Genomic DNA, 57,671 nt, shown 5'->3' with positions numbered 1-57,671 from the left:
GAAGATAACATTTTTGTTAGTCATGAATATAAAGGTGTATTCAAGTTAAAAATTGATAAAGATTTTACTAAAGTAACTGATGTAAGTAAGGATATAACGGTCGATAAAGGGATATATTCTAGTTTAGTAAAATACGACGATAAAATTTTATATACCTATCAAAATGGAGTTTATGCTTATAACAATAAAACAGATCAGTTTGTTAAGGACACACTTTTAAGTCATCTGTTTGAAAAAGAATCATACACCTCAGGGAAATTAATTTCCGATAAAAAAAACAAAATGCTTTGGGGGTTTTCAAGGAAAAAATTGAATTATGTAACTCCAGGAAAGCTTAGTGAAGCACCAAATATTGAAAGTATACCTTTTTCAGAATCCTTACCGCACGGGTTAGCGGGTTCAGAAAACATATCTCATTTATATAATGAAAACTATTTAATAGGAACCTCTGATGGTTATATCATTTTGGATCTTTCTAAAATTCGAAATAGAACATACAATGTTACCATAGGTTCTATATTATTAAGTAGTCAAGATGAGGAAGATAAATTTTTCACGGCTAAAACTAGTCCTAACGAGTTTAAAAGCAAATACAATAACATAGCTTTTACATTTAGTATTCCGGAGTACAATAAATATTTAGATACAGAGTACCAATACAAGCTAAATGGATTCTATGATAGTTGGAGTAACTGGTCTTCATCACCAACAGTTTTATTTAAAAATTTACCATTTGGAGATTACGAATTTAGCGTAAGAGCTAAAGTAGGCCATAACGTTACCGAAAACATTGAGACCTACACTTTTACTATTAAAAGACCTTGGTACCTCACTCGGTTCATGATTTTTTTATATGTATGTATTGCTCTTATAATCATATTAGTAGTACACGCTTTCTATAGACGTTATTATAAAAAACAACGAGAACGCTTAATGCGCAAGACGGAAAGAGAATTGGAACTTAAAGAGCTTGAAAACAAACAACAGTTAATGCGTTTTAATAACGAAAAACTAAGACAAGATATAGATAGCAAAAGTAGAGAGTTAGGTATGTCTACCATGAATCTTATAAAAAAGAACGAACTTTTGGGACGTTTAAAAACAGAATTACAATCTGTTAAAGACTTACATCAACTTAAAAATGTTATTAATATTATTGATAAGAATCTTAATAATAATGACGATTGGAATTTGTTTGAAGAAGCATTTAATAATGCCGATAAAGATTTTCTAAAAAAGATTAAAAGTATGCATCCCGAACTTACCACAAATGATTTAAGATTGTGTACCTATTTACGTCTAAATTTATCTTCAAAAGAAATAGCACCATTATTAAATATCTCTCCCCGTAGTGTAGAAGTTAAGCGTTACAGACTAAGAAAAAAACTAAAATTAGCACATGAATCTAGTCTTACGGACTACATTTTAGAGATTTAGTTCCACTACAAATAGAAATCATACCTATACAAGACCACAACATAACCTGTTTTTGTGTTTTCTTTTCTAAATAATTTAAAAGTTTGTAAAGCCCATGATTTATGGACTTTACGAGATAATTGAGTGGTTTTTTCTTACTGTATGTTTTTTGTTGTGGTTAAAAATATCGCATTAACATTATTCTCTTGTAAGTTTACATCACCACTTCTTGTCATTCTTACAACTGAGGCAAGAATAAGTTGCTCGCTCTCAGAGTAACTAAACTAAAACTAAAGACATAACTAATTATGAATGTAATGAAAAAACACTTTCTCAAGCTTTTCTTTTCACTCTTTTCATTGGTCATGTTTGCACAATCTAATAAGGTGCAAATAATAAGTAATGAAACTGACCATAAATTGGTCGTAGATGGAAAAGATTTCATGATCAACGGTATGAACTGGGATTATATTCCCATTGGAACAAATACCGTAAATGCAAACTTTTGGAAAAAATCCGATGATATTATTAAAGCAGGACTTGATTCCGAAATGTCATTGCTTAGAAACATGAATGTAAATGTAATTAGACAATACACTGGTGTTCCTGCAAAGTGGATTAAGTATATCTATGAAAACTATGGAATATACACCATGTTGAATCACTCCTTTGGGCGTTACGGTTTAACCTTAAATGGGGTTTGGACGCCTGTAACCATTTATGACGATCCTAAAACAGAAGAACACCTTATTAATGAGGTAAAAACCTTAGTGGCAGAGTATAAAGACACACCTGGTCTATTAATGTATCTATTAGGAAATGAAAACAACTACGGTTTGTTTTGGGCTGGAGCAGAAACTGAAGACTTTCCTGATGACGAAGGGAGGATTCAGTTCATAGGTGAAAGTAGAGGTAGACCCATGTACAAGTTGATGAACAAAGCAGCCTTACTAATGAAGGGAATGGATGCTTCTCACCCCGTTGCTATTTGTAATGGAGATGTTCTATTTATCGATATCGTAGCAGAAGAATGTAAAGATGTAGATATCTATGGTGTTAATTCATATAGAGGTCCTTCGTTTACGGATATGTTCGATGTGGTAAAGAAAAAGCTTAATAAACCTTTAATGTTTACAGAGTTTGGTGCAGATGCATTCAATGCTATTGAAAATAAAGAAGACCAGAAATCTCAAGCCTATTATATGGTAGAGAATTGGAGAGAAATATACCTTAATGCAGCTGGACTTGGAAGTGCCGGAAATTCAATTGGAGGGTTCACATTTCAGTTTAGCGACGGATGGTGGAAATTTGGTTTTGATAAACGAGAAAATGCCGATGTTCATGATAACAATGCTTCTTGGGCAAATGGAGGGTATCCAATAGATTTAGAGCCTGGTGAAAACAATATGAATGAGGAGTGGTTTGGTGTGTGTGCAAAAGGACCAACAAGCGAAAGAGGTTTGTATGATTTATATCCACGTGCTGCTTATTACGCACTTAAAGAAGCCCATGAATTAAATCCATATGGTGAAGATGTTACCAAAGGATTCATTCAAAATTACTTTAATAACATAAACTTAATGGATGCTGTACTTAGAGCAAGAGGAGATAAAGCTGCTCTAGATGCGAAAGATGGTGGCAAGATTAAGTTAAGTAACTTAAGAATGGAATTTACTACGTTCAATACAGGAGGGTCTTTAATAACAACACCAGAAACTCCAGTACCTGATACGGAGGCATTTCCAAATCAATTAGGATTTGATCATATGCAATCTTACTACATTGGTGTAGAAGGTAAGCCAACTTCAAATATGCGTGCCGAGGTTAACTTCAATATTCTCGGTAATGTGGCTAAAAACCCAATCAATGAAATATTTTATGAAAATGTAGGAAGACCTATCACAGTAAAAAATGCTCAAGGAGAAGATGTTATTATCTCAGATAACAACAGAGTGAGAGTTTATAATGCAGAGTTTGAATGGAATACCAAACACGCAGATGTAAGAGGGTTTTACAGAACAGGCCATTATCACTGGGGCTATGAAGGTGATTTCTTTGGTTTGTATCCAGAAGCTAATTACGGGCCTAACCTAGATATTTATAATGGTGAGATTTTAGGTGTTGAAATAGATGGTAAAAGAGCTTTTAAAGGTTTAAAAGCAGCCTTTGGGCCACAACTTTGGTGGGGTTCTAATCCGACCATGCTCTTCAAGTATAGAACACATTTTAAACATTGGGATATTACAGGTATCTACCATAGAGATCTAGATACGAGTCTAGAATTTGATGACAATGGATTACGATTTTTGAATGCTAATCAAGTTCGAAGTGGTGTAATTCCACCTTGGCCAACAGAACGTGCTACATTAGTTCTAGAAAGAGAATTTGGAAAGTTTGGTATATCGCTTGGTGGTATTTGGGGAGGTAGTCCTTTAAATGGAAGTTCATTCCAAGATGTCACTGGAGGACCAGGAAATTATGTCGTATATGAAGACCGAATAAACTCAAACGATAACTGGGGAGGTAAAGCCAAATTTACCTATGAGGGAGGCGCCTTTAATTTTTATGCCCAAGCAGCCTATATGGGCTTAGTTGCAAATGGAGGTGCCGATGCAACTAGAACATTTACCGGATGGAAGTTAAAAGACTCCGGAAGCGGTAATCAAACTAATATATTATCTGGATTTACAATTTCGGCTGGTAAGTGGCAAATAGCGCCAAACTTCTTATGGCAAAAACCACTTGTAGATCCAATGCCAAATGATGTTTCAGCACCAGGTAGATTAAGAAATTTTATAGATGATCCGTTTGCAGTAAGAGGAAATAGAGAGACTACTGCTGGAGAGTTATTACTAACCTTTGATCCTACACCCGGAACATGGTTTTATGAGTGGGATAATGATAGATCCGAAGATGCTAAATTGGCTTTCAACTTAGGGGTTGTATTTAAACACCACCCAACATCACAAGATGCACATATTGGGTTTTTAGCAAATCGTACCTTTTTTGCGTTCCCGCAAGCGGCTCCCGCACAAGATTTATGGGAAGTAAGCTCGCGTGTGGTATCTAAGGTAAATAGAGATTTAGGTGTTATAGCCAACCTTTATGGAGGTAATGCACAGGCAAATGGAGATAGTGATAGAACAATAGATCGTTTTGGTGCAGACATAAAAATGATTTATAAGAAATGGAAGTTCGAATATGGAGTGAAGATTAACGACTGGGGTCCGTTTGATTACCATAGGGACTTTAACCTTACTTTCCCGGTTCAAAATACCATAGATATTTCAACCACATTAGGCAAACCAGATTGGTTTATACTACCAAATACTAAAATAGGTATAAAAGGTATTTGGCGTTCCTTAGATGAAAACTCACCTAGGTATGCACCAACTGCGGTACCACCAAATACGTTCCCCGCTATTCCAACAACCAGTCCAGTAGGATTTGATAATGGTAGCGAATGGGAAATTAGAACCTATGTACACATCAATATTGGTAAATAAAAAAGAACAAAATGAAAAATATAACATTCACATATAGAAAAATGATCATCCTTATCGGAGTCATTTTTACAACAGTATTAAGTTGTGAAAGAGAGCTTTCAGATGAAGCAGTGTTTGCTACATTTCCATCTACAGCAGAGGTGTTTACAGATACACCTGTAGGTTTGGGTACTAATTTTTATTTTCCATATGGTGGTTCTAAACCAACGGCGTGGACGGTTGATATGGAAGTGAGTTATGAAGGCAACGCTTCAATGCGCTTTGATGTGCCGAATGCTAATGATCCAGATGGTAACTATGCTGGTGCAATTTTTAGAATTGATGGAGATGGTTCTGGTAGAGATTTATCAGGTTTTGATGCTTTAACCTTTTGGGCAAAAGCAACACAAGCAGTAACCATTGGAGAAGTAGGTTTTGGCGAAGATTTTGGAGAAAATAAATTTGTTACCACTAGAACTAATATTGATTTAACCACAAATTGGGTGAAATACGTTGTGCCCATTCCAGACCCCTCAATGCTTATTAGAGAAAGAGGTCTTTTAAGATATTCGGCTGGTGGCATTGGTCCAGTAGGTAATGAAGTAGGCTATACATTCTGGATGGATGAGGTGAAGTTTGAAAAGTTAGGTACAGTAGCACAGCCACAACCAGCCATGTTAGATGGGCAAGATGTTGTTCAACAGTCTTTTAATGGAAGCGAAATAGATTTGGGTGCTAGTGGTCTAAAACAGGTTTTTAATGTAGATGGAAGAAATGTAACTGTATACACAACCCCAGCATACTTCTTGTTTGAATCATCAGACCCAAGTGTGGCCACTGTAGATGAAAAAGGGGTGGTTACTGTACGCAGTAAGGGTACTGCAAAAATAACAGCTACTATTGCGGGGGTTCTCGCAAATGGCTCTTTAGAAGTTACGTCTAGTGGAGATTTACAGGCTGCGCCAATACCTACAAGACCGGCAGCCAATGTAAAATCTATTTTTAGTGACGCTTATGTAAACGCTACAGAAAGTAACTTTAATCCAGGTTTTGGCGGGTCAACTACTCAAACTACTCAAGCTAATTTAAATGGGGATAATGTACAGATTTACACCAATAATAATTTTACGGGTATCATTTTTAATAATACCGTAGATGGTTCTGCACTTACGCATCTTCATGTTGATGTATATACGCAACAAAGTGATACTAGTTTTGAAATTCAGATAAGAGATGTTGGAGGAAACGGAGAAATAGAGACTAACGTATTTACTGGTTTTCCTGATGGTGATGATAAAGACTATAGATTCAATGTGTCTGGTTTAACTCAAGGGGCATGGAATTCAATAGACATTCCATTAAGTGGAGATTTAGCTGCTCAAAAGAACAATTTAGGAGCTCTTATTTTGGCAGGCGGACCAGATTTTATACTTGATAATATTTATTTCTACTCAGAATAAACTAGGCTAAACAAACATAAAATTTACTAAGATGAATAAAAGACTTAAATATAAAATTGGTGTAGAAAGCCTTTTAATTGTGTGTCTCATGATGTCCTTTTTTGCAATATCAAGTTGTGAGACAGATGATACCCAGGTAGTAGCTACTTTCAATAATCTTGTAATGGCAGACGAGTTTGATACCAACGGAGCACCTAATAGTGCAATTTGGAATTTCGATATTGGAACAGGTCAAAATGGTTGGGGCAATAATGAGCTGCAATATTACACAGATAGAACAGAAAATGTTACAGTGCAAAATGGTGTACTAATAATTACAGCTAAAGAGGAGCAGTTTAATGGTTCTGCTTATACATCGGCAAGGCTATTAACCAAAGGAAAGTTTGAACGTACTTATGGACGTTTTGAAGCACGTATGAGATTGCCTTATGGTAAGGGAATATGGCCAGCTTTTTGGTTGCTTGGAGATGATAGTAATGGTACTCAAATTTGGCCGCAAATTGGTGAAATTGATATCATGGAATATGTAGGCGATGAACCCAGCAGAATGTTTGGAACCGTTCATGGTCCCGGATATTCAGGAGGAGAATCAATAAGTAAGGGGTATGAATTGGAGAATGGCAGATTTGATACAGATTTCCATGTTTTTGGAATTGAATGGGGACCAGATTATATCAATTACTATGTAGATGATGTGCTTTACAATCAAATTACTCCAGAAGATGTGCCAGGAGAATGGGTGTTTAACCGAGGCCCATTTTATATCATATTAAATGTTGCTGTAGGAGGCTCATTACCAGGTTCTCCAAATGCAGAAACAGTATTTCCACAAACAATGCTAATAGACTACGTGAGAGTTTACGAAAACAACTAATTCTAAAAATAAGACAATGAAAAAAATAATGAAAACTTTTAAATATATATCAGTTTTGATATTAGCTCTAGCCTTTATAGGTTGTGAAGAGGATGATGTTGTATTACCAAAGGTTATAGCCGGTTTTACCTATACTGTAGATATTGATAATGGTGTAGTAACATTTATCAATATATCTGAAAATGCGAATACCTATACCTGGAATTTTGGTGATGGTACTTCATCAACGCTAATTAATCCGGTAAAGGCTTATGAAAATGGAACATATACGATCACATTAAATGCAAATAATGTAGCAGGAGCTTCTAATGTATTTGAAGATGAAATTACCATTTTAATTCCTGAAGTAGCTACCATACCTATTTCTTTTGATGGTGCAAATACTAAATACGAAGCAACTACATTTGGAGGAGCATCTTTTGCAATAGTAGACAATCCAGATCCTACAGGTGCTAATACTAGTACAGGAAAAGTTGCCGAAATTACTAACAGTGGAGCAGCTTGGGAAGGTTTCTATTTTGATTTAGGAGCCCCCCTAGATTTATCAACATTAAAAACTGTAAAGACCCTGTTTTGGTCTAATACCTCAGTAGACTTACTTCTTAAATTAGAGGAAGGAAATGGTGCAGATGTAGAAGTAACGGCAAGTCACGGTGGTACAGGATGGGAAGAAGTTTACTTTACTTTTGATAGTGCATCAAGCTTTAATAGGTTTACCATGTTTGTTGACGGTCCTGGAACTACTGCAGGAAAGTTTTATATAGATGATATATCCCAAATTGATTCGGCAGATATTCCATGTCCAAGAACAATGCTAGAGTTACCAATAGATTTTGATTGTAACAGTATTGATTATGCAGGGAAAATTGTGGGCAACGTATCTTTTGAAGTGGTTGATAATCCAGAGTTATCTGGAATTAATGCAGATCCTTCTAAAGTAGGTAAGATTACTAATGTTGGTGCCAATTGGGAAAATGCCTTTTTCAATTTAGATACAGCTATAGATTTTGCTACAGATAAAGGTGTTAAAATAAAATTATTCTCAGATCAGGCCTTACCAGTAAAATTAAAATTTGAAGATGGTACAGAAGACCCAGTAGAAGCTGATGCCAATCATACAGGTTCAGGTTGGGAAGAGTTATCGTTCACCTTAGCTTCTTCGGCTTCTTATAATGATATGGTATTGTTTGTAGATGGTCCAGGTACTGCAGCAGGAACATTCTATATTGATAATATTGTACAATTTGAAGGTGTGGTAGCAGAGCCCTGCGAAGCGGAAACAATGCAATCTTTATCGGCTGCTGATTTCAATTTATCCTTTATGGAAGACCCAACAGCAAATATTATTGAAGATGGAGCAGATTTTGAATGGGTAGATAATCCAGATTTTGATAATGAGATAAATAAGTCATGTAAAGTAGGTAAGATCACAAAATTAGGCAATAATCCATGGGATAATAATCAAATAGATTTAGATGCTAAATTAGATTTTAATGCTAATGAAGGACTAAAAATAAAGGTATGGTCGCCTCTTGCTAATACAGAGGTTAGAATTAAGCTTGAAGAGATAGGTAACCCTGGAAATAATGTAGAGAAGTTCTTAAACACTTCTGTAACGGCAGGTTGGGAAGAATTAATGTTCCCGTTTGATAGTGCGGATAGTGATAAATTCAACAAGATTGTAATCTTCTTTGACTTAAATGCTAATAATACAGATACCTATTATTTTGATGATTTCGCATTATATGGTGATGGTTCAGGCGGTAATGGTGGTTCAGCAGAAGAAGTTATTTTAAATTTTGAAAATAATTTAACAGGAATTACCACTTCAGAATTTGAAACAGGTGGAGGTTTAATTGCTAACCCAGTTTCTGGAGGCATAAACACCAGCGCTAATGTATATGAAGCATCCTTTAACAATGGCAACCAATGGTGGGGTGGTATTGGATTTGTTTTTGCCGATGGTTTAGATCAAACAACTACCGTTTATAAGGCAAAATTCTATTCTACCGTGGCTCCAACCAATGTGTTATTTCAAGTAGAAGTAGATGGTACAAATGCTCCTGTGGGGGATGTGCAGCAAATTACGACTGCCAACGAATGGGTAGAACTTACTTTTACATTAGCAAATATTCCAAATGGAGTGAATAGAGTATTGGTTCGTCCCGATGTAGGAGACCAATCAGGAACTAAGCCAAATACAGGATCACTTTATATAGATGATATAACTACGGTCAATGACGGTGGTGGCTCTGGTGGCGGAGGCGGTGTAGGCTCCGGCGGTGGATGTGCAGGTACCCCCGTGGCAGCTACCACTCTTCCTTTAGACTTTGAAGGTTGTGAATCTTTTGTTTCTTCATTTTCAAGTATAGGAGATGGAGGTGTTACTACTAGTTTAGATGCAAACCCATCAAAATCTGGAATAAATACTTCAGATAATGTAATGAAAGTGGTAAGAGCTTCTGGTATTAATCGTTGGGGAGGTATTCAGAATTCTTTTCCGCAAGGAACCATAGATATCACAACAAAAGTGTTTAAGGTAAAAGTTTATTCTAATATGGATAATGTTACCTATAGGTTTGAATTGGCTCTAGATCCACAAACCGATCCCGTAACTGGTAATCCAGCTCCTGTTTTTAGACAGGTGGCAGGAGGAGCAAACACTTGGACAGAAATAGAATTCACTTTTATAAACTTACCAGCCAGTCCAACTACCTATAATCAATTGGTAATTAAACCTGATAATCCAGAGGCTTCAGATGGAGAAACAACCTCAGGAGAACAAGTGTTTTATTTTGATGATTTACGATTAGAATAGATAAAATAAGTAAAAGGCTAGCTGAATAAGCAGCTAGCCTTTTATTAACAACTTAATTTAAATATGACCACTACTTTTTTTACAAACGATTCTAAAGTTTTAAATAATATGAAGAAGATTAACGGCAATTTGGTAACGCTTAAAAACGAAACCTATTACAAGATTTCAAATTGTGATAATATGAGGCCGTTTTTAATGAGTATTGTTAGTGACTCTAATCATTGGATGTTTATTTCTAGTAATGGTGGCCTCTCGGCTGGAAGAAAAAATGCAGAGTATTCTTTGTTTCCATACTATACCGATGACAAGCTTACAGAAATGGCAGAAATAACGGGTAGCAAAACGCTATTAAGAGTTCATAAAAATGGCGATAGTATGTTGTGGGAGCCTTTTTCAATAAGGCAATCTGGGGTGTATGAAACACAAACAAATCTGTATAAAAATACCTTAGGAAATAAAGTTGTTTTTGAGCAGGTAAACCTTGATTTAAAATTAACCTTTAGATATGAATGGAATTCTAGTGATAGATTTGGTTTTGTTAAAAAATCTACCCTTATAAATAACGATAATTCTCAAATAGAAGTAAACATTTTAGATGGGCTACAAAATATATTACCTGCCAATGTAACCTCAGATTTACAAAATAGTAGAAGTAATTTAGTTGATGCTTACAAAAGAAGCGAATTACAAGTAGAGAATGGTTTGGGTATTTATGCTTTAAGTGCCGTAATTGTAGATAAAGCAGAGCCGAGTGAAGCTTTAAAAGCAAATACAGTATGGTCTTACGGATTAGAAAACCCCACCTATTTATTGTCATCATTACAATTAGATAGATTTAGAAGTGGTCGTGATATAGAGCAAGAAGAAGATATTAAGGCAGAAAAAGGGGGGTATTTTATAAATTCCAAATTTTTGTTAGATAATAACAAATCTAATTCTTGGGCTATTGTAGCCAATGTAAATCAGTCAATTTCAAATATTGTTGAACTCTCAAAGTATATTGGAATTAATCAAAATATAGAGACCCTTGTTGAAAAAGATATAGAACTAGGTTCAAAAAAGTTAAAGGAGTTAGTAGGTGCTGCAGATGGTTTACAGCTTTCAAAAGACCCCTTAGTAAATATGAGGCATTTCTCAAATACCTTATTTAACGTTATGCGTGGGGGGATTTTTGATGATGGTTATACGGTCGAAAAAGCAGACTTCACTAAGTATATTGCTAAAGCAAATAAAGCTGTTTACCAAGATAAACTGAGTATTTTACAAAATCTTGAGGATACATTTAGTCTTAATGACATTAAAAACATTGCAGAAAGTGATGGTAATCCAGATTTTAAACGCCTATGTTTTGAGTATTTACCTTTAAAATTTAGTAGAAGACATGGAGATCCAAGTAGACCATGGAATAAATTTTCTATAAACACTAAAAGTGAAGTTGATGGTTCTAAAGTTTTAGATTATGAAGGCAATTGGCGCGATATTTTCCAAAATTGGGAAGCACTAGCTTATGCCTATCCAGATTTTATAGAGAGTATGATTCATAAGTTCTTAAATGCATCTACCTTTGAAGGTTATAACCCGTATCGCGTTACTAAAGATGGTTTTGATTGGGAAGTTATTGAAGAGCATGATCCTTGGTCTTATATAGGATATTGGGGCGATCATCAAATTATTTATTTGTTGAAGTTTCTAGAGATTATCGAAAATTTTTATCCAGGTCAATTAGAAAAGAGATTTAATCAAGATGTTTTTGTTTATGCCAATGTGCCTTACGTTATTAAAGACTACAAAAGCATACTTCAAAATCCTAAAGACACCATTGATTTTAATCATAAACTAGACCATCAAATAAATGAAAGACGTAATGCTATAGGTGCCGATGGCGCATTATTACAGGATGAGAATTCTAATATTCATAGAGTAAATTTTATTGAAAAAATATTGGCCACAGTGTTGTCTAAAATTTCAAACTTTATTCCAGAAGCAGGAATTTGGTTAAATACACAACGTCCAGAATGGAATGATGCCAATAACGCTTTGGTTGGTAATGGCGTATCTATGGTTACACTCTATTATATCTATAGATTTTTGAACTTCTTTGAAACAATTGTTGGTAAATCTTCAATTAATCAAATTCAAGTGTCTCAGGAACTAAAAGTCTTCTTTGATGAGGTTTTAGAAACTTTGCAACAGCATGAAGTCATACTAGTGGAAAGAATTTCTAATACAGACAGAAAATCTGTAATGGACGGACTAGGTTCCGCTGGTTCGAAGTATAGGGAAACTATATATAATCAAGCTTTTTCTGGTATAAAGGAAGATTTGAAACTAAAAGATATCTCCACTTTTATTGAGGTAACAAAGTCATTTTTAAAACAAAGTATAGATGTTAATAAGAGAAAAGATAACATGTATCATGCTTATAACTTAATGACTGTAGAAAGTGATAATGCCGTTTCCGTTTCTTATTTGGCAGAAATGTTAGAAGGTCAAGTAGCGGCACTCAGTGCGGGATATTTATCTCCTGAGCAAGTTCTTGAAGTATTAGATGCCATGAAGGCAAGTGCTCTGTTTAGAGACGATCAGTACAGCTATATTCTCTATCCTAATAAAAATTTATCAGGTTTTGCCGAGAGAAACAATATACCATCAGCTAAAGTTAAGCAATCTAAATTGTTGAAAAAGCTAATAATAGATGGTAATACGCAAGTCATTGAAGAAGATATTGAAGGTGGGTATCATTTTAATAGTAATTTTAATAATGCCAATAGTTTAGAGTTAGCATTAAACAATTTAAACGAAGATTATAAAACGCTAATAGAAGCAGAGAAAGAACAAGTACTTCAGATATTTGAAGACGTATTTGATCATAAATCTTTCACAGGACGTTCAGGAACCTTCTTCGGGTATGAAGGTTTAGGGTCTATTTATTGGCACATGGTATCCAAATTATTATTAGCTGTTCAAGAAAATTGTTGGTCTGCAATTAATAGTAAGGCTGATCCTAAAATTATTGGAAGATTACTAGATCATTACTACGAAATTAATGCAGGTATAGGTGTTCATAAATCCCCAGAGTTATATGGTGCATTTCCAACAGATCCCTATTCGCATACACCGGAAACTAAAGGAGCTCAACAGCCTGGTATGACAGGACAGGTAAAAGAAGATATATTATGCAGATTTGGAGAATTAGGTGTTTTTGTAGAAGAAGGAAAACTAACTTTTAAGTCTAATTTATTACAAAGCAAAGAGTTTATTAAGGCCGATGCTGTTTTCAATTTTACCAATGTTAATGGTGAAAAAGAAGAAGTTCTTTTAAAAGAAAATGAATTAGTCTTTACAGTTTGCCAAGTACCATTTATCTACAAATTATCAGATAAAACACAAATTCAAGTACATTTTTATAATGGTAAAACACTTGTCTTTGAGACGTCTCAAATCGATTGGATTACCTCACAGTCTATCTTTAATAGACAAGGAGAGGTTAACAAGATAATCGTGGCCATAAAAAAGTAAAACAACACATGTTAAAACAAATAAAATTCATAATACTCTCAATTGTACTACTAATGCTAGGATGTAACGAAAAACCAAAAGCTGAGAAAGAATTAACAGCGGCAGATATTTTAGGAAACCCAGACTATTTGGCCATTTCCTATGGTGGTTATCGTCAAAAATCACGTGATATTCAACCAACAATCAGTGAGTTAAAAGATGATATGAAAATCTTATCAGCCATGGGTATTAAAATATTGCGCACCTATAATGTACAGTTGCAGCAAGCGCCCAATTTGTTAAAAGCAATTAGAGAGTTAAAAACAGAAGATCCATCTTTTGAAATGTATGTAATGTTAGGTGCATGGATTGATTGTAAAAATGCATGGACAGACTTGGAACCTGATCATGAAATTGAGAGCGAACAAAATGCAGAGGAAATAGACCGTGCTGTAGCCTTGGCAAAAGCCTATCCCGATATTGTTAAAATAATAGCTGTTGGAAATGAAGCCATGGTAAACTGGGCGACAAGTTATTTTGTGAGACCTCGGGTTATTTTAAAATGGGTAAACCATTTACAAGAATTAAAAACCAAGGGAGAATTATCAAAAGATCTTTGGATAACAAGCTCAGATGATTTTTCATCATGGGGAGGTGGTGATACCAGTTATCATACCGAGGATCTAAATAAGTTAATTAAGGCCGTAGATTATATCTCTATGCATACATACCCTATGCACAATTCTCATTACAATCCTCAATTCTGGCATGTTCCAGAAGAAGAACAAAATTTACAAGATTCGGTTAAAATAGAAGCAGCTATGCAACGTGCCCTCTTGTTTTCTCAAAAGCAATATGATAGTGTAACTAATTACATGACCCAATTGGGTATTAAAAAACCTATACACATTGGTGAAACAGGATGGTCTACGGTTTCTAACGGACATTACGGAAAAGAAGGTTCTAGAGCCACAGATGAATATAAATCTGGAAGATATCATGAGTTAATGCGCGCATGGACCAATAAAGCAGGAATATCGTGTTTCTATTTTGAAGCCTTTGATGAACAATGGAAAGATGCTGCAAATGCATTCGGTTCTGAAAATCATTTTGGACTAATAAATCTTAATGGGCAAGCTAAATATGCTTTATGGGATTTAGTGGACAAAGGTGTATTTAAAGGGTTAACCAGAGATGGAAAGCCAATTACCAAAACATACAGCGGGAATAAAAAAATGTTGATGGAAGAAGTATTGGTGCCTCCACACAAAGAAATAAGTGTATCACATTAAGATAATACTGGTGAAATTTTAAAAGCTGAAACGTTAAAACAATGAGATTACTAAGTATACATAGTATCTGCCTCTTTTTAATGCTTATGAGTTGTAATGACACTAAAACATCTGGTAAAATACGAATGGAAGTCAGTATTTATGAAACGTCTGCAAAAGGAAATAAGCTTACAGAGGTTACTGAATTTCAAAAGGTAGATAGTTTAGTAACACTAAAACTAAACCCAGAAATATCATTTCAAACCATTACGGGGTTTGGTGGTGCGTTTACGGAATCTTCGGCCTATCTGTTAAATAAATTAAGTAAGGCTAATAGAAAGCTCATCTTAAATGCTTATTTCTCAAAAGAAGGCGCTAGATATTCATTGACAAGAACACATATGAATTCATGTGATTTTTCTCTGAGTAATTACTCTTATACCCCTGTTGAAAATGATAAGTTTCTAGAGTATTTTACAATTGAAGAAGATAAGGACGATTTAATTCCTATGATTAAAGATGCTTTGTTGGCATCTGAAGACGGCTTTAAAATATTTGCCTCACCATGGTCTGCAGCCCCATGGATGAAAGATAACAACAGTTGGGTTGGTGGTAAACTATTGCCTAAATATTATGATACTTGGGCCCTGTTTTTTTCAAAATATTTAGATGCCTATAAGGCGGAAGGAATTGATATTTGGGGGTTTACCGTGGAAAACGAACCACATGGTAATGGTAATAATTGGGAAAGTATGCATTTTACACCTAAAGAAATGACCGATTTTGTCCAGTTTTATTTAGGCCCAAAGCTAGAAGCAGATGGTTATGGAGATAAAGTTATTTTAGGGTACGATCAAAACAGAGCTGGCCTAAAAGAATGGGTAGATGAAATGTATCGGGATGAAGCATCATCTAAGTATTTTCATGGTACCGCTATTCATTGGTATGAGAGTACTTATGATTATTTTCCTGAGGCACTTCAATATGCTCATAAAAAAGCGCCTAATAAGTATTTAATAGAAACTGAAGGATGCGTAGATTCTGAGGTGCCACACTGGCAAGATGATGCCTGGTATTGGAAAAAGGAAGCAACCGATTGGGGTTGGGACTGGGCCTCTGAAGAAGAGAAATATTTACACCCAAAATACGCACCAGTAAATCGTTATGCCAGAGACATTATTGGCTGTTTAAACAATTGGGTAGATGGCTGGGTAGATTGGAATATGGTATTAGATAGACAAGGTGGGCCAAACTGGTTTGAGAACTGGTGTGTAGCACCTGTTATTGTAGATCCAGATGCAGATGAAGTATACTTTACACCAATATTCTACACCATGGCCCATTTTAGTAAATATATAAGGCCTGGAGCAAAAGTTATAGCATTAGAAAATTCTGATGAAAGATTAATGGCAACAGCTGTTCAAAACCCAGATGAATCTATAGCGGTAGTACTATTTAATGAATTTGAAACCCCAAAAAGTATTAGCCTATTACTGTATGATAAAATAACGGAATTTACTATTGAAGCCCAAGCAATTCAAACTATTGTAATTCCAAAGAAATGATGTTGAACTAACTAAACTAATTAAAACATGTCAAATGCTAAAACAATCTCAAAAGATAGAGTTCCAATTGGCCAAAAAGCCGCTTTTGGAGCAGGACATTTAATTAATAATCTAATTCCTGGCCTGTTAGGGGTTTTTGTTTTTATACTTAAAACTGAGGCGTTTGGAATGGATCCTGCTCTAGCTGGATTAATTGTTGGAATACCAAGGCTTTTTGATGCTATTACAGATCCTGTTATGGGATATATATCAGATAATACAAGTTCGAAATATGGAAGAAGACGGCCATATATATTTATAGGAGCTATATTCACAGGAATTATATTTGCAATACTTTGGCAGATAGATGAGAATAACACCGAAATGTTTAATTTCTGGTATTTACTCGTGTTTTCAATATTACTCATTTTTGGAAATACTATTTTTTCTACACCGCTAATTGCTCTTGGTTATGAAATGACTTCAGATTATAAAGAGCGTACACGCTTAATGAGTTTCGCAAATACCATAGGTCAAATAGCATGGATGTTAGTGCCATTTTTATATCTGCTTTTACCTAATAAAGAATTATTTAGTGACACACCGGCTGCGGTTAGAACAATTGCATTAATATCGGGCGGTGTCATTATTATACTAGGAATTTTACCATCTTTCTTTTGTAGGGGAATTGATGCTAGTAAAATGGAAGGTAGAGAAGATATTACATTTAAAAGTATTTTTAAAAGCATGGGCAAAATTTTTAACGGCATAAAATTGGTGCTAAAAAATAAGCCTTTTGTTAAACTATGTTTGGCCACCTTTTTAGTGTTTAATGGGTATCAAATTGTAGCAGAGTTTGGTCTGTTTATTATTGCCTTTTATTTGTTTAATGGAAACTTTGGCGAAGCTGGTTTGTGGATGACATTATTTCCAGCTGTTACCGCAGCATTTACGGCATTTATTGCAATACCAATAATAAATTGGATGGCTAATAAATATGGTAAGCGTAAAGCCTTTATTTATGCAACTTTTATCTCAATTATCGGGTATATTTTAAAATGGTGGGGATTTGATCCAGATAACTATTATATGATTTTCTTACCAATACCACTAATGGCCTTTGGTATGGGGTGCTTATTTACCTTAATGATGAGTATGACGGCAGATGTTTGTGACCTAGATGAGTTAGAAAATGGAATGCCTCGTAAAGAAGGAACCTTTGGAGCTATTTATTGGTGGATGATCAAAGTAGGGCAGGGAATTGCTCTAGTTACATCTGGGTTTATTTTAAAAGGATTAGGCTATGTGTCTGACGCAAGTACACAAACACCAGAAGCTATTATGGGGATGCGGATAACAGATATTGCTTTGCCCGTTTTAACAGCCGGATTAGCCATTTGGGTTATGTGGAAATACACGTTAACAGAAAAACGTGCTCTCGAAATAAAAGCAGAACTGGTAAAAAGGAGAGGTGAATTGTAAATAATTAATTTTAATAGAAAGTAAGTTATGTCATATAGAGTAGATAAAATTATGTCCTTATCTGGGGTTAATCTAGATAATAAAACACCTAAAGGGCTACGAAATTACTTTAAAAGAGTTTTAAAAAATGGCATGCACGGACTGTGTTTTAGTCCTTATGAAGAAGGACAGGAACCAGGAGATCAGCTGTCTGAAAAGCAAATTAGAAGGCGACTAAAACTTATTAAACCCTACACAAAATGGGTGCGTTCTTTTTCTTGTACCGAAGGAAATGAACTTATTCCTATTATAGCTAAAGAAATGGGAATGAAAACCTTAGTGGGGGCGTGGTTAGGAGATGAACCAGAAGTAAATACTAAAGAAATAGAGGGGCTTAAGGCCTTAGCAAAGCAAGGTGTAATTGATATTGCAGCTGTTGGTAACGAAGTTATGTATAGAGGTGATTTATCAGAAGAAGAATTGCTAACCTTTATTTATGATGTTAAAAATACCATAACAGATATTCCCGTTGGATATGTAGATGCTTATTATGAATTTACGTTAAGGCCAAAAATTACGGAGGCCTGTGATGTTATATTAGCTAATTGTTACCCTTATTGGGAAGGCTGCAGTATTGAGTACGCCCTAATTTATATGAAAGACATGTATAATAAGGCTCTAAAAGCGGGTAACGGAAAAAAAGTAATCATAACCGAAACAGGTTGGCCTAGTGAAGGCGAAGGATTAAATGGAGCCTTCCCTTCATCCGAGAATGCTATGAAGTATTTTATAAATACTCAATTATGGTCTGAGGAAGATAATATTGATCTATTTTATTTTTCATCTTTTGATGAATCATGGAAAGTTGGTGCAGAAGGATCCGTTGGTGCCTACTGGGGCTTATGGGACAAAAATGAAAAGTTAAAATTTAATAACTCAATGTTCGTAAATAGATTTAAAACAGGAGTTTAATTGACTGTCCTAATCTTGAGTATAACATAGTATTAATAAAATGTTTTGTGATTCCAGATATAAGTTAATATTGTAGTTTAAGTTTGGTGAATTAAAGGGGTGTTTATTGTTTTAAGCACCCTTTTATTCTTTAAGCCTCTAAGTAGTATATTTGTAATAGGAGAATAGAATCGTATTACAGAATGCCTAGAACAATTTTTGAAAATATAGTAATTCAACACTTTGAAAAGACAAGCTTTCTAGAGTTTTGTCAGTATACTCCAATTCGTTTTTTTGAAATTTTACAAATACAGGAAGGTAAAGGTGTTCTTAAAATAAATGGCCATAATGTTCCTTATGAAAAGAGTCAATTATTTGTATTTATTCCTAATGATGAATATAACTTTGAGATTGAAGAAGAAACAACTGTTTCGGCTGTAAAATTTCTGTACAACTTTTTTAATAATTTTTCCGGAGATAACAATCAATCGCAATTAAAAGAGTGGTTTAAGAAAATAGAAACTATTTTACATGGAGCCAATAGAGCTACCAATCTTAAATTGCGTTCAGAGACCGAGAAAAGTAGTTTGTTATCCCTATTTAAAGTATTATGTAATGAGTATAATGATCAAACATTAAGAAATGAAGTAATACTTCGAAATACACTACATTCCGTGTTATACATTGTGTCTAGAAATGTAGATTATGAGTTTTTAAAAACGGGCTCATCAAAAATTCAGGAAATTGTTAGATACATTCATTATTACATTCATGATGCTAACAAAATTTCGAATGCCGCTTTAGCCGATGAGTTTAATATTTCAGAGAATTATATTAGTCAGTATTTTAAAAAGCAAATGGGTTTAAGCTTAAAAAAGTACATTTTAAATTACAAAATAAAATTAGCGGAAACGCGACTAAAATATACGGACTTGACCTATTCTGAAATAGCCTCAGAATTAGGGTTTACAGATAGTAGTCATTTAGATAAAACCTTTCTTTCCTATAAAGGTATTACGCCTAGTGCTTACCGACAAAATCAAAAAAATATTTGATAATAATCCTAAACGTTGTTTTTTACTAAAATCGCCTAAAATCTTACTAAATTAAGGGTGGACTCCTGCGGTAGATTTGCATTGTAAAATTTTAATTAATCGTTACAATGAGAAATCCACAAGACGTTTTTGAGAGTCATATGAAAGCGGTAGATACATTAGATCCCGCAAAAGTAGCAGAAGATTATACACACGATGCCCTATTTATAACCCCAGATAGAACGTATAAAGGAATTGATGAAATTTTCGATTTCTACAGGGACTTTCTTCCCAATTTTAAAGACTTCAATTTTAAAACAACCAAGCAAGAAACCAATGATAACGTGGTCTATTTTGTTTGGCATGGAAAGAATGAACACATCAATGTTCAATTAGCAACAGATACTTACATCATAGAAAACGGTAAAATTAAGCAACACACCTTCGCAGGAATTATTATTTAAAACAACTATATTATGGATTACAAAAATTTTCAAACGTTTACAGCAGAACAAAAAGGAGGTATCCTAACTGTAGATATCAACTTTGGGCCGGTTAATGTTCAAGGACAAGAAATGTTAGCAGATTTAAGCAGCCTTTGCTTAAGATTAGAAAGAGACAGAAGTGTAAAAGTAGTAGTGTTCCAATCATCTAATCCTGGATATTGGGTATGTCATTATGATACCAACTTACTAAGAGATATGTCTGAGGAGGCAGTGCCAAGAAATGAGGTTAAGCTATTAGATTTACAAGCGGTTTTAGAAAGACTAAGCAATGTACCACAAGCAACAATAGCAAAAATTGAAGGATTTGCCCGTGGAGGTGGTCATGAAATGGCCTTAGCTTTAGATATGCGATTTGCAGCAAGAGGAAAAGCTAAATTTATGCAAATGGAAGTAGGTATGGGAATCTTACCATGTGGGGGTGGAGCATCTCGTATGGCAAGACAAGCAGGTTTAGGAAAGGCTTTAGAGATTATATTAGGAGCAAGAGATTGGGATGCAGATGAAGCAGAAAAATTTGGCACCATAAATAAAGCCTTAGATGCAGATGAGATAGGTCCTTATGTAGACGCTCTAGCAGAAAGAATTTCAAAATTTCCAGCAGAATCAATTGAAGCTTGTAAGCGTGCAGTTTACGCATCAATAGATTTACCTATTGCAGATGCATTAAAAGAAGAAGCATATCAATTATATCAAGCAACAAGTAAAACACCTGCTATTAAACGCTTTACAATTGCAGATGAAAATGGAGCGCAGTTTGATCATGATAATCAAAAGAATTGGGAAAACATGTTAATAGACTTGCAAGAAATTCAAAGAGATTAATTAGTGACTAATTTGATTAATGGTAAGAACGGGTACTCTCAAATTTTGAGTATCCGTTTTTTTGTTTTTAGAATTAGGGCGTTACCCTACGGGTCGGGCTTTCCGCACTCGCTTCCCGATGTAATCGGGAGAGCTCAAACAAATGCTACAATCCCTAACGCATATGCCAGTTAAGATCAGTTTTAAACTACGATCTTTTCGGTGTCCTTGTAACTTCAATTTTTACTAAAACCTATTAAGTTCTTACAAGAATAAATAGGAGCGTCAAAAGTAAATTTGTAGTGTAATATTAAAAAGTAAGACAATGAGATACGTTGGGAAATTATACAGACCATGGATGGAAGCAAGTAGCCTTCTAATCCAGGTAACCATAGGATGTTCAAACAATGAGTGTTCATTTTGCGATATGTATCGGGACAAACCGCAATTCAAAAGAAGAAAACTAGAAGATATTTATGCAGATATAGAAGAAGCTAGAAGGCGATATCCTCTCGTTACAGATTTCTTTTTAATAGATGGCAATGTAATGGTGCTTAAGGCAGATCATATTATAAAAACCATAGAGAAAATAAAAGAACTATTCCCAGAAGTAAAGAATATTGCGCTATATAGTCAGTATAACGACTTCAGAAGAAAAACAGTTAATGAACTTAAAGCAATAAAAGCAGCTGGACTAACCAAAGCCTATGTTGGTTTAGAATCGGGTGATGCTAAGGTATTGGAAGATACTACAACACACATGACGCCACAACAGGCAATTGAAGGAGCGGCAAAAGCCAAAGCTGCAGGAATAAAGGTTTTAGCTTCTTTTATTTTTGGTTTAGGAGGGAAGTATCGTTCCAAAGCACATATAGAAAACACGGTTAGTTTATTAAATATTTTACAACCAGAGGAGATAGCACCAATGGCATTAGCAATACAACCAGGAACACCATTGGCAAAACAAGTTGAAAGTGGCGAGTTTGTTCAAGCAACACCATTACAAATTCTGGAGGAGGAAAAATATCTTTTAGAAAATTTAAATATCAATACATATTATTGGGGAAATCACGGAAATAACATAATGCCAATGAAAGGTAATTTTCCAGATATGAAAACGCCTTTCTTGCATTACATTAATGGTGCCATTGAGACTAATCCTGTTACTAAAGAAGACGTATGGGCAACTAATCCTTGGTAGGTTATTTTGAAAATTGAACTTTGAAGAACTAATAAAATTAAACTAAATTGCATTTTTCAATAGCTATTCAATTAATCAGGGTGAGAATATTTAAACTATGTATACAAGAAAAATTTATCCAATAAAAACAGTTTTAAGATGGACAAGAAGATATATCTTTTTGTTCATCTTAATAGCCACGGTTCCAGTTGTTTTTTACGAGTTATTAGGCTGTAAATGGCTGCATTTGCCATGGCTACCTATTGGTTTGGTAGGTACAGCTTTAGCTTTCATTAATGGTTTTAAAAATAACGCATCATATGATAGATTATGGGAAGCGCGTAAAATATATGGCGGTATCGTTAACGCTTCTCGTGTACTAGCTACTATGGTAAATGATTTTATCACCAATGAGCATGCACATAAGGAACGCACCGAGGAAGAATTTTTTCAAATTAAAAAGACCATAATAATGCGCCATGTAGCGTGGATGACATCACTTAGATATGCGCTTAGGGTAAAAAAAACATGGGAGACATCCTATAGCAATAAATCAGATAAAGAGCATATGAGAGAGATAGAAATTCAAGAATATGCGAACACCTTAAGCGAAGCTTTAGATGGTTACTTATCGGATTCTGAAAAAGAATATGTATTAAGTATGACTAATAAACAAGCAGCTTGTTTAAACTTACAGTCAAAGCACTACAAAGCCTTAAAATTAGATGGACTAATTGAAGACTTTAGACATATTGAATTTAAAAATATGATTGAGGAACTGTTCACCTTACAAGGTAAGGCAGAACGTATAAAGAACTTTCCTTACCCCAGACAATTTGCAACGCTAAACTTATTTTTTGTTTGGATTTTTGTATTACTGTTACCATTTGGTCTAATGCATGAATTTGATGAAATTGGACAATCTTTTTTAACTCCAGGTGATACAAACCTATTTTTTAAAACAATTTCGGAGATTTTTGTGTGGTTATCAATACCATTTAGTATCATTATTTCTTGGATTTTTATGCTAATGGAACGTGTAGGAGATGTATCTGAAAATCCTTTTGAAGGCATGAGTAATGATGTTCCTATAACTACAATTTCTAGAGGGATTGAGATAGACATAAGAGAGATGATTGGAGATGATAAAAATGAAATTCCTAAGCCTTTTGCAGAAATTGATAATACGCAAATGTAACCCTGCTTTTTTGTTTCCTATGCAAAGTATTAATTACAAAATGAAAGGGCTATCAGTAAAATTAGTTAAAACAATTTCCGTATGTTTATAATCTTATTTAAAATATAAACTTATATGAAGAAGCTGGCATTACATTGGAAAATACTAATTGGAATGTTGTTAGGTGTTATTTTTGGTTTTATAATGGCATCTATTAGTGGGCAAGATTTTGTTATGAATTGGGTAGATCCAATAGGAAAGATCTTTGTAAAACTCTTAAAGCTTATTGCAGTACCATTAATTCTAGCTTCTCTTATTAAAGGTATATCTGATTTAAAAGATATATCTAAGTTTAAAAATATGGGACTTAGAACTATTGTTATCTACATTCTAACAACGGTAATAGCTATAACTATAGGTTTAGGTTTAGTAAACACATTAAAGCCTGGTGAAGGAATTACTCAAGAAACAGTAACCATGCTCAAGGAGAAGTACTCCTCAAGTGATAAGGCAAAAACAATACTAACTAATGCCCAAGCGCAAAAAGAAGCAGGCCCTTTGCAGTTTTTGGTAGATATGGTACCTGATAATGCAGTTTTTGCGATGAGTAATAACAAGCTTATGCTACAGGTAATTGTATTCGCTATTTTGCTAGGTATATGTTTGTTATTGGTACCAGAAGAAAAGGCAAAACCGTTAAAGGACTTTTTTGATTCACTTAATGAAGTGGTCTTAAAAATGGTAGATATCATAATGCTTTTTGCACCTTATGCAGTATTTGCGCTTTTGGCTAGTGTGGTCGTTTCGGCTGATGATCCGGATATTCTGTTAGCCCTTTTAAAATATGCAGGAGTGGTTGTGTTAGGGTTGTTTTTAATGATATGTTTCTACATGGTCTTAATTTCAGTGTATGCTAAAAAATCGCCATTCTGGTTTATTAGTAAAATTAGTCCAGCACAGCTATTAGCGTTTTCAACCAGTAGTAGTGCGGCAGCATTACCAGTTACTATGGAGCGTGTAGAGGAACATGTTGGTGTGGATAAAGAAATATCGAGTTTTGTATTACCTGTTGGTGCAACAATTAATATGGACGGAACAAGTTTGTATCAAGGCGTTGCTGCCGTATTTATTATGCAGGTATTATGGCCAGAAGGTTTGGTGTTTAGCAACCAGTTAATGATTATACTAACAGCATTATTAGCCTCAATAGGAAGTGCCGCTGTTCCTGGAGCAGGTATGGTTATGCTGGTAATTGTTTTAGAAGCTATTGGCTTTCCTTCAGATTTATTACCCATTGCTCTAGCCTTAATTTTTGCTGTTGATAGGCCTTTGGATATGTGTAGGACTACGGTAAATGTAACAGGGGATGCAACGGTGTCTACAGTAATAGCCAAGTCTTTGGGTAAATTGGGAGCACCAAACGTAAAGAACTGGGATGATAATTACCCAGCTCAATAGTTTAGTCTATATATGAACAAAGAGAATTTATTCTAATCTCACGTAGTTTTCAGCAAATACAGGGTGACCTTCATCATCAATTCTAACTTGGCTAAATGTATTATCAGTTAAGGTTAAATTAAAAACAAACGCACTATCATTTGCAATATGAACACTCATAGTTTTAGAACCATAATCCAATATTTCCGTTAGAATATTATCCTTTACATTATAGTTCCCGTAGCCAAACCAGTCAGACGAATCCGAAGGAATAAATCTACACCACATTACTTTAGAGTCTGTAAAAACTTTAATGTGCCTATTTTCTGGAGACGTATGGAATGTGTCTGTAACCGCGCCATCAACATAGTTATAATAACTGGTTCTTTCCCAAGTCCCTACAAGAGAGGGAGCCGTTTCTTCAATAGTGTTCATTGAAATAGCGTCCTTTTTTTCTGTGTTATTACATGAAAAAATTAAAATCAGAAGTGCAGAGATTAAAAAGATATTGTTTTTCATAATGGGAGGTTTTTGGTTTACAACAAGTTACAAAAAAAAGGTGGGTTTTTAAATAATATTTCGGACTGCAAGTTTTTCAAGATGTTGTGCAGTTTAAAAAGGATCCAATGAAATAAATACTAACTTTTGAGGGGTTTTAGTAAAATTTTCGTCTAATAGATATAACACAAGGAGGTATTAATTTAAGCTTATAACTATAATTTATATTTTTATAAAAACTGTTGATAACTTGTGAGTAAGGGTTTGACTAAAAACTCTACTTTTGTTTAAGTAAAAATTAGTTAATATTATGTCTGATACAATAGAAAGAGTTAAATGTTTAATTATTGGTTCTGGACCTGCGGGTTATACTGCGGCTATTTACGCTGCTAGAGCTAATATGGCACCAGTATTATACCAAGGTACACAACCTGGTGGACAATTAACAACAACGAATGAGGTTGAAAATTTCCCAGGATATCCTGAAGGTGTTACAGGTCCGGAAATGATGATGCAGTTACAAGCCCAAGCACAACGTTTCGAAGCAGATATTCGAGATGGTTGGGTAACAAAGGTTGATTTTTCTGGAGATGTTCACAAAGTTTGGGTTAATGACACTAAAGAAATACATGCAGATACTGTTATTATTTCAACAGGGGCGTCTGCCAAGTATTTAGGGTTAGACTCAGAACAAAAATATTTAAAATTAGGAGGCGGTGTTTCCGCTTGTGCTGTCTGTGACGGTTTCTTCTATAGAAACCAAGAAGTAGTTATAGTAGGAGCAGGAGATTCAGCTTGTGAGGAAGCACATTATCTTTCAAAATTATGTAAAAAGGTAACAATGATTGTAAGACGTGATGAATTTAGAGCGTCTAAAATCATGGAAGCTCGAGTAAGAAATACTGAGAATATAGAGATTTTACATAATACAGAAACTGATGAGGTAATAGGTGATGGACAAGTGGTTACTGGTGTTAGAGTCTTTAACAATAAAACAGGAGAAAAACATGAGATTCCTGCTACAGGTTTCTTCGTTGCTATAGGTCATAAACCTAATACTGATATTTTTAAAGACTACATAGATTTAGATGAAACTGGTTACATAATCAATGTGCCAGGAACATCTAAAACTAATGTTGAAGGTGTGTTTGTTTCTGGTGATGCTGCAGATCATGTTTACCGACAAGCTGTAACAGCTGCGGGTACTGGATGTATGGCTGCCTTGGATGCTGAACGTTATTTAGCGGCAAAAGATGCCACTTTTGAAGTATCTACTTCAACCTATAACTAGAAGTTTAATAGAAATTATATAAAGCCAAAGTTTTAATAACTTTGGCTTTTGTTTTTTACGAAAATGTATTTTCTTTGAAAACCATTTTTTAATCGGGACGTGGCGCAGTCCGGTTAGCGTACACGGCTGGGGGCCGTGTGGTCGCAGGTTCAAATCCTGTCGTCCCGACAAACCTAATTCAGGTAAAATTAAAACACTGTTAATTATATGATTATCAGTGTTTTTTTTGTTGGTTTTAAGGAATCTGAAATCAATTTGTTATTTCCTTTTTGAAGACTATTTACCCAATTAAAAGTGTTAAAAAATACGTTTAACAATATTTTTAAAATACGTTTTCTTGTTAAGGTATTAAGTAGTCATGCAAATGTTTTGAATATTTCTTTGACTATAACTTTAGGGGGAAAGACTTTTTAAATTCATTAATTTTTGAAGGAATAACGGTTTGATAAACTAAATATTTGGTAGGTATAATCACATGAATATTTAATATATTTACTTATAATTTCCAGGAATATTTTTATATGTTTAGAGTATTAATTCTTTTTTCTTTCTTTTTATTAAACCATTTATTGTATTCCCAATGTCCTAGTGGAGATGTCTATTTAAATAGTCAAAGTGATGTTGAAAATTTTATTGCAAATTATGGAACTTGCGAAGTTATAAATGGAACTGTATATGTAGGGGATGCTACCGATATTTCCGGGATAACAGCTTTGAAACGAATAGAAGGATCTTTAATAATTAATTATTCTGAAATCACAAGTGTAGCAAACTTTAGCAATTTAGAATTTATAGGTGGTGATTTTGAAATTGACCAAAGTCATTTAATTGAAACTGTTGAAGGAATGAATAAACTTCAGAGAGTAGTTGGCGATTTTACTATCAGCTCAAATAACGGAGGATTGAAAACAATTCAAGGATTCAACCTTTTAGAAATTGTTGAAGGAAAATTTCAAATTTCAGGAAATAATTTATTAGAAACTATTTCTGGTTTTGCTGAGTTATCAAGAGTAGGAGCTTGGTTTATGATAAATGATAATAATTCATTAATAAACTTATCAAAGTTTATTTCTCTTAAAGAAGTTGGTTTAGATACAGTTACAGAAGGAAATTTTGTTATTGAGTCCAATGATTCTTTATTGACAATAGATGGCTTTGATGCATTGGAAACTATAGGTTGGGATTTATCCATAGGTAGTAATTCTCTAATCTCCATTAAAGGTTTTCTTAATTTAAAAAAAGTAACAAGGTTTTTCAATATTTCAACCTATAATGACAGCTATTCGCCTAATTTAAATATGATACCGTTATTTAATTCATTAGAAATAATTGGTGCTGGGTTTAAAATAAGTAAAACAGCTTTAACCGAGCTATCAGGTTTTAGTAAACTGACATCTATCGGTAGTTTAAATACAGTATCGGGGTGGTTCATCTTAAGTGATAATGATGAACTGATTACGATTAACGGATTCAATAATTTAAATCATATTCATGGAGTTGTTCAGATTTATATCAATGATTCATTAGAAAATATTTTAGGGTTTAACCGACTTTCAATTGTTGGGGGATTATTTAGTTTGAGCGGTAATCCTTCTTTAACAACTTTGACAGGGCTAGAAGCACTAACAAAGGTAGCGGGGCCTGGATATGAAAATGACTATGCTTTAATAATTGATGGTAACACTTCTTTAACCGACTGTTCAGCTATATGTAACTTACTTAGCATTAATGGTGTAACGGGTATGGTTAGAATAACTGGCAACCCTTCAAAATGTAGTAGTGAAAAGGAAGTTAGAGATGAATGTATCCCAGATTTTGATAAAGATGGCATTTTAAATGATGATGATTTGGATGATGACAATGATGGTATTTTAGATACTGTTGAGCAAAATGGTGACCCCAATAGGGATTCTGACAATGATAATTATCCTGATCATCAAGATTTAGATAGCGATAATGATGGATGTTTTGATGTTATAGAAGCAGGTTTTATGGATAATGATCAAAATGGAACATTAGGAAATTTGCCAGATAACGTTGATGTTAATGGCTTAATTATTGGTGAACCAGATGGTTATACGACTCCAATAGATAATAATTCTGATAGTATTTATGATTTTCAACAAGCCAATGGCCTGAGTGCAGGGGAAAATGGTAATTTAGAGATTTGTATAAACAGTAATGCTATTAATTTGTTCGATAGTCTTATGGGAGAACCAGATACTGGTGGTGTATGGACTCCAAGTTTAGCAAGCGGAACAGGTGTTTTTGATCCCTCAGTAGATGTTGCAGGAGTTTATACTTATACTGTTACTAATGGAGCTTGTGGTTCAGATACTTCAGAAGTTAATGTAACCGTTGATATCATACCAAATGCGGGTGAAAACACAAGATTGGAGGTTTGTATAAATAAAGGCTCGGTTAATTTATTTGACAGTTTAGTAGGAGCTCCAGATGCAGGAGGTGTATGGGAGCCTAGTTTAACAAGTGGTACAGGAATATTTGATCCTTTAATTGATATAGCAGGAACTTATACATATACCGTTACGAATGGAGTTTGTGGTTCAAATACGGCAGAAGTTGAAGTAACCATTGAAGCTTTACCAAATGCAGGGGGAAATGGCAATTTAGAGATTTGTACAAATAATGGTCCAGTAAATTTACATGATAGTTTAGAAGGTGCTCCAGATTTAGGGGGTATCTGGGCTCCAAGTTTAGCAAGTGGAACAGGTGTTTTTGATCCCTTAGTAGATATTGCAGGAAATTATACCTACACCGTTACTAATGGAGTTTGTGGTTCAGATACTTCAGAAGTTAATGTAACCGTTAATACCATGCCAAATGCAGGGGAAAACGGAAGACTAGAGATTTGTATAAATAGTGATTCGGTTAATTTGTTTGACAGTTTAGTTGGAGCTCCAGATGCAGGAGGCGTTTGGGAGCCTAGTTTAATAAGTGGTACAGGAGTATTTGATCCTTCAATTGATTCAGCAGGAATTTATACCTATACCGTTACTAATGGAGTTTGTGGTTCAGATACTTCAGAAGTTAATGTAACCGTTAATACTACGCCTAATGCAGGAGAAAATGGAAGATTAGAGATTTGTGTAAATAGTGATCCGGTTAGTTTATTTGACAGTTTAGCCGGTGCTCCAGATTCGGGAGGTGTATGGTCTCCTAGCTTAAAAAGCGGTACAGGAGTATTTGACCCTTCAATTGACGTAGCGGGAATTTATACCTACATCGTTGCCAATGGAGTTTGTGGTTCAGATACTTCAGAAGTTGATGTTACCATAACAAATGTAACTCCCATTCCTGATTTTGAAATAAAAACAAAAGAGTTTAGTAGTAACAATAGTATACAAATTATAATTAACTCTAATTTAGAATATGAGTTTTCTTTAAATGGTTTTAATTTTCAGAGAAATAATGTGTTTTATAATTTGGCTGGTGGTGATTATACTATATATGTTCAAGAAATTAACGGGTGTGGAGTTTTGGAAACTACGATTTCCATTTTAGATTATCCTAAATTTTTCACGCCCAATGACGATGGAGTCAATGATACTTGGAAATTAAAAGGAAAATCAAATAAAAACTATTCCATTTATATATATGATAGATATGGAAAACTTTTAAAGAGTTTAATCTCGTCTGAAAGTAGTTGGGACGGAATTTTCAATGGAAAACAGGTTCCGAATGATGATTATTGGTTTAAAGTTGTTTTTGCAGATGGTGTTATAAAAAGTGGTCATTTTACACTAAAAAGATAAGTAATTATCAAAGATAGTAGTTATTGATTTGATGATATTATCAAGATATAGATTAAAGTTTTATATTGAATTGGTGCACTTTTTCTTAATAATATTAGGCTTTTTTTTCGGAACCTTTTTGTCTGTTATCATTTTTTTCTATTTATTTTATTTAAATATTTATTAATTGCCCAAAAAATTGGGTAAAAGTTTTTTATTGGAAAGGTCTTTTTCTAAAGCGATGTAAGATTTTTAAATAGGCAAAACGATTTAATAGTAAATTTTGTTCAAAATCTAGTGAAAAGGTAATTTGTTGTGTATTTTTAACCGTTAATTTTCATTTGTTAATACCAAAAAAAACTATATTAGTAGTCTCAACTAACTAGACAATAACTAAATATAGTTCTGAAAAGATATAATCTACATATTGAATCAGACAAATTCACTTGTTTGCTTGTAAAAGGAGATGAACTGGCTCATGAGGCCTTATTTCGTCTTTATTATGGGAAGCTTTTGCACATTTCTAAAGGATATCTTGGAAATGTGGAGGATGCCGAAGGCGTTGTGCAAAACGTGTTTTTAAAAGTTTGGGAAAAGAAAGATAACTTCGGGAAAGTTAAAAACATCAGTAATTATCTTCACACAATTACAAAAAACGCTTGTTTAGATTTTTTAAGGCATAGAAAAGTACGAAATACCTTTTCTGATAACTATTATAAAGAAAAAATTGCCATTCAAAGTCAATTTATTGAAAATGAAGCAGCTTCTTCAATTATAGAATCAGAACTTGAAGAACGCATTAATCAAGCAATTAATTCTCTACCAGAAAAATGTAAAAAGGTATTCATTAAGAGTAGGTTTGAGGGGTTAAAACATGCAGAAATTGCGGATACATTGCAAATTTCTAAAAGAACTGTGGAGAACCACATTTCCAATGCTTTACAGCATATGAGGCTTCATTTAAAAGAGTATATTTCCATTTTAATAATTTTTTTTCGAATTTAATTTAGGTGTAGTTTAAGAGTTAATCGTCTATATAGTACTAACTAACTATGGAGACAGCTAAAATCTTAAAATACATTAAGGGTGCTGCTTCTTTTTCTGAGGTAAAAGAGGTTGAGCATTGGATTAATTCTTCTCAAAAGAATTTAAATGAGTTTAATCGTTTAAAGGCAGAATATATTGCTTCTACTTTTGATGAAACTCTTAATGCCGCCGATACCGATAGCGCATTTAATGTCTACAAGAAAAATACTAGTAAAAAAGCCTTTTCAACTTCTTCGTTTGCTAAATATGCCGCTATTCTCATAATAGCACTTGGAACTGGTTTTTCATATTACATATATAATAAAGAGGTGCCAGTTGAAATTGCCACACCTAAAGATGCAATTATTTTAGAATTAGAAAATGGAGAGACTAAGATAATAGAAGAAGGAGCTTCATTTTTATTAGCGGATGATAAGGGTGATGCTTTTGGAGAACAAGATGGGAATACATTAAAATATAATAGTAAATCATCTAAAGTAGATAAACTTGTTTATAACACGTTAACCGTTCCTTATGGTAAGCGCTTTGATATAGTACTTTCCGATAATACAAAAGTTACACTGAACGCTGGAACATCTTTAAAATATCCAGTAAAATTTTTAAAGGGTAAAAAGAGAGAGGTTTTTATTAATGGAGAAGCCTTTTTTGATGTAGCAGAAGATAAAAAACATCCATTTGTTGTTAATGCAAAGGATGTAAATGTAAGAGTTCTGGGTACAAAATTTAATGTATCATCTTATCCAGAAGACCTCAATGCCGAGACTGTTTTGGTTGAAGGTTCTGTTAGTCTTTATAAAGAAGAAGTTTATGAACCTGCAAAAGCAACACTGTTAACTCCAGGGCACTTAGCTTCCATGAATAAAGAGGATAAGGCTATATCTATTGAGAAAGTAGATGTGTCTTTGTACACCTCTTGGATAAGCGGTACAGTAAGTTTTAAGCACGAGTTGTTTAAAAATATAGTAAAGAAATTAGAAAGACAATATGATGTTGTTATCGAGTGTAATAATAATCAATTAAACGAGACATTTTTTACTGCAAGTTTTGATAATGTTTCCATCGATTATATCCTACAAACATTTGAAAGCAATTTCAATATTCAATATACCACCACAAAAACAACAAACAATAAAACAACAATAACTATCAACTAACTAAAACTAAATAAACTATGACATAGACGAAAACTACACTATTTAACAAATTATTCAACTTGATTGCGATGTTTATTTGCGCTCTTATATGCAAATAAAAAAACCGGAAAATGCTGCCACATTTACCCGGTTTAAGACGTGATTAATTAATAACCAACGTAAAGAACTATAAAAATAATGAAAAACCTTGTTATTCAAAGGGAATCTATTCTCTTTTTGTTACAACGCAATTTAAAAATGAAATTTACTGCACTATTTTTAATTGTTACCTTGTTTCAAACTCACGCTAATGGACCTTCTACTTCAGAAGATGTAAGGGTCACTATAAACCTAAAAAATGTGAGTTTAGAAAAGGTGCTGAATCGGATAGAAAGTATAACCGATTTTAAATTCGTTTATAAAGATGACGATGTGAACTATAATAAGCGGGTAAGTGTAAAAGCAAACAAAAAGCCGCTTATAAAAGTACTAGACCAGTTGTTTTATGATACCGATATTAAATACAGTGTGTCTAATAAACAAATAGTACTTAAACCAAGACCAATAATTGAGCCTGTAAAAGTAGAAACACCTAAACCGGTTGAGCAAACAAAGTTTCAAGTAACCGGAACTGTTTTTGATGAATATGGACAACCTTTACCAGGAGCAAATGTTCTTGAAAAAGGAACAACAAATGGAGCGCAAACAGATTTTGATGGTAAATTTACCATTAGGGTTAATAACGAAAATGCCACTTTAGTGGTGTCATATCTTGGTTTTGATCCAAAAGAAGTACCAGTTAATGGACAAGCAAATGTTCAAATAACTTTAAAAGAAAATTTAGCTGAGTTAGATGAAGTAGTGGTAGTTGGATACGGTACTCAGAAAAAGGAAACAGTTGTAGGATCCGTAACCCAAGCAAAGGGAGAAGAAATTCTTAGAGCTGGTTCTGTAGCTACAGTATCTGAAGCACTTACAGGGATAATGCCTGGTGTATCTACTCAACAAGCTGCAGGTCAGCCAGGTTCTACAGCTTCTACGATCTTAATTAGAGGTCAGTCTACATTTGGAGGCTCTGGTAACCAACCTTTATTTATTGTAGATGGTGTTGAAAGAGATTTTAATGATTTAGATCCAAATGAAATCGAATCTATTTCCGTGTTAAAAGATGCATCTGCCACTGCGGTATTTGGTGTTAAGGCGGCAAATGGGGTAGTTGTTGTAACAACTAAAAGAGGTAAAGCTGGTGAAACTAAGGTGAACTTTTTTAGTAGCTGGGGTTTAAAAGAACCTACAATGGATACCGATTATTATGCCGATTTTGCTACTACACTAGAAGCGTATAATGAAGCAGCAATGAATGATAGAGCCTATGGCTTACTATATTCTCAAAGTGAGATTGATATGTGGAGAGATCCAAATAGAGATAGAGACTTTTATAGTTATACTACTTGGATTGAGGAATTATTAAAAACGGGTGTTAACTCGCAGTACAACGTAAATGTTTCTGGTGGTAACGACTTTGTAACGTATTTCTCTTCTTTAGGATATCAGTTTGATGGTGATATTTTTGATTTTGAAAAGCAAAAAGATTTTGACCCAAGAACATATCAAAGAAAATTCACTTGGCGTTCTAATTTAGATTTCAATTTTAGTAAATCTACTAAGTTTAAAGTTGGCTTATCAGGTAACTTTAAGACTATTAATAAAAACTCTTTAACGCGATTAACTAATAATGGTATAACTACCGGAGGAGGTAATACATTTGCTCGTATTTGGCAAACGCCTTTAATTGGACCACAACCAATTTTACCAGACGGTAGATTAACTACGGAAGAAGGAGCGGTAGTAAATCCAAACTTCTATAAAGGAGAAAGAGAAGGACAATGGAGAGACCGTTCAACTACATTGTATACAGACTTTACCTTAGTTCAAAACCTTACTAAAGATTTAAGAGTACAAGGTAGACTTTCATATAATTACTTTCAAGAATACGGAAATAACAACGGATTAATTAGACAAAATGTTTTGTACTATTATCCTAATGAAGATTTAACAGGTTTTATTCAAGATGGAGATCCAGACGCTATTGCTGGCCCACCAACGGTTAATGCAGAAAATATTACTGGTTCTAGTAATAGTTTGTATTATGAACTTAGAGTGAATTATGATAAAAGTTTTGGAGATCATGATATTGGGGCTATGGGACTTTTTAGTAGAAGAAGAGCTCAAAGTGGAACGAACTTCCCTCGTTTTGAAGAAAGTTGGGTTGGTAGAGCTACTTATGCCTATAAATCAAAATATTTATTAGAGTTTAATGGTGCTTATAATGGTAATGAAAACTGGGCACCAGGATTACGTTACGGGTTCTTTCCATCTTTAGCAGGTGGTTGGGTTGTGTCTAGAGAAGATTGGTTTAAGGAGAATGTAAAATTTATGAACTTCTTAAAACTTAGATACTCTTATGGAGAAATTGGATCTGATAAAGGAATTGGAAACAACCGATTCTTATATATCTCTCAATACGATGGAAGATCTGGTGGTACAGCACAATTATTCTTTGGAGATCCTTTAATTAATTATGGAAACTTATTTTTAGAAGGAAGACCTGCTGTTCCTGGTAATACTTGGGAAACTGCAGTTAAACAAGATTTAGCTGTGGAAATGGGATTATTCAACAATAAGTTACAATCTACAATTGAGTTTTTCCAAGAAAATCGTAAAGATATTTTAATACAAAGAAATACTGTAGCGCCTTGGTTTGGAGCAGTTACGCCTTTTGCAAATATTGGTGAAACTAAAAACCATGGTGTAGACATTGAGTTACGATGGAATCATAAAGTAAGTGAGAATTTTGAGTATTTCCTAAGAGGTAACATGTCTATAAGTGAGAGCCGTATTGTAGCTCAAGATGATGCACCATCAACCGCGCCACAGCAGCGTAATGAAGGTAAGCCAATTGGTTGGACTGCCGGTTTACTTAATGATGGTATTTACCAATCATGGGATGAGGTATATAACAGTCCAACATCAGGATATGCTCCAGATGACACGCTTATTCCTGGTAACTTAAGTTATGTAGATTACAATGCAGATGGTATTATTAGTGACTTAGATAGAGTGCCAATCAATAATCCTCAATTTGCTACAAAGACATTTGCTTTCACAGTTGGTTTTAAATACAAAGGAGTTTCTGTAAATGCCTTATTTAATGGTATGTGGGATATTTCAAAAAACCTTGCTGAATCATATATGTATGAGTGGGCAGGAGCAGGTATGTTAGGTTTCCAATTATTAAACAATGAGCAAAGAGATGCTTGGAGTTTTGATAATCCAGATGGTGTTCACCCTGCATTACGTACTCAAAATACTGGTCATGACAGACCTTTAAGTACTTATACCAATAGAGCCGCAGATTTCTTAAGATTTAAGACTTTAGAAGTTAAATATCAATTGGGTAAAAAAGCTAAAGATGCTATTGGCTTTTTCGACTCGTTTGAAATATTTGTTAATGGTAACAACCTAGCAACTTGGTCAGATTTACCAAGCCATTTTGATCCAGAGCAAAATCAATTGATAGTGTATCCTATTACAAAAAGATATAACCTAGGGGTTAGATTATCTTTTTAGGAATTAATAATCAAAAAAAGCATAATATTATGAAAAGATATTTTAAAATATTACTACTACTTACAGTAGTTTCTACGGTTTCTCTTTCATGTGAAGAGTATTTAGACGTTAGTCCAGAGTTGGGAATTAGTACGGAAGAAGTTTTTACTGATTATTTTTCAACAAGAGGGGCATTAGATAGAGCTACAAGGTTAATACATAACTATGTATATAATGATACAGACTGGTCTAGTGAGATAGGATGTATGTCTGATGAAATGCAAATTTCTAGAACACAATTTCCAGTACATTGGGCAATGAATACAGGAAACTGGTTAGATTCAGGCTTTAGAGATTTAGGAGGTATGACGTATGATAATGTTGGAGCAGAGTTTAATGGAAATGATATTCCTGCAGAACCGGTTTCAAAGGCTTTTGTTGCCATTAGAGCAGTAAACAATGTTTTAGCAAATATTGATAAGTTAGAAGAGTTTCCTACTGAATTAGGTTACACAGCACAAGAGTTAAAAGATCAAATAGTTGGGCAGGCTCATTTTTTAAGAGCATGGCACTACTTCACTATTGTTAAGAGGTACGGTCCTTTTCCTATTATGAATGAGGTTTACGACCCATCTACAGACTTTGATCAACCAAGACCAACATGGCTTGAAGGAGCTGATTGGATGGTTTCAGATTTGGATATAGCTATTAACCTTTTACCAGTTCAATGGAATGATCAAAACAAAGGAAGGGTAACAAAAACTTCGGCTAGAGCAGCAAAGGCTATGGTGCTTTTATATGCATCAAGTCCTTTAATGAATCCAGACTTAAATCCATTTGGATCTTCTTCAAAACAGTATAACACAACATATGCAGAAAGAGCGGCAGCAGCTGCTGCAGAGGCTATTAATGGTTTCCCTGCTGGAGGATATGAAATGTTTACAATGGCAGAGTATACTGAAAACTGGAGAAGTAGAACAAGTGGCTTCCCAAAAGAAGCTATAATTCAAGCGCCATTATCTCAAGGAACAGATCCTAATGGTTCAGGAAGAGCAGGTCAAGGATGGTTTTTACCACAATTTGCAGGAGGATGGTTGGCAGAAAATCAACCTACTCAGAATGCAGTGGACTGGTTTGAAACTATAGATGGATATGATGTAAACGATCCAGAAGCTGTGACAAGCGGTAGCTTTGATCCAAGTGATCCATATAGCAATAGAGATCCTCGTTTAAGAGCAAGTGTATCTGTACATGGAGATGATTTATATCCTGGACTACCAAATCCAAGACCAGGTGCTGCTAGAACACTTAACGCACTTCCAGGAGGATGGCACTACAATTACGAGAACAATAGGAATAAAATTTGGGCTGGTTACTATAGTAAGAAACATAAATGGCCAGGTTGTAACAAATGGCATAGAGCTAGAGGTTGGTTTAGAATGTTTCCGCATATAAGAGTACCACAATTGTACTTAGATTTTGCAGAAGCAGCTAATGAAGCTTATGGGCCAAATGGTGCAGTTCCAGGATCTTCCTTAACAGCAGTAGAAGCAATAAACATTGTTAGAGCTAGAGCAAATATGCCACCAGTTTTAGCTAAGTATACTACAGATAAAGAAACGTTTAAACAACGTATTTACAATGAAAGAGCCGTAGAGCTTTATCACGAACAACACAGATGGTTTGATATTAGAAGATGGAAGATTGCCAAAGAAGTTTTTGCTAATGGCATTTGGGGAGCAGACATAAAGATGGTAAATGGACAGGTTGTATATGATAAAAAGCCTATGGAAGGCGCCTTAAGGGTCTTTGAAGACAAACATTATTGGTATCCATTCCCAACTAGGGTAATGAATATTATGACACAGTTTGAACAAAACCCAGGGTGGTAAATAAAATTTAAAAAACATGAAATATTATATATTACTGGTTTTAACAGCCTTCGTGGGTGTTGTTTCTGCACAGCAGAATTTAAATGATTCATTAACCAAAGTCAGTGTCGATGATAAAGTTATTTTACCTTTTGGTGAGATAAGTAAAGATAGATTAGTTGGTGCGGTTGATGTGATTACAGCTGAAGATATGTCTCATACTTCAGATTATAATGTGGAGTCTTCTTTAGTAGGACTTGCTCCAGGTTTAATTGTAAATAAAGGATCTGGTTCTCCTGGTTTTGATACGACTTGGATGCGCATAAGAGGTATTTCAAGAGGTGGAAATGATGCACCATTAATTGTAATTGATGGTATTGCAAACAGAGCTTTAGCAAGTATTTCAATAGATGAAGTTTCAACTATTCAAATCTTAAAAGATGTTACTGCAAAAATGCTGTATGGTAGTAAAGCTGCTAACGGTGTAATTATGGTAACTACTAAAAGAGGATATGAAGGAAAGAAGAAAGTAGAATTTTTTGTTGAGTCTGGATTAAAAAGACCAACAGTTTTACCAGAATACCTAAATTCAGGACAGTATGCTAGACTTTATAATCAAGCAAGAATTAATGACGGTTTTGATCCTATTTATACAGATGAGCAAATAAACAATTATGAAAATAGTCCATCTACACTATTTCCAGATGTTGATTATTATGATACCTTCTTAAAGAAGAGCACAACTTTCCAAAGAATAAATGCCCAGTTAAGGGGAGGAGATGAGAGAACTAAGTATTTCTTAAACGTTGGATTTATTGGAGAAGATGGTTTAGAAAAGGTAGGTCAAACTCAAAAATTCAACCGATTAAATGTTAGAAGTAACTTAGACTATCAAGTAAATAATACGGTTTCAGCCTTTTTAGATATTGCTGGAAGAATGGATATATGGGATAGAGCTAACATTACTAATGGCGAGTTTTTTAACACTCTTTCTTCGCATCGTCCAAATGATTATCCAATCTGGGCTGGTGAAGTTGGAGATACAGATAATTTAGGTTGGAGTCCAAGAGTTGGAACAAACTTAATGGGGGAGTTAACCAGATCTGGTTATGTTAACACCAAGAATTATTATGCACAAACTAACTTTGGGCTAGATTTCGATTTAGATAACTTGGTTAAAGGGCTTTCTTTTGGTGGATATGTTACATTCGATTTTTATAACAATATTTCTATTGGTAAAAATTTATCATATTCTAGAATCGATCCATCAGATGGTACTAGAATTGGAACAGATGTACTTCAGTCTGGTGAAGTTAGACAAGGTGATGATTCCTTACAGAATTTAGGTCTTGTTGGAACAATAGATTTTGAAAGATCTTGGGGTCTAAATGATTTACAGATTAATTTATCTGGATTTAGACAAACATTAACCAGAAAGTCTACGCTTGATGGTCCAACAACACAGCAAGATGACAAGAACATGAATTTTGGGGCACGTGTTAATTACATGTTCAATAAGAAGTATACTATTGAAGGTAGCGCGTCTTACATGGGATCAGATAGATTTACTGAAGATAACCGTTGGGGATTATTTGGAGCCGGTGGTTTTGGATGGATTGTTTCTAATGAGGACTTCTTAAAAGATAGCCAATCAATTAATTTCTTAAAGTTAAAAGGTTCTTTTGGTGTTATGGGGTATGATTCTTCTGTAGATTATTTATTATACCGTGATTTTTATCAAGGTGGCGGCGGATTTAGGTTTGGTCCTGGAAATGCCGTTCAAGAATTTGCTTGGAGAGCGGGACAAATTGGAAATCCTGATTTAACTTTTGAAAAATCAAGAGAAATAAATGTTGGAATTGAGGCTAGATTATTTAATAATAAACTTGCTTTAGAAGCTAACTACTTTAACGAATTAAGAACAGGTATTCCTATAGTACTTAATAATGCAATACCAGATTACACTGGTCAATTAAAGCCAATTGGTAACTTTAATGAAGTATCTAATAAAGGTGTAGATGTAAGCATTAACTATAGCAATGGTGGTAAAGATTTTAAATATTCTTTAGGAGCTAATTTAATTTACTCTAAAGCAGTAAATGAAGTCTTTGACGAAATTAATATTTACAGCAACCTAAATAGAACTGGTCAAGCTTCGGATGCTATAATTGGTTATGTTGCAGACGGTTTATACCAAGACGATGCAGATATAGCTAGTCATGGAGTTACCTCCTCTTTAGGAGATGTTATCCCAGGAGATATTAAGTTACTAGATATAGTAAATGATAATGGAGATAATGTTATTAACGAATTTGATAGAAGAGTTATTGGTAATTCAACACCAAGATTTAACTATGCACTTAATTTAAATTTAGAGTATAAAGGTTTTGAGTTATTTGTAATTGGACAAGGTATCACTGGTTTTGACAGATATTTAACAAATAGATATTACTGGAATACTGGAGAGAACAAATACTCAGTTCAAGCATTAGGAGCTGCTGTTCCAGGTGCTGTATCGGGAGCAAGCTCTCCAAGATTAACATCTTTAACGCAATCTCATAGTTATAGAGGTTCATCTTACTGGTTAGTAGATGGTTCTTTCTTTAAAATTAGAACTGCAGAATTAAGTTATGCTTTTGATGAAGATGTAAGTAAGAAGTTAGGCGCTAGTAATCTAAAACTATTTATAAGAGGAAATGATTTATTCACATTCTCTAAAATTAAAGATTTAGATCCTGAAAATTTAAATGCTGGTGTTACTAATTACCCTATGTATACTACTGTTTCATTAGGTTTAAAACTAACTTATTAAAAAACAAGTTACAATTATGCAAAAAGAACATATAACAGAAAGCACAAATGGTAATCCAATTGGCGTTTTTATAAAACAAAATATGATGAAAAATGTATTAGTTGCTTTGGTACTGATGTTATCGTTTTCTTCATGTGAAGATTATTTTGAACCAAAGTTAACCAACGAAAGAACTGAAGATCAATTATTAGCTAATGCTAATTTTGTTGAAGGTCTTCTAACATTCGGGTATAGATCGATGCCGTCTTCTTATGAAGGTTTTGATGGAGATTTCCTAGATGTAGCTACAGATAATGCAATTTCAAATCAGATTGCCAGTGATTTAACTAGAATGCTTGCCATTGATGGGTTTTATACATCATTTAATAACCCTCTAAATATTTGGTCTGCAAGATATGATGAACTTAAAAACGTTAATAAGTTTATTGAAGTTGGTTTAGATGGAACCGTAGTATATTTAAAATCTGATGAAACTCTAGATGAAACATTTAGAAACCGTCTAAGAGGTGAAGCTTATTTTTTAAGAGCTTGGATGCACTTTGATTTATTACGTAGATATGGAGGTGTAGATACCAGTGGTCAACTAATGGGAATTCCTTTAGTTACAACTTCGTTAGATATTACGGGAGAACTAAATTTAACTAGAAACACATATGCAGAGTGTGTGCAACAAATTGTTGATGATATTGATGAAGCACTTGCTGCAGGTTTACTAGATGAATACACTGGAGATGATGAAGTGTTAGGAGATAATAATATTGGTCGTCCTACCACAGTAGCTTGTAGAGCACTTAAATCTAGAGTCTTATTATATGCAGCTAGCCCTTCATTTGGTACATCAACATATGCTCAAGCAGCTCAGGCGGCAAAGGATGTTATAGATCAAATGGGAGCTACTTTACCAGATATTTACAATGTAAATAACATTTCCAATACGTTTTTTAATAATGACGTAAATGATGAGTTAATCCTTCGTCGTGTTAGTGGAGCAAACAATGGAGATAATGCAGTTGAAACTAGAAACTTTCCACCATCTCATTTAGGTAGTGGAAGATGTAATCCTACACAAAATCTTGTTGATGCCTTCCCAATGGCTAATGGTTACCCTATTGGTGATGCCATGAGTGGATATGACGAAGATAATATGTACGTAGATAGAGATCCTAGATTTTACATGACTGTAATTCATAATGGCCAAACATTTAAAGGCCAAACTATTGAAACTTTTGTAGGAGGTAATAATACACCTGGAGCACCTGGTGTTACAGTAGAAAATGCTACAAGAACTGGATACTATTTACGTAAATGGGTTAGTAGTAGTGCTAACTTGGTTCCAGGAAATATAGTTCGTGACCAACATTATAACGCGGTGTTTAGAAAAGTTGAAATGTTTTTAAACTTTGCTGAAGCAGCAAATGAAGCAAATGGTCCAGATGACGTAACCTATGGTATGTCTGCTAGAGAGGCTATTGCTGAAGTTAGAAGAAGAGCTGGTATTGCTTCTGGAGGTAGTGATGATTATTTAGCTTCAATTACTTCAAGAGAAGAAATGAGAGACCTTATAAAAAATGAGCGCAGAATAGAATTATGTTTTGAAGGTCATAGATTTTTTGATTTAAGAAGATGGGATGATAACTTAAATGAACCTGTTTCTGGAATTACAATTACTAACAATGCCGGAACTTTAAATTATCAAAGAACTGCTATTGTTACTCCAAGCTTTAAAGATTACATGATTTATGGGCCACTTCCTTTTAATGAATTATTAAAAACAGGAGGAGACTTAACGCAAAATCAAGGATGGTAGTTATTAAAAAATATTTATAAAAATGAAGATTATGAAAAAAGTAGCATTGTTAATTTTTGTAGCCTCTCTGTTTTTATTTCAGGGGTGTTATGATGATTATAAAACAGATTTTGATTACACTGCCACATACTTTCCAAGACAGTTTCCACTGCGTACTTTAGTAGATGCAGATGGTGAGGACTTAAGGTTTGAAGTAGGTGTTGTATTAGGTGGTAAATACACAAATAACGTTAATGAAGAAGTAGGTTTTGTAATAGAAGATACCTTATTAAACGCTTACCCAGGATTAACTAAACTACCAGACAACTATTACACTATAGAGGGAAGTAGTTTTATTATTCCAAAAGGAGAGTTTAAAGGAGGTTTACCTGTAACACTAGATAAAGACTTGTTTTTAAATGACAATCTAGCTGTAGGTAACAACTATGCAATTCCACTTCAGTTAGTTACTACTACAACAGATTCTATTTTAGAAGATAAACATTACTCAATTGTGGTAGTGCGTTACTATAATAAATATCACGGTTGGTACTATTTAAAAGGAACAGATACGAATACGCAAGATAATACAGTTGCAAGTTATTCTGAAACCGATTTAGTAGACAATGAAGATATGCTATTAACAACAACTGCTAAAGACATGCTTAATGTACCTTATGCAGGGAATCCTGCAGTATCAGGACGTAGTATGCAAATGGCAATTGATGATAATGGAGCGGTAACCTTATCTGATGGAGCCGGTGGTATTACTAATTTAAGTGGTACAGGATCTTATGATGCAGCTACAAGAAACTTTACGTTACAGTATAATTATACCGATGATAACGGAGACGTGCACACAGTAAGTGAGGAACTTATTTATAGAAATACAGAATTAATCACTGAAGAGTGGCAATAACAATTTACTAAATAATAATAGTTAAGATACTACTAAGCGAACTTTGTTAGAAGTTTACATTATTTAGTTAGTTTTGTTTAGTTTTGGAACCCTGAAGAAATTCGGGGTTCTTTTATTTTGTAGCGCCCTTATTTAACCAAAGCGTAACCCGATCTATGTTATCGTAAGGAGGATAAACATAAACACCTGCTGTTACAAGGTCTTTAAATCCATCATTATTAAAATCTCCAATTTCCATGGTTATCAAATGTGTTGGGGTTTTTGCAATGGTATGTTTTTTAAAGGCGTTATTTCCAGAGTTTTCTAACCAGATGAGACTTTCTGCTTCTGGTTTTTCCCAATAGTTAAATCCGCTAACGGCAAATATGTCTTCATCACCATCTTTATCAAAATCAATAACTCGAGCACTAAAAGCACCAGGGAAATCACAAACCCTATGGTATCTAAATTTTAAATCGCCTTGGTTTTCTAACCACTGAATACCATGCCAAGGTCTAGGAAGTGGTGGGATGTAATCAAATGCATCACCATTAGTATAAAGCACATCGGGTTTTCCATCTTTATTGATATCTGAAATAGATATGCCACTAGAACCAAAGTCTTCATTGCTAGAGCCCCATAATAGTTTTGACTCAAAAGTACCTTTACCATCATTGGTAAAACAATAAATTTCTTCCCATTCTTGGCTAACCAGAGAGATAATATCTAAGTCATTATCAGAATCAATGTCAACAAGTTCTACATTAATGGGACCAGATACATTTTGAAGACTATGGTTTTTAAATGACCAATTACCTAGGTTTTCAATCCAGGAGGTCTGACCATCATCATATCCAAATTGAGCGGTAACTAAATCCATGTCACCATCACCATCAATATCTCCTGCTCTAACATCTGCTACACGGGCTAAATTTTCAGCAGCTATATGCTTGGTGAAATTTAAATGACCGTCATTTTCAAGCAGTATAACAGATCCAATTTTATCATTATTTGGAAATAGCATTCCTAATCCGGCAACAATTAAATCTTTATCGCCATCTAAATCAAAATCCAAAACTTGAACATGCGCTGGTATGTTCGTATCTTCAGATAAAATGGTTTCCGTAAATTGATTATTCGAACTTTGTTTTATTAAAGAAATGTTGTCGTTTTTTATATCACAAATTATAACATCTAGATACCCATCATCATCAATATCATTAGCCGCTAAATGAGAAATTTGAGGAGGTTCGTTAAAGCTTTTACCAATTGATACTTTAGAAAACAGCTCAGGACTTTTATCTTTAACTTCCGTTGTAACCTTAGGCTTTGCCTCTTTTTTATCAGACTTACAAGTATAGCATAGAACACAAATTAAGTAGAATGGAATTATATATGTGTGTTTAAGCTTAAGGTTTAACTTTATAATATTCATAATTAATTGGTTAGTGCGTTTTCATCGCTAGCTGCTATTAAGTATTCAGTGATTAAATCAATCTCTAATGGTGTCAATGTAGTTTTAGCCATTGTACTATTTTTAAAGGCAATACGTTTTTCAAAGTTAGGATTAGAAATGGCTCTTTTTATGTAATCCCTATCAACAGTTACACTAAGTTCAGTACTATCTCTTAGAACAGTAACCTGCTTTCCCATGGTATATTTTAATGCTGGTCCATACAGCTTTTTATTATCCAAAGAATGACAATTAACACAACCAACAGTGTTAAATAATTCCTGTCCCTTTTTTACATTTTCTAATGCCAAAGTTTCATTACTATTTTTGCAATTCTGTAATAAACAGAAACTGCAGGTAATACAGAAAATCATGAAATTAAAGGCTGTTTTTTTTCGAATCAAAAGTCGGATATTTTTAGTTAGCAGAATGCGTATTGTAAAATTACGAAAATAACCAGATTTACTGGGGTTTTAAGCTGCTTTTTTACATGTGTTTTAGCTTTTATTTTTGATGTTTTTTCTATTTTAGTAGCTCATTATTAATGAATAAAACTTTTGATACAAATGGCGGTTAAAAACAAATCTATTTTTATTTCTTTAACTCTTATTTTAATCGCTGTTTTGATCTATTTGGGATTGAGTTTTTATGGAAAAAAACAACTTATTTCTGAGTTGCCAGAACTACCCCAGTTAGGTGAGGCCGAATTTGCCCTTAATGAGAGCTTTTCAGAAGCTTTTCAGAATGTTAAGAATAATACCTCAGCTAAGAATATTGGTGCTTTAGGAATGGTGTTTCATGCAAACAATTACTTTAAAGAAGCCGAAGCCTGTTATGAATTAGCAATAGCCCAAGATAGCAAAGATTGGAAATGGAATTATTATTTAGGCTGTATAAAACGAGAACAAGGTAACTCTGAAGATGCCATTACTCATTTCAAAGACGTATTAAAGGTTAATCCCAAATCTCATATGACATTGTATTATTTGGGAGAGAGTTACCAACAACTTGACTCTATAAAAAAAGCAGAACAGATTCTTAAAGAAATCTCAGGTTTTAATAAATCGCAATTTGCGTATTCCAATACAAAACGTACGGCGTACTTTCCATTACCACTTTATGCAAGGCTACAATTATCAAAATTATATACCAATAATTCTAAGACTGATAAAGGTATAGAAGAACTAAAAACACTGGTAGAAGAAAATATTAATTTCGGACCAGCCTACAGGCAGTTAAGTAATATTTATGGGCAATTAGGCAATGAGGAATTAAGAACATATTATTCGAATAGGGCTAATGATTTGAATATCTATATGTCTCCTGTAGATACGCTCGTAGACGCTTTAAGCTTAAAGTCTAGATCTGAAACTTATTTGCTAAAACAGATTGATGATGCCATAAGAAGTAGTAATTCGCATTGGGCTTTGGAACTTTTAAATTTAGGCCTAGAAAGTATTCCAAATAGTAAATATTTAATTTCAAAAGGTATCAAGCATTATATTGATATGAATGCTACTAATAGAGCATTACCTTTATTGGAAAAACATGTGCGCCACTTTAAAGATAATTATCAAGAGATTATTGAGGTTGGTGTAGGTTTATCAAGTAAAGGATTCAAAAAGGAGACACTTAACTATTTCAAAATTGCAGAAAAGATTAATGGTACTAATGCCTCTGCAAAAGCTACATTAGCTGGAATGTATTTTGAGAAACTGGGCATGAAAGATAAGGCAGTTTCGCTTATTAATGAATTACTAGAAAAACACCCTAATAGCCCAGAAGTAAAAAGTGCAGCCATATTTTTATTTCTAAAAACAGAGGATATAGCCAAAGCAAAACTATATTTAAGTAAATTAGAGAAACAAGCGCCTTTATATAAAGATATTCATGTGTTCAAAGGAATTTTAGCTCAAAGAGAAAAAAAGGCAGAAGTAGCAGTTAAACATTATGAAAAGGCGCTAAAAGCCAATCCAGAAAAAAAGTTTATCATTAATTACTTAAGAACGTATTATACAAAGAATCAAAAATGGGAAAAGGCAATCTGGTTATACAAAACTGTTTTAGAAAATACGCCTAATGATTCGGATATTCAAGAGGCTTATGGCTCCTTATTACTAAGTTGCCCAAATAAAGAATTAAGAAACTTAGAATTGGCCAAAGAGTTTTCTGAACGCGCTTTTATCAATAAAGTTTACACCTTACCAACCAGATTAGAAGCAGGTAGGTCTTTAGCTATTGCTCTTTTTGAATTGAACAGCCATGGAAAGGCTATCTACTACATGAACAAAACTATAGACATGGCAAAAAGAGCTGGCGCTAATAAGCAATATGTCTTTGAATTGGAGGGTATTTTAAGGGACTTTCAAAACATAGCAAGTGCTAGTCAATAGGTGATTTCCCTTAGCGCATGATTTCCTTATGATAGTTAAGCTTAAATTCCTTAGGAGAAATACTGTGTTTTTTCTTAAATGCTCTATTAAAATTAGATAAGGAATTAAACCCAGCTTCGTAACATATTTCATTTATAGTCATGTTAGTTTCGGTAAGTAACTTGGTAACAACGCCCAATCTGTAATCCAATAAATAACTCGTAAAACTTTGTCCCGTTCTTTTTTTAAAGTAATGACTAAAAGCAGATTCAGACATATTAACCATATCGGCTACATCAGATAACTTTATTTGTTTTTTATAATTAAGCTTTACCTTATTCATAATTAAAGAAATACGTCTGCTTTCTCTTTTTTGACTATAATTTGCACTCTGCGGACTACTAAGAACCTTACCATCTTTTGATATAGAAAGAATGTGCAATATTTCTAAGAAAGTTAAAAGCGATTTAAAATCTTCATTACCCTCAATAGACTCCATTTTCTCTTGAATTATGTTTTTAGTAGGGTTAGAAAAAGTAATCCCCCGCTTAGATAACTCTAATAATTTTTTTATATCCTTTGAAACAGAATAACTCATTATTTTTGAGTGTAAGAAGTGCTCTTGAAACTGAATAGTAATAACACCTGCTTTACTTATGGCAAAATCAGATTTCCAGACATGTTTTAATTCTGGGCCTAATAAAGTTAAATCTATACCTTCTATTTTTTCATTAGAATCACCAACGGTTCTACTACCTTTAAAATTGGTGATTAGATTAAGTTCATATTCATTATGAAAATGTAGAGGATAGTCAAACAAAGCATTTTTATGCTTCAAAATAACAAAAGGATCGTCAGATTTTATAGGTGTTATTTCTTTAATTGACTTCATTATAAACTATTAGGAAAAGGAGAAACGAGAAATGTAAAACTATGTATAAAATTAATAATTATTTAATCATATAATAATGATAAGTCGTGAATTTGATTCAAAAATTAATAATAATTCAAAAAATGCATAGCATTGAGCATTATTTTATCATTAAACAGGAATGTTGTTGGGTAATTTTGGCTTAACAATTAACTCTATAAATTAAACTAAATGAATAAGACAAACCGATTATGGCTGTTATCTGCTATTATGATTATGTTTAGCCTTACAGCTTCATATGGTCAAATTGATGTAGGAGGAGTGGTAACAGATCAATCAGGGCAACCCTTACCAGGTGCAACTATACTAGAGCAGGGAACTAGTAATGGTACAACTACAGATTTTGACGGAAGATTTCAAATTAAAGTTGCTAATGAAAAATCTATTATTGAGGTTTCTTATGTTGGATTCTTAAAGGAGATTTTAACTATAGGGAACAATACAAATTTATCCATTATATTAAAAGAAGATGTCTCTACATTAGATGAAGTTGTAGTTGTTGGTTATGGATCGGTTAAAAAAAGTGATCTTACTGGTTCTGTAGCTTCAGTAGATATGGATGATATTCCTGCTAAACCTGCCAATTCTGTTGATGGTTTACTGCAAGGGCAAGTTGCTGGTGTGCAAGTAACATCGCCATCGGATAATCCAGGTGCTGGTTCCGTAATAAGAATTAGAGGAGGTAGTTCCTTAAGAGGCGGTAATGATCCTTTAGTTGTTGTAGATGGTTTTCCGATAGGAACTGCTGGAGATTTAAAACAGATTTCTCCTCAAGATATTGCCTCAATGGAGGTGTTAAAGGATGCTTCGGCCTCAGCAATTTATGGTTCTAGAGGTGCTAACGGTGTCATTATGATTACCACTAAAAAAGGGTCAAGAAATACAACCGAAGTAACCGTTTCTCAGCAAAACACTTTTTCAAGCTTTACCTCAGACTTAAACCTTTGGAGAGATCCTGCTTTAATGGCAGAATTAAGTAATGAATCTAGAATTAACGGTGGCTTTGTTCCATTATACATAGGCGCAGAAGATGCAAACGGTGTGTACTATCCTTCTTTAAGTGAATTGAAAAATAACACATGGCCATATTACACAAAATGGGATGATGTAGTATTTAGAGATCCTGTTTCAAATAATACAAACATAGCTGTAAGAAGTCAAACAGATAGAACTCAGTTTAGTTTAAGTGCAACATATTATACTAATGAAGGGGTTTACATAGAAGACGATTACAACAAATTAAACCTAAATTTAAACATTGCCCATAAATTATTTGATGATAAGGTAACAGTTGGTGCAAATGTAATTTACTCTAAAGGAAAGCAAAACAATAATGGAGGTCTGGCCTACTGGAGAAACCCAATTTTTCCAGTTTATGAAGACAATGATCCTACAAAAGATTACTTCTTAGTGGGCGTTCAGGATTTTTCTCATCCAGTAGCCTTAACAGAAAATAGAAGTAATGAAACTAGATTTTTAGACTTAATAAGTTCAGCATATGTAGATGTACAACTATTACCTTCATTAAAGTTTAAAACACAGTTAAATTATAAATATAGGCGTTCAATTAATGAGTTTTACAATCCTAAAATTTACACTTTAGACGGTACATTTAACAATGGTTCCGGAGGCATAAGCAATTGGGATAGTCATGAAACCGTGGCTGAGTCTTTCCTAACTTTTGATAAGTTGTTTAATGAAAAGCATAAGGTAACTGCTATGGGAGGTGTATCCTATCAATATTATGAGGCAAGGACTTCTAATTTAAGAGCATTTGACTTTTTAAACGAATCTTTAGGAAGCGGTAACCTAGCTTCAGGTAATCCTGAACAGCAATCTGTTTCAAATGGGCTTACCGAAACTGTTTTATATTCAGGTTTAGGACGTTTTAATTACACTTACGATGATAAGTACCTGGTAACATTTACCATGCGTGCAGATGGGTCTTCAAAATTTGGCTCTAATAACCAATGGGCATATTTCCCTTCGGGAGCACTAGGATGGAAATTGCATAATGAGAAATTTATTGAAGACTTAAATGTATTTGATCAATTAAAATTAAGAGCAAGTTTTGGTATCTCTGGTAACCAAGGTATTTCACCATATTTAATAAACAGTAGATACGGACAAGATCAATATTTTGTTAACGGAGGTTGGCAGACTACAATTGGTCCGGGTTATGCAGTGGGTCAAGACAGTCAAACAGGAAAATTTATTTGGGGCGGTATCCCGAACCCAGATTTAAAATGGGAAACAACAAGACAATTTAATATTGGAGCTGACTTCTCGTTTTTTAAACGTCGTTTAAATGTAACACTAGATTACTATAACAAATATACAGATGACCTATTGCGCGAGCGGTTAATTTCACCTTCTTCATCATATGACAGAATGTGGGTTAATGATGGTGAAATTGAAAATAGAGGTTTTGAAATTACTTTAGACGGAAAAATTATTAATAATGATGATTGGGGAGTAAACGGAACCTTTATTTTCTCTAAAAATGAAAATGAAGTAGTTAGCCTAGGAAATGCATTATCATCTGGTTTAAACACGGATGCTTTAACAGGAATGCAGTACGAATTCTCAGGCAGCACAGTTGAAGCGTTTAGAGCTGTGCCAAATATTTTGGCAGTAGGACAACCTATCAATGTATTTTATGGATATAGAGTAGATGGCATAGTGCAATCAGAAGCAGATGGATTGGCTTCTGGTTTAACAGGAGATTTAGCGCAGCCAGGTGAATTTAAATATGTAGACCTAAATGAAGATGGAGTTATAGATGAAGGAGATAGAACAATAATTGGTGACCCTAATCCAGATTTTTCTGCAAGTTTAAATCTACAGTTTAGATATAAGAAATTTGATGCTTCACTATTCTTTAATGGAACTTTTGGACAAGATATCTTCAATACAAAACGATTTGGAGAACCAAATAATACACCATTAAGATGGACACAAGATAACTTAACAAACAATTACCCAAGCTTACGAGATGGCAGAAACCTTTTAATGTCAGATTGGTTTATAGAAGAAGGAAGTTTTGTGAGACTTCAAAACTTAACCGTTGGGTATAACTTCGATTTACCTAAACTATTTAAAAGAGGTAGAGTGTTTGTTAACGGAACGAACTTATTTACAATAACAGATTTTGAAGGTTATGATCCCGAAATAGGTGAAAATGGTATTTATTGGGGAGGTTACCCAAGGTTGAGAAACTGGACATTAGGTTTAGAATTTACATTTTAATCTTTGGTTATGACTAGACAAGCATTTACAACAATAAACGAATTGAAAAAAATGAATTTTAGAAATATAATATTAGGGTTAACTTTTGCAATAGGGCTAGTGTCCTGTGAGAGTTTAGATGTGGAGCCAGAAGGTTTTTACTCCGATGAGAACTTCTATAAAAGTTTGGAAGACGCCGAGGCATCAGTACTTTACGCCTATGATGCGCTTACTTTAGTAAGTTATGCTCCAGTAACATTTTACTTGGCAGAATTAAGTTCAGACAATTGTGTCGTAAAACCAGATGAAGGTGCAGATGCACAAGAATTTGTAAACTGGGAAGTAAGTTCGCAAAATGATTTGTTATTGCAATTCTATAGATCTGCTTACATAGCAATAAATAGAGCCAATGCCGTAATTGAAAATGTGGAAGGAAGAGGCTTTAATGAAGCCGACGAAAAACGCCTTTTGGGTGAAGCTTTATTCTTAAGGGCTTACAATCACTTTAATGTTGTTAAAGCATTTGGTTTAGCCCCACTGCAAAGATCTTTAATTGATAGGTTAGATGAAACAACGGCGGTGTTACCTGCCGATATGGAAGAAGTTTACAATTTTCTAATAGAGGATTTAACAACAGCAATAGATTATCTAGAAGTAAATCGAGTAGTTGGAAGAGCAGATAAAGTGGCAGCCCAAGCATTGTTAGCAAAGGTGTATTTATTTGCAGCTTCAGCTAAAGAAAGTGGAGTGCCAAATTATAATGCCATTTCAGAGAGTGTAGATAATTTATATGCTAAAGCAGCCGAATATTCAGGAGCTGTTTTAAATACTCAAGGTGAATATTACCATGATAACAACTTACAGAATATTTATGATGTAAATGCCCCTAACGGACCAGAACATATCTTCATTTTATCAATGGATAGATCGGGGACAAAGGAGGGCGATTATTCAAAACTCTCAAAATATTTTATTCCTTGGATTGGCGGAGCTACCGTTTATCTTAGAAATACAGATGATTCATTTTCTGCAACACATGATGGATGGAGCGTATTCCAAACTACAGATGATTTATTTACCTCCTATGAAGTGGACGATAAACGTAGAAATGAACTTATAGTTTCTGAAGTTTATGATGAAACCGGAACATTCTTAGGAACTATTGGAGATGGCACAGTGCAATACCCTTTCACAAGAAAATATATAGATCCAGAATTTGAAGGTGATAAAACAAGTACCAGACCTTATTTAATTAGATATTCAGATATTCAATTGGTTTATGCCGAAGCTACTGCAAATGCAGACGGGCTTGTACATTACAATCAAATAAGAAATAGAGCAGGCGTTAGTGAATTAGCTAGCCTAGGAGGTTTATCACAGGAAGAATTTAGAGCGCTTGTGATAGAAGAACGTCAACGAGAACTGGCGTATGAAGGTGACCGTTTGTGGGATTTAAGACGTAAAAACATGGTGCAGTCCGAAGTATTTCAAGCCGCAGGCTTATCACCAAATGCAGTGTCTTTTTATCCAATTCCGCAACGTGAGATTGATTTAAATCCAAACATCAACTAAAAATAAGAAAAATGAAAAAGTTATATCAAATAAGTTTAATTGTACTGTCGCTATTCATGGTGGCTTGTACCGATAACCCTCTTGAAACTATTGAGGGAACTGGTTGGCAGAAAGAGCGTAATATCATTTCAATTTTAGTTGAAGGACAAATAGGAACGGCCGTTATTGAAAGAGATTTTGATGATGCTAAAATCAAAATATTTGCCAAGGAAGCAAATATTGCAGATATCACTAAGGTAGAAATTAAGAATATAGAACTGTCTTATGGAGCTTCAACACCAAATATTGTAGGAACAACTTTAGATTTTTCAAGTGGCGTGAGTACAATTTCAATTGTATCTGGTGCAGGAGAAACTTTAAACTGGGAAGTTACCCTATTACCATTTGTGTCCGATTTAGAAGGAGACTGGTACATTGGTGAAATTGGATTGTATGCAGATATGTGGACCTGGGAAAGCTGGGGATGGGAGAAATACGAAAAAATTAATAATTATCTACCAGAATTATCACCAGAATTAAATAACGTACTGAGCTTTACTGTAGAAGGAGCCGATGAAAATGGAAATCCATTTGGTAATTACGAACATAAACCTGGTAGTGACGGCCTTTATGGAAATTTTGGAGATGCTATCCAAGGATGGGATTTCAACGACAGATTTAGAAAAATTCCAACAGGGTCAGGTACTTGGCTAAGAGACTTTGAGCGTAATAAAGTAATTATTACAGATGAAAATAGAATAGTTCATGAATTAGATTTAGAAGTGTTTACAGATGTTGGTGAAGTAGCAATAAAAAGTGAGTTACCATACCATCCAGAGTTATTCGATTGGGGGGTACAAGCATGGGCCTACGAGGAGTTAGCGCATATGTCTAAATCTATGTGGTATAGATTAACTAGAGACTATGTGCCGCAAACTGGTAATGATATCAGATCCTTAACGGTTGCCAATCAAGTAGGAGATGCTACAATAGATGGAGGTAACAAAACCGTTACGGTGGTAATAGAAGATAATGGGGCTGATATTTCGGCAATTGAAATTACAGATTTAGGTATCTCATTCGCAGCATCTTCTGATAAAACAGTTGGACAAACCTTAGACTTCTCAGGAGATTACAGTACAGAAATAACCGTAACCTCAGAGGCTGGCGAAGCCGTAGTCTGGACTATCAATCTAGAACTAGACATAGATGTAAGCGATGTTTCTATAGCTGGAACATGGTCTATTGATGATATTGGTGTTTACGCCGATTTATTTACCTGGGAAAGCTGGGGCTGGGAGAAAAATGAATTACTAACAAACTATTTGCCTAACGCATCTACAGAGTTAGATAATACAATAACTTTTGTAGTCATTGGAAAAGATGCTCAAGATAGACCATACGGAACTTATGAAAATAATCCGGGTGCAGACGGGGAGTATGGAAATTTTGTATCTGATGACGCTAGTTGGCCAGAAACAGATTTTAATAGCAGATATAGAAAAGTGCCAACAGGAACTGGTACTTGGATTTTAGATGGAGAAACAGTTACTATTACAGATGGTGGTGGAACTGATTTCGTTTTAACCTTGGAGGTAAAAACGGGAACTACAATTGCCTTGTCTACAGATGTGGAATATTTAGCAGATCAATTTGATTGGGGTGTGCAAAACTACAGCTATGAAGAAACAGCCCACATGACTAAAAGAATGTGGTATAACTTAAGTAAATAAAAAATAGAATTCTCAAAGCACAACCCTGCTTTTGAGATTATTAAATATGTTTTGAAAATATGAAGAATAATAAATTAAAATATATGATTACCATATTGTTTTCGCTGCTTCTGGTTTTAGTCAGCTGTGATGATAATGATTTGAATGATGACATAAATAAAGCTGTACAAGCAAATAGAGAAATACATATAACCTCAGAAGTTGTCTCCAACAATTTTGTTGGTAATGGAGCACAATGGGGAGGTTATGACTTAGTGCAAACGTGGTTAGGACAAGAAACCTTAAGCGATGCAGACTGGAACAAGATGTTTGAAAGAATTGACTTTATGCGTCCACCTTTTTTAAGAATAATGACTAATTCTGGATGGTCTTATGACAACAACGGTACCTATGATGAGGTTACAAAAACCAAATCATTATTTAAAATGTTGGACTATGCGCAAAGCAGAAATATTGAGATAACCTATGGCGAATGGGGACACCAATCCGTTGGAGATATCAGTATAATAGACATGGATTGGATTGCAAATTCCGTGAAATTCTTAAATCATTTAGTAAATGAAAAAGGATACACCGTAATCAAAACCATAAATATTATAAACGAACCTAATGGAGATTGGGCTTCTACACAAGGCAGTTATGAAATCTACAGAGACGTTCAGATAGCCTACTTAGCTGAAATGGCAAAATATGCCTTATCTGGAGTAAAGCTTTTAGGTCCAGATATTGCCGTTTTTAATACAGCTAGTCAAACTGAGTGGATTGCCAATACCCACAACGATTTTGGAGCTAATGTAGGGCTTTATGATATTCATGTGTATCCAAAACAACAGTTAATTCGTAATGGTGAATTCAGTGATATGTTAAGAGCATACAAAAAAGTAACTCCAGAAGGAAAACGAATTGTTTTAGGAGAAATAGGCTTTAAATATGATGAGGTCGATGCAGAATTAAAGAGACAGAACGAAGAAGCTATAGCTAATGATCCTTTTGCAGGAGAAGATTCTAATATGATGGTATATGAGGCCTTTTATGGCATTGATATGGCAGATGCTTTAATTCAAACGATGAGAGAAGGTTACTCTGGCGCTTTAGTTTGGAATATGGATGATGCCATGTACAACAGTCCAGATAACGGCGATTACCAGACCACTGCACTTAAACGTTGGGGATTCTGGAATATTTTAGGAGAAGAACTTACTAGTAATGCTGCCGATGAAAATATTCGCCCATACTTCTATCCAGTGTCTTTATTAACAAGGTATTTTCCTGCTGGCAGCGAAATACACAATGTAGAACTACCAAACAAAAAAGGTGTAAGAGCTGTAGTAGGCGTTTATAATGGAAAATATACTGTAGCCATTGTTAATTCACATTATGCAACTTATGACATTGTTTTAAAATCAGATGTATTAAGTGGTCTAACTGCTAATAAGTATACTTATAAGTCGAATGCAGATGGCTCTTTTGTTGGAGAAGTAGATGGCAATGGATTTGCCGTACCATCAGAAAACAATGTTGTATTAAATTTTCAAGAAGGAGAAGAGATGACTCTACAAGGAGAATCCTTTGTGTTATTTACCAATATGGATTAATGTGTCTTCAATCAAAGATTAACCAAGTAATTAAAAATATAGAATAGAATGAATACTATTGAAAAAAATAGTGTAGGTGTAATACGTTTAAAAAAACACGAAAAGAATCCAATTTTTAGCCCAAATCCAGATAACTATTGGGAGAATATAGTAGTTTGTAATCCTGGAGTATGGTATGAAGATGGCAAATTTACAATGTTGTACAGAGCAGCAGGAGATGATGAGGAACATTATATAAGGTTTGGTTTAGCAGAAAGTTCAGATGGAGTGAACTTTGAGAGAATGTCTAATGAACCTATATTTTCACCTAGTGTTGATGGACCAGATATGGGTGGAGTAGAAGATCCAAGAATTGTAAAATTTGGAGATGAATATTATGTAACTTATGCGTACAGACCTTTTCCTCCAGGACAATATTGGAAGTTTGCTCATGATGTTATCTTATTACCAGAATCAGGTGAAGACACACCATTAGTTTATAAAAAAAACATAGCAAATTCTGGGTTAGCAATTACTAAGGATTTCAAAAATTATAAACGTTTAGGAAGAATAACCACGTCTAATTTAGATGATAGAGATGTTATCTTATTTCCTGAAAAAATTAATGGGAAATTTGCGATGCTACATAGACCAAAAGAGTGGATAGGAGAGGCATATGGTACAAACAAACCAGCAATTTGGATTCGTTTTTCAGATGATTTAATGGTTTGGGAAGAAGAAAGTACAATGTTAATAGCTGGAAGAGAAGGTACTTGGGAAGAAAAGGTTGGAGGAAGTACACCTCCTTTGAGAACTAAAGATGGTTGGTTAATAATTTATCATGGTGTTGAAAATGGAGGATTAGGATATTACCGTGCTGGAGCGGCACTTTTAGATTTAGAAGACCCAACAAAAGTTATTGGTAGGTTAGAAGACTGGATTATGGAGCCAGAACATGATTATGAAATTGAAGGGTACTATAAAGGCTGTGTTTTCCCTACAGGTAATATGATTATTGATGACACACTTTATGTATATTATGGGGCAGCAGATAAATATATAGGTCTGGCTACATGTAACATTAATGAATTACTTGACGAATTGAAAAAATCAAAATGATAAAAAAAGGCATTCATTTCCTGGCGTATGGCGCTTTAATAATATTGGGGCTTACACTAACCTATTGCGTAAATAAAAAACATAAAGAGGTAGATGTAAC

At 34.2% G+C, this 57,671-nt stretch carries 35 protein-coding genes and 1 tRNA gene (1 of these 36 cut by a window edge); 32 read left to right on the top strand and 4 right to left on the bottom strand.

What is annotated here, in order from left to right:
- The 16 genes from FUA24_RS06695 to FUA24_RS06620 all read left to right on the top strand — a co-directional run.
- A protein-coding gene (locus FUA24_RS06695) for a triple tyrosine motif-containing protein (protein WP_148540822.1) crosses the window boundary here: on the top strand, window positions 1-1,437 show its 3' portion. Its footprint begins 1,374 nt before the window's first position; 1,437 of the gene's 2,811 nt are visible here — the last part of the coding sequence; its start codon lies beyond the left edge, outside the window; its stop codon occupies window positions 1,435-1,437.
- 296 nt (window positions 1,438-1,733) lie between these two features.
- Window positions 1,734-4,922, top strand: coding sequence for a glycoside hydrolase family 2 TIM barrel-domain containing protein (locus FUA24_RS06690; RefSeq protein ID WP_148540820.1), 3,189 nt, complete (start codon window positions 1,734-1,736; stop codon window positions 4,920-4,922).
- Window positions 4,923-4,933: 11 nt separating this feature from the next.
- Window positions 4,934-6,361 carry an Ig-like domain-containing protein gene (locus tag FUA24_RS06685; protein WP_148540818.1) on the top strand — a complete coding sequence of 476 codons (1,428 nt, stop codon included), beginning with the start codon at window positions 4,934-4,936 and terminating at the stop codon, window positions 6,359-6,361.
- 31 nt (window positions 6,362-6,392) lie between these two features.
- Complete coding sequence (locus FUA24_RS06680) at window positions 6,393-7,235, top strand: glycoside hydrolase family 16 protein (protein WP_148540816.1); 843 nt, start codon at window positions 6,393-6,395, stop codon at window positions 7,233-7,235.
- 16 nt (window positions 7,236-7,251) lie between these two features.
- Window positions 7,252-10,053, top strand: a complete 2,802-nt coding sequence (locus tag FUA24_RS06675; RefSeq protein WP_148540814.1) for a PKD domain-containing protein — start codon at window positions 7,252-7,254, stop codon at window positions 10,051-10,053.
- Window positions 10,054-10,116: 63 nt separating this feature from the next.
- Window positions 10,117-13,572 carry a hypothetical protein gene (locus FUA24_RS06670; protein ID WP_148540813.1) on the top strand — a complete coding sequence of 1,152 codons (3,456 nt, stop codon included), beginning with the start codon at window positions 10,117-10,119 and terminating at the stop codon, window positions 13,570-13,572.
- A gap of 8 nt (window positions 13,573-13,580) precedes the next feature.
- Window positions 13,581-14,843 (top strand): glycosyl hydrolase family 17 protein, encoded by a 1,263-nt coding sequence (locus FUA24_RS06665; protein WP_148540810.1) that lies wholly within the window; start codon window positions 13,581-13,583, stop codon window positions 14,841-14,843.
- A gap of 86 nt (window positions 14,844-14,929) precedes the next feature.
- A complete protein-coding gene (locus FUA24_RS06660; protein WP_394344192.1) occupies window positions 14,930-16,387 on the top strand; it encodes a glycoside hydrolase family 30 protein in 1,458 nt (485 codons plus the stop codon).
- Window positions 16,388-16,414: 27 nt separating this feature from the next.
- A complete protein-coding gene (locus FUA24_RS25710) occupies window positions 16,415-17,848 on the top strand; it encodes an MFS transporter (protein ID WP_148540806.1) in 1,434 nt (477 codons plus the stop codon).
- A gap of 27 nt (window positions 17,849-17,875) precedes the next feature.
- Window positions 17,876-18,799, top strand: coding sequence for a glycoside hydrolase family 17 protein (locus FUA24_RS25705; RefSeq protein ID WP_148540804.1), 924 nt, complete (start codon window positions 17,876-17,878; stop codon window positions 18,797-18,799).
- Window positions 18,800-18,981: 182 nt separating this feature from the next.
- The gene (locus FUA24_RS06645) at window positions 18,982-19,833 is read left to right on the top strand and encodes a helix-turn-helix domain-containing protein (protein WP_148540802.1); all 852 of its coding nucleotides are present in this window, start codon (window positions 18,982-18,984) and stop codon (window positions 19,831-19,833) included.
- Between the two features lie 107 nt (window positions 19,834-19,940).
- A complete protein-coding gene (locus FUA24_RS06640; RefSeq protein ID WP_148540800.1) occupies window positions 19,941-20,276 on the top strand; it encodes a nuclear transport factor 2 family protein in 336 nt (111 codons plus the stop codon).
- Window positions 20,277-20,288: 12 nt separating this feature from the next.
- A complete protein-coding gene (locus FUA24_RS06635; protein ID WP_148540798.1) occupies window positions 20,289-21,140 on the top strand; it encodes an enoyl-CoA hydratase/isomerase family protein in 852 nt (283 codons plus the stop codon).
- A gap of 304 nt (window positions 21,141-21,444) precedes the next feature.
- Window positions 21,445-22,320 (top strand): radical SAM protein, encoded by an 876-nt coding sequence (locus tag FUA24_RS06630; RefSeq protein WP_148540796.1) that lies wholly within the window; start codon window positions 21,445-21,447, stop codon window positions 22,318-22,320.
- A gap of 97 nt (window positions 22,321-22,417) precedes the next feature.
- Window positions 22,418-23,497 carry a bestrophin family protein gene (locus tag FUA24_RS06625; protein ID WP_148540794.1) on the top strand — a complete coding sequence of 360 codons (1,080 nt, stop codon included), beginning with the start codon at window positions 22,418-22,420 and terminating at the stop codon, window positions 23,495-23,497.
- Between the two features lie 114 nt (window positions 23,498-23,611).
- On the top strand, window positions 23,612-24,934 hold the full coding sequence (locus tag FUA24_RS06620) for a dicarboxylate/amino acid:cation symporter (RefSeq protein WP_148540793.1): 1,323 nt from the start codon (window positions 23,612-23,614) through the stop codon (window positions 24,932-24,934).
- Window positions 24,935-24,961: 27 nt separating this feature from the next.
- On the opposite strand, the gene FUA24_RS06615 is transcribed toward FUA24_RS06620, so the two are convergent.
- Window positions 24,962-25,432 (bottom strand): hypothetical protein, encoded by a 471-nt coding sequence (locus tag FUA24_RS06615; protein ID WP_148540791.1) that lies wholly within the window; start codon window positions 25,430-25,432, stop codon window positions 24,962-24,964.
- Between the two features lie 289 nt (window positions 25,433-25,721).
- On the opposite strand from FUA24_RS06615, the gene trxB reads away from it, so the two are divergent.
- The 10 genes from trxB (at window position 25,722) to FUA24_RS06565 (ending at window position 43,631) form a co-directional block, all read left to right on the top strand.
- Complete coding sequence (trxB, locus tag FUA24_RS06610; protein ID WP_148540789.1) at window positions 25,722-26,702, top strand: thioredoxin-disulfide reductase; 981 nt, start codon at window positions 25,722-25,724, stop codon at window positions 26,700-26,702.
- A gap of 93 nt (window positions 26,703-26,795) precedes the next feature.
- A tRNA-Pro gene (locus FUA24_RS06605) sits at window positions 26,796-26,870 on the top strand.
- 353 nt (window positions 26,871-27,223) lie between these two features.
- Window positions 27,224-30,475: a T9SS type B sorting domain-containing protein gene (locus tag FUA24_RS06600; protein WP_148540787.1), complete on the top strand. Its 3,252-nt coding sequence runs from the start codon at window positions 27,224-27,226 to the stop codon at window positions 30,473-30,475.
- 429 nt (window positions 30,476-30,904) lie between these two features.
- Window positions 30,905-31,459 carry an RNA polymerase sigma-70 factor gene (locus FUA24_RS06595; protein ID WP_246146971.1) on the top strand — a complete coding sequence of 185 codons (555 nt, stop codon included), beginning with the start codon at window positions 30,905-30,907 and terminating at the stop codon, window positions 31,457-31,459.
- Window positions 31,460-31,506: 47 nt separating this feature from the next.
- On the top strand, window positions 31,507-32,655 hold the full coding sequence (locus tag FUA24_RS06590) for a FecR family protein (RefSeq protein ID WP_148540783.1): 1,149 nt from the start codon (window positions 31,507-31,509) through the stop codon (window positions 32,653-32,655).
- 237 nt (window positions 32,656-32,892) lie between these two features.
- Window positions 32,893-36,264, top strand: a complete 3,372-nt coding sequence (locus tag FUA24_RS06585) for a SusC/RagA family TonB-linked outer membrane protein (protein WP_187388194.1) — start codon at window positions 32,893-32,895, stop codon at window positions 36,262-36,264.
- Window positions 36,265-36,293: 29 nt separating this feature from the next.
- The gene (locus FUA24_RS06580; RefSeq protein WP_148540779.1) at window positions 36,294-38,135 is read left to right on the top strand and encodes a RagB/SusD family nutrient uptake outer membrane protein; all 1,842 of its coding nucleotides are present in this window, start codon (window positions 36,294-36,296) and stop codon (window positions 38,133-38,135) included.
- 16 nt (window positions 38,136-38,151) lie between these two features.
- Window positions 38,152-40,926, top strand: a complete 2,775-nt coding sequence (locus tag FUA24_RS06575; RefSeq protein WP_148540777.1) for a SusC/RagA family TonB-linked outer membrane protein — start codon at window positions 38,152-38,154, stop codon at window positions 40,924-40,926.
- A gap of 16 nt (window positions 40,927-40,942) precedes the next feature.
- Complete coding sequence (locus FUA24_RS06570; RefSeq protein WP_148540775.1) at window positions 40,943-42,733, top strand: RagB/SusD family nutrient uptake outer membrane protein; 1,791 nt, start codon at window positions 40,943-40,945, stop codon at window positions 42,731-42,733.
- A gap of 31 nt (window positions 42,734-42,764) precedes the next feature.
- Window positions 42,765-43,631 carry a DUF1735 domain-containing protein gene (locus FUA24_RS06565; RefSeq protein WP_187388193.1) on the top strand — a complete coding sequence of 289 codons (867 nt, stop codon included), beginning with the start codon at window positions 42,765-42,767 and terminating at the stop codon, window positions 43,629-43,631.
- 112 nt (window positions 43,632-43,743) lie between these two features.
- Here the strand turns inward: FUA24_RS06565 and FUA24_RS06560 are convergent, their stop codons facing one another.
- Complete coding sequence (locus FUA24_RS06560; RefSeq protein ID WP_148540771.1) at window positions 43,744-45,045, bottom strand: FG-GAP repeat domain-containing protein; 1,302 nt, start codon at window positions 45,043-45,045, stop codon at window positions 43,744-43,746.
- Window positions 45,046-45,047: 2 nt separating this feature from the next.
- Complete coding sequence (locus FUA24_RS06555) at window positions 45,048-45,374, bottom strand: c-type cytochrome (RefSeq protein ID WP_187388192.1); 327 nt, start codon at window positions 45,372-45,374, stop codon at window positions 45,048-45,050.
- A 255-nt stretch (window positions 45,375-45,629) separates the two neighbouring features.
- Here FUA24_RS06555 and FUA24_RS06550 point away from each other — a divergent pair, with 255 nt between their 5' ends.
- On the top strand, window positions 45,630-47,456 hold the full coding sequence (locus tag FUA24_RS06550) for a tetratricopeptide repeat protein (protein WP_148540767.1): 1,827 nt from the start codon (window positions 45,630-45,632) through the stop codon (window positions 47,454-47,456).
- A gap of 10 nt (window positions 47,457-47,466) precedes the next feature.
- Here the strand turns inward: FUA24_RS06550 and FUA24_RS06545 are convergent, their stop codons facing one another.
- Entirely contained in the window at window positions 47,467-48,327 is an 861-nt protein-coding gene (locus FUA24_RS06545; protein WP_148540765.1) for an AraC family transcriptional regulator, read from the bottom strand.
- Between the two features lie 210 nt (window positions 48,328-48,537).
- On the opposite strand from FUA24_RS06545, the gene FUA24_RS06540 reads away from it, so the two are divergent.
- Genes FUA24_RS06540 through FUA24_RS06520 form a run of 5 tightly spaced genes read left to right on the top strand, consistent with a single transcriptional unit; the run spans window position 48,538 to window position 57,571 of the window.
- Window positions 48,538-51,615, top strand: a complete 3,078-nt coding sequence (locus FUA24_RS06540; protein ID WP_246146970.1) for a SusC/RagA family TonB-linked outer membrane protein — start codon at window positions 48,538-48,540, stop codon at window positions 51,613-51,615.
- A gap of 9 nt (window positions 51,616-51,624) precedes the next feature.
- Window positions 51,625-53,166 (top strand): RagB/SusD family nutrient uptake outer membrane protein, encoded by a 1,542-nt coding sequence (locus tag FUA24_RS06535; RefSeq protein WP_246146969.1) that lies wholly within the window; start codon window positions 51,625-51,627, stop codon window positions 53,164-53,166.
- Between the two features lie 11 nt (window positions 53,167-53,177).
- Window positions 53,178-54,878, top strand: a complete 1,701-nt coding sequence (locus FUA24_RS06530) for a hypothetical protein (RefSeq protein WP_148540763.1) — start codon at window positions 53,178-53,180, stop codon at window positions 54,876-54,878.
- A 59-nt stretch (window positions 54,879-54,937) separates the two neighbouring features.
- Entirely contained in the window at window positions 54,938-56,473 is a 1,536-nt protein-coding gene (locus FUA24_RS06525; protein WP_148540761.1) for a hypothetical protein, read from the top strand.
- Window positions 56,474-56,521: 48 nt separating this feature from the next.
- The gene (locus FUA24_RS06520; protein WP_148540759.1) at window positions 56,522-57,571 is read left to right on the top strand and encodes a glycoside hydrolase family 130 protein; all 1,050 of its coding nucleotides are present in this window, start codon (window positions 56,522-56,524) and stop codon (window positions 57,569-57,571) included.
- The last annotated feature ends 100 nt before the right edge of the window (window positions 57,572-57,671 follow it).

The organism is Seonamhaeicola marinus (assembly GCF_008085455.1).
Note: the sequence above shows the minus strand (reverse complement) of the source record. Positions and strands in the feature narration are given on the sequence as shown.

Excerpts from the sequence above, each read along its gene's own strand:
- FUA24_RS06690 (WP_148540820.1), top strand. The coding sequence starts at position 1,734 with ATGAAAAAACACTTTCTCAAGCTTTTCTTTTCACTCTTTTCATTGGTC.
- FUA24_RS06685 (WP_148540818.1), top strand. The coding sequence starts at position 4,934 with ATGAAAAATATAACATTCACATATAGAAAAATGATCATCCTTATCGGA.
- FUA24_RS06680 (WP_148540816.1), top strand. The coding sequence starts at position 6,393 with ATGAATAAAAGACTTAAATATAAAATTGGTGTAGAAAGCCTTTTAATT.
- FUA24_RS06675 (WP_148540814.1), top strand. The coding sequence starts at position 7,252 with ATGAAAAAAATAATGAAAACTTTTAAATATATATCAGTTTTGATATTA.
- FUA24_RS06670 (WP_148540813.1), top strand. The coding sequence starts at position 10,117 with ATGACCACTACTTTTTTTACAAACGATTCTAAAGTTTTAAATAATATG.
- FUA24_RS06665 (WP_148540810.1), top strand. The coding sequence starts at position 13,581 with ATGTTAAAACAAATAAAATTCATAATACTCTCAATTGTACTACTAATG.
- FUA24_RS06660 (WP_394344192.1), top strand. The coding sequence starts at position 14,930 with ATGAGTTGTAATGACACTAAAACATCTGGTAAAATACGAATGGAAGTC.
- FUA24_RS25710 (WP_148540806.1), top strand. The coding sequence starts at position 16,415 with ATGTCAAATGCTAAAACAATCTCAAAAGATAGAGTTCCAATTGGCCAA.
- FUA24_RS25705 (WP_148540804.1), top strand. The coding sequence starts at position 17,876 with ATGTCATATAGAGTAGATAAAATTATGTCCTTATCTGGGGTTAATCTA.
- FUA24_RS06645 (WP_148540802.1), top strand. The coding sequence starts at position 18,982 with ATGCCTAGAACAATTTTTGAAAATATAGTAATTCAACACTTTGAAAAG.
- FUA24_RS06640 (WP_148540800.1), top strand. The coding sequence starts at position 19,941 with ATGAGAAATCCACAAGACGTTTTTGAGAGTCATATGAAAGCGGTAGAT.
- FUA24_RS06635 (WP_148540798.1), top strand. The coding sequence starts at position 20,289 with ATGGATTACAAAAATTTTCAAACGTTTACAGCAGAACAAAAAGGAGGT.
- FUA24_RS06630 (WP_148540796.1), top strand. The coding sequence starts at position 21,445 with ATGAGATACGTTGGGAAATTATACAGACCATGGATGGAAGCAAGTAGC.
- FUA24_RS06625 (WP_148540794.1), top strand. The coding sequence starts at position 22,418 with ATGTATACAAGAAAAATTTATCCAATAAAAACAGTTTTAAGATGGACA.
- FUA24_RS06620 (WP_148540793.1), top strand. The coding sequence starts at position 23,612 with ATGAAGAAGCTGGCATTACATTGGAAAATACTAATTGGAATGTTGTTA.
- FUA24_RS06615 (WP_148540791.1), bottom strand. The coding sequence starts at position 25,432 with ATGAAAAACAATATCTTTTTAATCTCTGCACTTCTGATTTTAATTTTT.
- trxB (WP_148540789.1), top strand. The coding sequence starts at position 25,722 with ATGTCTGATACAATAGAAAGAGTTAAATGTTTAATTATTGGTTCTGGA.
- FUA24_RS06600 (WP_148540787.1), top strand. The coding sequence starts at position 27,224 with ATGTTTAGAGTATTAATTCTTTTTTCTTTCTTTTTATTAAACCATTTA.
- FUA24_RS06590 (WP_148540783.1), top strand. The coding sequence starts at position 31,507 with ATGGAGACAGCTAAAATCTTAAAATACATTAAGGGTGCTGCTTCTTTT.
- FUA24_RS06585 (WP_187388194.1), top strand. The coding sequence starts at position 32,893 with ATGAAATTTACTGCACTATTTTTAATTGTTACCTTGTTTCAAACTCAC.
- FUA24_RS06580 (WP_148540779.1), top strand. The coding sequence starts at position 36,294 with ATGAAAAGATATTTTAAAATATTACTACTACTTACAGTAGTTTCTACG.
- FUA24_RS06575 (WP_148540777.1), top strand. The coding sequence starts at position 38,152 with ATGAAATATTATATATTACTGGTTTTAACAGCCTTCGTGGGTGTTGTT.
- FUA24_RS06570 (WP_148540775.1), top strand. The coding sequence starts at position 40,943 with ATGCAAAAAGAACATATAACAGAAAGCACAAATGGTAATCCAATTGGC.
- FUA24_RS06565 (WP_187388193.1), top strand. The coding sequence starts at position 42,765 with ATGAAAAAAGTAGCATTGTTAATTTTTGTAGCCTCTCTGTTTTTATTT.
- FUA24_RS06560 (WP_148540771.1), bottom strand. The coding sequence starts at position 45,045 with ATGAATATTATAAAGTTAAACCTTAAGCTTAAACACACATATATAATT.
- FUA24_RS06550 (WP_148540767.1), top strand. The coding sequence starts at position 45,630 with ATGGCGGTTAAAAACAAATCTATTTTTATTTCTTTAACTCTTATTTTA.
- FUA24_RS06545 (WP_148540765.1), bottom strand. The coding sequence starts at position 48,327 with ATGAAGTCAATTAAAGAAATAACACCTATAAAATCTGACGATCCTTTT.
- FUA24_RS06540 (WP_246146970.1), top strand. The coding sequence starts at position 48,538 with ATGAATAAGACAAACCGATTATGGCTGTTATCTGCTATTATGATTATG.
- FUA24_RS06535 (WP_246146969.1), top strand. The coding sequence starts at position 51,625 with ATGACTAGACAAGCATTTACAACAATAAACGAATTGAAAAAAATGAAT.
- FUA24_RS06530 (WP_148540763.1), top strand. The coding sequence starts at position 53,178 with ATGAAAAAGTTATATCAAATAAGTTTAATTGTACTGTCGCTATTCATG.
- FUA24_RS06525 (WP_148540761.1), top strand. The coding sequence starts at position 54,938 with ATGAAGAATAATAAATTAAAATATATGATTACCATATTGTTTTCGCTG.
- FUA24_RS06520 (WP_148540759.1), top strand. The coding sequence starts at position 56,522 with ATGAATACTATTGAAAAAAATAGTGTAGGTGTAATACGTTTAAAAAAA.